The sequence below is a fragment of the Jiangella gansuensis DSM 44835 genome (assembly GCF_000515395.1).
In the GTDB taxonomy this organism is placed as follows: Bacteria; Actinomycetota; Actinomycetes; order Jiangellales; family Jiangellaceae; genus Jiangella; species Jiangella gansuensis.
Genome location: NZ_KI911782.1, coordinates 2,453,653 through 2,509,272 on the forward strand (window position 1 = coordinate 2,453,653; position 55,620 = coordinate 2,509,272).

The window sequence follows — 55,620 nt, forward strand, 5'->3', positions numbered from 1 at the left end:
CGCAGCTGTGCGGCGATCTCACGGACGTGCTGGACGGTCGCCGGGGAGAGCCGCTCCGGGTTGGAGAACACGCGGGAGACCGTCGAGATCGAGACACCGGCCGCCTCCGCGACGTCCTTCAGCCTGGTAGGAGAGGTGCGATTGCTCACGTACTCACTCCCTCGCTGGCGGCCTGGTCGAGATCGTACGGGTGCCCGAGCAGGCCGTTCCACTCCTCGAGCCCGGCGCGGCGCACGGCCACGACCGGCACACCCTGCTCGCCGAGCATCGTGCCGCCGGTGACGGCGGCGTCGATCGCGTCCGTGCTGCCCGGCAGCTCGACCCAGCGGTCCCCGTCGTGGTCATGGTCGCGGGAGCGGCCGAGGTGCCCGAGCTGGGTAGGCGCCGCCACGCTGTCGACGACGGCGGCGACCAGCCGCACGAAGGGCTCGGCGGCCGACCCCGTGAGCAACGGGTCCGCGGCACCGCGCGGCTCAAGCACCAGCTGTCTGAGTGCCGATCGATGCTCACGGGACGCCGGCACGGGGACCGCCCGCGCCGGCGCCGCCCCAGGTGGCCCATGCCGAACCGGCACGATCGAGGCAGCCAAGTCACGCAGGCGCAGCCGGAGTGAGGCACGCTCTGCGACGACGACGAGGCCGGGCTCGACGACGCGGTCGGCCGCGGTCGTCCCCACGGCGGTCACGAGCGGGCCGTGCCGCGAGTGGACCCGCAGGGCGGCGAGGTCGTCGGCCTGGATCGGGCGCACCGAGCCGAGCTCGGCCTCGAACTCCGCCATCGCCCACCGGGGCTCGACCGTGCGCGCGACGGCGAGCGCGGCATGCACCACGTGCGCGAGCGGGTTGAAGAGCGCGCCGTCGAAGACGGGCGCGCCGTCGAGGTCGCGCCGACCGGCCCAGCGGGCCCGGGCGTAGTAGGCGTCAGGCCGCTGCAGCGCCCCGAACCCCGTCACCCGGAGCACCGGACCGAGGTCGTGGGCCGCGAGGACGTCGGAGACCGCCGCGACGACACCCGGCGTCTGCTGGAACCCGACCTCGAACCGGGTCCCGCCGGCGAGATCGACCAGCGAGGCGAGCTGCGACGGCAGCGGAACCGGCGGCTTCTCCAGGTACACGGCGGCGCCGGACGCGAGGGCGCGCGCGGCGAGAGCGGCATGCGTGTGCGGGGGCGTGGCGATGACCACCGCGTCCGGGCCGACGTGGTCGAGCGCCGTGCCGAGACCGGCGGTGACGAAGGGTGACGCGTCGCTCGCGGCGAGCAGAGCAGGCAGTTCAGCGGCCGGTTCGACGTCCACGACCGCCCCGACCACGATCGCCCCCTCGCGGTGCAGCTCCAGGAGCTCCGCCAGGTGACGCCGGCCGTAGCCGGACGCGCCCACGAGTGCGACGGTCGGCGTCATCCCTTCAGCGCTCCCTCGGCCAGTCCGGTGAAGACCTGCTTCTGCATGAGGAAGTACACCAGCAACGGCGGCACCATGACGATGACGGCCGCGGCACTGATAACGCGCTGATCGGCGGAGAAGGCACCGGACAGGAACTGCACGCCGACGTTCACCGGGTACTTGTCCGGATCGCTCAGGATGACGAGCGGCCAGAGGAACTGGTCCCAGCTGTCGAGGAAACCGAGCACCGCCACGACCGCGAGCGAGCTGCGGACGGACGGCAGCATGATCGACCGGAAGATGCGGATCGGCCCCGCACCGTCCATGGTGGCGGCCTCCTCGATCTCGTCCGGGATGCCGACGAACGCCTGCCGCATGACGAGGATCGACACGATCGACACCGCCTGCGGCAGCACCACGCCGAGCACGGTGTCCTGCAGCGACAGCCCGCGGGTCACCAGGAGCGTCGACACCAGGATGACCTCGAACGGCAGCGCCGCCGTCGCGAGCAGGATCCCGATGTAGAGGGCACGCCCCCGGAAGCTGATCCGGGCGAGCGCGTAGCCGGTCAGCGTCGCGAGGATCAGATTGAGTGTCACCCCGAGCGCGGAGATCGTGGCCGAGTTGAGCAGGTACCTGCCGAGGGGCACGTCGGTGAACGCGGTGACGAAGTTGGCGAACGTGGGTTGCGACGGGACGAGGCTCCCGGGGAAGCCGACGGTCGCCTCGCCGGCGCCCTTGAGCGCGGTGCCGAGCTGCCAGAGCAGTGGTCCGAGGACGAGGGCGACGGCGACGGTCATCAGCGCCCAGCGGATGGTCCGCTCCAGCGGACCGGGCTGGCCCCGCCGGTGGCGTCGACGCGGCGCGATGTCCTGGCTGGCGGCGACGGTCATCGGACCCGACCTTTCCTGGTGATCGCCCACGACAGGGCCGAGACGACGAGCACGAAGGCGAAGAGCACGAGGCTGACGGCCGAGGCGAAACCGGCCTGGGTGCCCGGCGAGATGCCCTTGGTGAACAGGAACAGGACGACGGTCTGGGCCGAGGTGCCCGGCCCGCCGCCGGTGAGGACGTACGGCTCGGTGAAGGCGCGCAGTGCGGCGATGGCCGAGAGCACTGCGACGAGCCCGACCGTGCCGCGGATCTGCGGGATCGTGACGCTCCACGTGCGTCGCAGCCAGCCCGCCCCGTCGAGTTCCGCCGCTTCGTCGAGCTCGCGGGAGACGTTCTGCAGCGCCGCGAGCAGGATGAGCGTGTAGAGGCCGCAGCTCTTCCACACGGTGACCAGGATCGCGCTGAAGAGCGCGAGGTGGGAGCTGGTGAGGAACGGGACGGGTTCGGAGACGACGGAGAGCCCGCGCAGGACCTGGTTGACCAGGCCGTCGGAGCTCAGCACGTACTGGAACATCAGCGCGACGACGGCCATCGGCATGACCAGCGGCGAGAACAGGATCGGCCGGACGATGCCGGTGCCGCGCATCTTCGTGTTCACGAGCAGGGCCAGGCCGAGCGAGATGCAGACGATGAGCGGCGTCGCGAGCGCCATGTAGATGCCCGTGTGCCCGGTCGCCTCCCAGAACTGGGCGGAGGAGAAGATCGCCTGGAAGTTCGCCAGCCCCGTGAAGACCCCGCCGCCGACCGTGCTGGCGTTCGTGAACGCGAGCACGAACGTGTTGGCCAGCGGCAGGAAGAGGAAGGTGACCTGGAGGACGAGCACCGGCGCCACGAAGACGACAGGCACCCACCAGCGGTGCCGCCGCAGCGGGGCGCGCCGTGTGCGCACGCGCCCCGCCTTCCGCGGCACCGAACCGGCCAACGAGGTCACTGCGCCCTGCTCTGGAGCAAGTCGGTGAGCTGGGACTCGGCCGAGGCGAGGGCGTCCTCGACCGGGGTCTCGCCCGTGATCGCGGTCTGTACTGCCGACCAGAGCGTGCTCGCGAACTCGGCGTCGACCGCCGGCGGCTTCGCCGTGGTCCCGCCCTCGAAGAGGCTCGCGGCGACGATCGAGCGCGCCTCGGTCGCCTTGTCGGTGGCCTCGGCGCTGAAGAACGGGTCCTCGAGCGACGACTTGGTGCTCGGGAAGACCGCGGACTGCTGCGCTAGGGCGAGCTGCTGCTCCGGCGCCGTCATGAACTCGGCGAAGGCGAGGGCGGTGGCGGCGTTCTCGCTGGTCTGCGCCACCGCGAGACCGTGGGCGACGACCCAGGTGGAGCCCTGGTCAGCGCCGAGCGGCCTGTCGATCTCGATTGCCTCGAAGACCTGCGGCGCGTTCTCCTCGATGATCTTGAGCCGGGAGGGGCCGGTCTCCAGGTAGGCGATCTCGCCCTGCGAGAAGGTGTCGATCTCGGTGCGCTGCGCGGCCGTGACCGAGTCGGCGGGGACGCCGCCGACGGCGTAGAGCTCGGCGAGGCGCTGCAGGAAGTCCGCGGCCTCCGGGGTGTTCACGACGGCCTGCGTCGAGTCCTCGTTGACGAGGGGGACACCGAGGCTGAGCAGGTAGTTCGGGAAGCCGATCGACGTGGGCTGGAACCCGGCCTGGCCGGTGGTGGCGGCGATGGTGGCCGAGACGTCGAGCAGTTCGTCGAAGGTGGTGGGCGGGGCGGGGGAGCCGGCCTGCTCGACGAGGTCCGAATTGGACATGAGGACGGGGGAGTTGAGGTACCACGGCAGCGCGGCGACCTCTGTCTCGCCGTAGTCGAACGACTCCCAGGCCGACGTGACGTAGAGGTCCTCGAGGTCCCCCGCCTCGTCGGCCATGTCGAGGACCCGGCCGTCGCGGCCGAGCGGGGCGAGCGTCGCGGTGTCCAGGTCCATCACGTCGGGGAGCGTGCCGGCGGCGGAGTCGGCGCTCACCTTGCGGGCGGCCTGGTCGCTCGGGATGTCCGTCCACTCGACGGACGTTCCCGGGTACTCCTCCTCGAACGCGTCGATGACTCCGTTGATGTAGTCGTCGAAGGTGGGGGAGAGCTGCATGGTCTGGAAGGAGATCGTGCCCTCGATCTCACCGGACGTGTCGGCGGCCGGCTCGCTGCTCTCACCGAGCCCGCAACCGCTGAGGGCCGTGACGGCCGCGATGACCGCGATGCTGATCGATGCGGTTTTCGTGGTGCGATGCATGTGACACTCCTGAGCGCGGTTGGGGTGGTGCCGAAGGGTGTGATGCTGTCGCTATTGTGCAAACGTTTGATAGAACGTAGACATGACTTCTTCCCCGCGTCAAGAGCCCGCCGCCCTGCTGCCGGAGGATCCCCTCGCCGCGCTCGACCGGCGCCAACGAATCGCCGCCTGCATCCTCGTCATGCCGGGAATCGGCGCCGACGGGCTGCCCGATGCCGCGACGGCCGCCGCGGTGCGCGCGGGCGTCGGAGCGCTCCACAGCATCGTCGGCATGCCGGCGAGCGCCGCGGCCCGCTACCACGCCGAAGTCCGCCGGATCGCCGCGGAGGCCGGCGTGCCTGCGCCACTCATCGCCGGCAACCTCGAAGCCGGTATCGGGTACAGCCTCGGTCGCACCGGCACCGACCTGCCGTATCCGCGCGGGGTGGGCGTGGCGGCCGACCCCGAGCTGGCCTACCGCACCGCACTGCTCGCCGGGCGGGAGGCGCGGGCCGTCGGCTTCGAGTGGACCCTGAGCCCCACCATCGACGTCCTCACCACCGACCAGGACCCGATCCTCGGTGTTCGGGCCTTCGGCGTCGACGCAGCGACGACGGCCGAGCTGGGCGCCGCGCAGGTACGGGGCTTCCGCGACGGCGGCGTCGTCTCGACCGCGAAGCACTTCCCCGGCCATGGGGACAGTGCCGTCGACAGCCACCTCGGCCTCCCGGTCATCGACCGTGATCTGGAGACCCACGAGCAGGTCCACCTGCGCCCGTTCGTCGCCGCGATCGCCGCCGGGGTGCAGACGATCATGGTCGCCCATGTCGTGCTGCCGGCTCTCGGCGTGGACGAGCCGGCCAGCCTGTCGGCCACGGTCAACCGGGTCTGGCTGCGCGAACAGCTCGGCTTCGAGGGCGTCATCATCACCGACTCGCTGCGGATGGCCGCGGTCAGCGCCCGCTGGTCGAGTGCCGAATCGACGGTGCTCGCCCTCGCATCGGGCGCTGACGTCGCCAACGTCAAGTGCGAGGCGAGCGAGCTGCCTCAGCTCATCGAGGCGGTCGCGGCCGCCGTCGACGACGGCCGCGTCGACCCGGCGGAACTCGACCGCTCGGTGCTCCGGCTGTTCCGCCTGCGTGCCGAGATCGCGAGCTTCGGCGCGCAGCTGCCGGCGCCGGACGAGCTCGACACCGCCCTGCGCTGGGACGATCCCGACCGCGCCGCGACCGTCGACGTCGCCGGCCCGCTGTCCGCGCTCGACGGCCTCACCGTCGTCGGCGACAGCGAGTTCGCCGGGCGGCTCACCGCGGCCGCGGCCGCACGCGGCCTGGACGTCGGCCACGTCGCCGAGCCGGCCACGGCGGCGACGCTGGAACGGCTCGCCGACGCGGCTGCGGGCACGCTGCTCCCGGTGATCGTGCCGTCCATCGCGCTGTCCGATGAGGACCGGGCGCAGATCGCGGAGGTCGTGGCAGCATCGGTGTCTCCGCAGGTCGCAGCCGTCGTCGTCAACGGTGTCATGGCTGCGGCGAGTCTCGCTGCCGACGACGCCGCCGTGATCGTCGCGCCGGCGGTCGACGCCTTCGGGATCTGTACCGAGGCGACCGTCGACGCCGTACTCGACCGCCTGCTGTCGGCGGGCGGGGGCACATCGCGCTGATCCGCTCGACGCTGCCCTAGCGGGGCCCGCCCCGCCCTGGGCTGCGGTCGACGGTCAGTGACCCTTGTCTGTGCAAACGTTTGACATTATTGTTTTGGCAGTGCCTTCCCGCTATCGAGGAGTCATCACCACCGTGTCCATGACGACCGAGTACGCACCGAGCGTCCAGATCCATCCCGACCGCGAGACGCTCGGCGCGAACGCCGGCGCCGACGCCGCGGATGCCATCCGTCAGCGGCTCGCCTCACCCGGCGAGGCCCGGGTCATGCTGGCGGCCGCGCCCAGTCAGCAGGCCACACTCGCGGCGCTCGCCGCCGCGGACGGCATCGACTGGACGCGCGTCGTCGGATTCCACATGGACGACTACCTTGACCTGCCGTCCGACGCGCCGCAAGGGTTCGGCAACTGGCTCGAACGGCACTTCGTCGACCTGGTGCCCGGCTTCCGCTTCGAACGGATCCGCCTCGACGGCGATCCCGCGGCCGAAGCCGAGCGGTACGCGCGGCTGATGGGCGACGAACCGTTCGACCTGGTACTTCTCGGACTCGGCGTCAACGGCCACCTCGCCTTCAACGACCCGCCCGCGGACCTCGACGACCCACGCGCCGTACGGGTCATCGAGCTCGACGCGGTGAGCCGCCAGCAGCAGGTCGACGAGGGACACTTCCCGTCGTTCGACGCCGTGCCGCCGCGCGCGCTGACGGTGACCATCCCGCGGCTGCTCAACGCCGAAGTCGCGGTCGTCTCGGTGCCGGGCGCGCCGAAGCGGCAGGCCGTCGTCGACGCGCTGAACGAGCCGATCAGCGGGGACCACCCCGGAACCGCGCTGCGTACGCATCCGCGCGTCCACCTCCACCTCGACGCGGAGTCGTCGCCGTCGTGAGTGCGGGGGCCGCCTACGCGAGCGCGATCGCCGAACTCCACGCCGCGATCGTGGCCGCCAACGGTGACCCGGTCGCGCGGGCGGCAGGCGAGATCGCCGCCCGGGTGCGCGACGACCGCCTCGTCCACGTCATGGGTCCCGGCGCTCACTCGCAGCTCACCGTCCAGGAGGTGTTCTACCGCCCGGGGCTGCTCGCCGCCGTCTCACCGATCTTCGACGAGGCCACGCTGCTGACCGGCGGAGCGTTCGCGTCGACGACACACGAGCGCACCCCGGGACGGGCGGAGGCGCTGCTCGAGCAGGGCGGCGTCGGTGAGGGCGACGTGGTGCTCCTCGTCAGCGCTTTCGGCGTCAACGCGACGGTGGTCGAGGCGGCCCGGGGAGCGCGCCGCCGCGGTGCGCTTCTGGTGGGCTACTCGTCGACGCGTTGCGAGGCGGCCATCGGGGCGGAACACCCCGCCCGGTTCGAGGCCGGCACGGCGCTGTCCGGCCTCGCGGACCTGCACGTCGACACGCTCGTGCCACCGGGGGACGCCACCCCGCTGGCGTCCGCGCCCGATACGCTCGTCCCGCTCGCGACCACCGCGAGCGCGTTCGCCGTCACCTGGACGCTGCTCGACGCGGCGGAGGCGATCGCGGCCGCCGGCGACGCCGCGCCGGTGTGGGCGTCGAGCAACCTGGCCGGCGGCGACGCCACGAACCGGCAGCTGGCCGAACGCTACGCGGAGAGGGTGAGCGCGCTGTGACGACGTTCGAAGGCCGCGCGCACGGCGGCGACGGCGTCCTGCGGGTGGAGGTCGCCGAGGGCCGCATCACCGGGGTGACCCGCCACGCGGCCGCGGACCCCTCCCTCCCGGTTCTCGCTCCCGGCCTCGTCGACGCGCAGGTCAACGGCTACGCGGGTCTCGACGTCAACGCCGACGACGTCAGCGCGGACACCATCGCTGCCCTCACCCAGCGTCTCGCGGCTGCCGGCGTGACGACGTGGGTGCCCACCGTCATCACCGGGTCGCAGGAGCGCATCCTGCACGCACTCGACGCCGTCCGTCAGGCCCGCGCGGCCGACGAGCGGGTGCACGCGGCGATTCCCTGCGCCCACGTCGAGGGACCGTTCATCTCGCCCGACGACGGCGCGCGCGGCGTGCACGACGTCGAATGGATCCGGCCGATCGACGCCGACGAGGTCGCCCGCTGGCAGCAGGCGGGGCCGGTCGGCGTCGTCACCGTCTCGCCGCACCTCGACGGGTCGGCCGAGCAGGTGCGCCGCATCGTCCGCGCGGGTGTCACCGTATCCATCGGGCACACCTCGGCCGATCACGCTCATATCGCGGCGGCGGTCGATGCGGGCGCCACCCTGGCGACCCATCTCGGCAACGGCATCCAGCCGATGCTTCCGCGGCACCCCAACCCGATCTGGTCGCTGCTCGCCGACGACCGTGTCACCGCCGGGCTCATCGCCGACGGCCACCATCTGCCCGACGAGACCCTGGTCTCGATGATCCGGGCCAAGGGCGACGACGGCGCCTACCTCGTCTCGGACCTCACGGCCATCGGCGGCCTCACACCGGGCCGGCACACCACGCCCGTGGGCGGCGTCGTCGTGCTCGGCGAGGACCTGCGGCTCGGCCACGAGGAGACCGGCCTGCTGGCCGGCGCGGCGGCGACGCTCACCGACGGCGTCCGGCACCTGGCCCGGGTCCCGGCCGTCGGGCTCGCCCGGGCGCTGCGGATGGCGTCGCGGGTGCCCGCCCGCGTCACCCCCGGCACCCGGCCGGGCCTCGGCACTCTCGAGGTCGGAGCACCGGCCGACCTCCTGCTGCTTCGCCCGGACGACCTCGCCGTCGACCAGGTGGTGGTGGGCGGCACGCCCGTGCCCACGTGACCTGCCTGCCGCCCGACCGGGTGGGCTCAGGCGATGGAGTGGGGTCCGAAGCGGCCCCACACCACGACGAGCGCCAGGGTGATCAGGACCAGGTTGACCGCGATCGGCGGCATCTCCTTGCGCCGTCCGTGCGTCACTGCGGCGCCGAGCATCAGCAGGACCAGGCCGAGCGCCGCGACCGGCGCGAGGACCGGCGCGACGCCGAGGGCCGGCGGCAGGAGGAGCCCGACCGCGGCCAGCACCTCCGCGACGCCGATCAGCTTGATCGCCCCGGTGCTGAAGTCCTCGGTCCACGTCTGGCCGACGGCGGCGAGCTGAGCCTTGGAACGTGAGAGCTTCATGACCCCGGAGGCCAGGAAGAGCGCGGCGAGCACCGCGGCGACGATCCAAAGGAACACGTTCATCGGGCCGCTCCTCGGTGGGTCCGCTCTGTGGGCTGCGGCGCGGAGCCGGTCAGCGGCGTGGTGTCCATGTACGTGATCTCGTAGACGCGCTCGGCGAACCGCCAGCCGTCCGAGGTGCGGTGGTAGCGGTCGTGGTAGACGGCGTAGTTCAGGTGCGACCCGTGGTCGCGCAGGTTCCCGAACTCCGCGACATAGGTGCGGCCGGCCGCGGTGTCGCCGTCGAGCAGGACCGTGCCCGGGTGCACGGTCTGCACGAAGTAGTCCCACAGAGCCCGCATCCGTTCGATCCCGGCCCGGATGTCGGCCCGGCCGACGAACTCGACGTCGATGTGCGGCATCCGCCACGTGCCGTCGGGGGTGAACAACGACGCGAACCGGTCGTAGTCGCGCATCATCCCCGCGTCGGTGAACTCGCCGCGCAGCGCCTCGATCTCGACGCGGTCGGCGATAGCCTGAAGGTCGCTCAATCGGTTCTCCCTCGTCCGTGGTGCGGGGTCGTCCGTCCGCACCGTCACCGCTCCGACGACGCAGCCCGCCGGAATGTGAGGTGATCCGCCGGCCGCCTCACATTCGCCGGCGCTGTGTCGTCGGAAGGGAAGAGCAGCCAGGAGCAGAGGAGCCACCGACACCATGACCAACCGGTCCGAGCCGCACGACACGCCGGCGCAGGGGCGGCCCGACCCGGGCCTGGACGCGGTCATGCGCGAGCGGCGGCAGCTCATCAACCTCGCCTACCGGCTGCTGGGTTCGCTGGCCGACGCCGAGGACGTCGTACAGGAGACGTATGTCCGCTGGTACGCGCTGACGCCGCAGCAGCAGGACGCCATCGCCTCGCCCGGCGGGTGGCTGACGACGGTGGCCAGCCGCCTCTGCCTCGATCTGCTCGGCTCGGCGCGGGCCCGGCGGGAGCGCTACGTGGGCGAATGGATCCCCGAACCGCTGCCAGAAGGGACGGAGTGGCTGGACGGCGGCGCAGGTGGCCGTACGGGCGACCCGGCCGACCGTGTCACCCTCGACGAGTCGGTCAGCATGGCCTTCCTCGTCATGCTCGAGGCGATGACCCCGGCGGAGCGGGTCGCGTTCGTCCTCCACGACGTCTTCCGCTACCCGTTCGCGGACGTGGCGCGGATCGTCGGGCGCACACCGGCGGCCTGTCGCCAGCTGGCCGCGTCGGCGCGGCGGCGCGTCCGCGCATCGCAGCCGCTCGCGCGCCCGGCGGCCCGGCATGCCGACGTCGTCAGGACCTTCAAACAGGCGTGGGAAGCCAAGGACATCGACGCACTCATCGGTCTTCTCGACCCCGGGGCCACCGCGATCGCCGACGGCGGCGGCGTCGTCACCGCGCACCTGCGTCCGGTCACCGGCAGCGAGAAGGTCGCCCGCGCTCTGGTCGACATCGTCCTCGCCGCACCGGACCTGACCATCGTGGAGCGCACCGTCAACGGTCAGCCCGGCCTGGTAGTGCAGCAGGACGGCGTCACCGGGACGGTGCTCGCCTTCGACATCAGCGGCGACCGGATCACTCACCTGTGGGCCGTACGGAATCCGGCGAAGCTGCGCCCCTGGACGGCCTCCTGACGCGAGCCACTGGGCGAGTGCGCCCAGGCCACCGTGAGGCATGGGGCGGGCTGATGACCGGATGCGGTCACGGTGGTGTCCGAGCGTTGATCGGCCGGCGCCCGACGTCATACCTTTCCGGCACCAGCCCCGCCCGCGAAGGGAGACCGGTCCATGGTCGAGTTGTCACATCCTGCGGAGAGCCTGTCGCGGCGCCGCTTCCTGCAGGCCACGGCAGCCGGTGTGACCGGCCTGGCCGCGACCGGCTCCGGCTTCGGCGCGGCCGCCCGGGCGGCGACGGCGGCTGGGACCGAGCCGGTGTCCGTCGGCGGGTTGTCGGTGGCGGGCCGGTTCGACCGGCTGCTCGGGATGGACGACCGGATGCCCCTGCTGGCGTGGCGGCTGGACACCGGGGTCCAGGACGCCTACCAGATCCGGGCCGCGAGCAGCGCCGACCGGCTGGCCGACCCGGACCTGTGGGACACCGGGTGGGTGCGCTCGGCCGGCTCCGCCGGGGTGCCCTACGGCGGGAGCGAGGTGACAGCGCGCCAGCCGGTCGTCTGGCAGGTGCGCGTGCGGGACGCCGAGGGTGAGGTGTCGGGCTGGAGCGCACCCTCCACCTGGGAGCTGGGGCTGCTCGACCCGTCCGACTGGGACCCGGCGGTGTGGATCGAGCATCCCGCCAGGACCGACGCCGACCCGTTGCCGATCTTCGCCCGGCCCTTCACCGTGGACGCTGACCGGGCCGTCGGCCGGGCCAGGCTCTACGTCGCCGGCCTCGGCGTGTATGTCGCGACGGTGAACGGCCGCGAGGTCACCGAGGACGTGCTGTGCCCGGGCAACTCCAACCCGCAGCAGTCGGTCGAGGCCGGCACGTACGACGTCACCGCGTTGCTGGCGCCGGGCGCGAACACCCTGGCCGTCCGCCTGGGCAACGGCATCACCAACGTCGTCGAGATCGAGAATCCGGCGGTGGGCCGCGAGGACGTCTACACGAAGTTCCGGAGCGAGATCGCCGATCCGACGACGTTGACGGCACCGGCCACCGCCGGAGCCACGACGGTGACGGTCGCCGCCGTCGACGGGTTCGCCGTCGGCGCGACCGTGAACATCGACACCGGCGCGGGCGGCGCGGACCTCGAGTGCCGGATCATCACCTCGGCCGAGCCGGCCGGCACGGACCTGCTCACCGTCGGGTTCGCCGAGCCGTTGACGAAACCGCACGCTGCCGGCGCGACCGTCACCCGCTCGGGCACCGCGAACGAGACCACGACGGCGATCTCCCCGCGGGTCCTGGCCCGGTTGGAGATCGCCTACACCGACGGCTCCAGCGAGACGATCGTGACCGACCCGAGCTGGCGGTGCGCCCTGGGCCCCACGGTCACGGACAACTGGTACTCCGGCTCCGACTACGACGCCCGCCGCGAGCAGCCGGGCTGGGAACTGCCGGGAGCGGACCTGACGGAGTCGGCCACCCGCAGGGACGGCACGCCCACCGGCTGGGTCCCGGCCGGCATCGCGCCGCCGCCGAGCCTGGCCACCCGGCTCACCTGGCGCCGCGGCGAACCCGTCCGGATCGTCGACACGGTGGCGCCGGTCGGGATCACCGAGCCCGCTCCGGGAACCTGGATCTTCGACTTCGGCCAGAACTCCGCCGCGCTGTTCGAACTGCGCGTCGACGGGGCCGTCCCGGCCGGCACGGTGATCAAGGTGCAGCCGTCGGAGTCGCTGAGCGCCGACGGCACGGTCGACGCCGGCAGTATGGGCTCCGACGACGACATTTTCGACACGTACACCACCGCCGGCGACCCCGGCGGCGAGACGTGGCGGCCGCAGTTCGTCCACCACGGCTTCCAGTACCTCCAGGTCACCGGTCTGCCGCCGGAGTACGAGCCGACCCCGGAGACGCTCACGGCCCTGCACACGCGCGCCGCCACGGCCGTATCCGGGGACGTCTCCACTTCCAGCGAACTGGTCGACCGGTTGCATCGGATGAGCCGGTACTCGATCGCCAGCAACATGCAGTCGATCTTCACCGACTGTCCCAACCGGGAGAAGCTCGGCTGGCTCGCCGACATGATCCAGTCGATCCAGGCCATCGACCGCAACTTCGAGATGTCGGCGTACCTGACCCACATGCAGCAGGTGATGCGCGAAGCGCAGCTCGTCGCCGGACCCGACGCCGGATTGGTGCCGGCGCACACGCCGGAGTTCCCGATCTTCGACGGCCAGTGGGCGATGTACCGCGACGACATCAACTGGGGCAGCGCGATCGTCCTGACCCCGTGGTGGCTCTGGCAGCGGCACGGCGACACGGCGACGATGGACCGCTACTACGCGGCCATGGTCGCGTACCACGACTACGTGCGTACGACGCAGGCCGGCGCGGACGGCGTCGGCGAGCACCTGGTCGACGGCCCGCTGAAGGACTGGGTGGCCAGCGACGAGAGCACTCCCGGCCTGCTGGTCGGGACGTACGGCTACTACCTCATGACCGACCGGCTGGCCCAGATGGCCGCGGCGCTGGGCAAGGGCAGCGACGCCGACCGGTTCGCGGCCCTGGCCGCGGACATCGCCGACGCGTTCAACGGACGCTTCTTCAACGACGCTCTCAGGACGTACACCAACGACGGCAACGCCGGCACCATCGGAACACAGGCGGCGAACGCCCTGGCTCTCGATGCCGGCCTGGTGCCTCCCGGTGCGCGGCGCCAGGTCGTGGAGAGCCTGGTGGAGCGGATCTATGCCTATCACCCCAACGGCGGCGGCCCGCACCTGAGCGGCGGCACCATCTCGCTGGGCCCGACCTTCCGCTCGCTCAACGCCGCCGGCCGCGACGACGTCATCTGGGAACTGCTGCACGAGACCACGCGGCCCAGTTACGGCGCGTTCCTGCAGCCGTCCGTGTTCAACCCGCACGGCATGACGACGGTCCCCGAACACTGGTACGCGCCGGAGCGGAACTCGTCGCTGAACCACATCATCCTGCTGCAGATCGACGAGTGGTTCAGCACTGGTCTCGCCGGCATCCAGCACGTGCCCGGAGCGGTCGCCTACGAGCAGGTGGTGGTGAAACCGCGCGTGGTCGGGACGGCGGCGCTGCCGCTCACGCACGTCGACGGCTACTTCGACGGGCCGCGCGGGCGGATCCGCAGCGCCTGGAGCATCCCGGAGCAGGGCAGCCGGGACCTCTCACTGGACGTGACGATCCCGGGCAACACCGCCGCCCACATTCACGTGCCGGCCGTGCGCCCGACCACGGTGTACGTCAACGGCCGCCCGGCGCGGGCCTCGCGGGAGGTCACCTTCGAGAAGTTCGCCGACGGCTACGCGATCTACTCCGCCGGGCCGGGGAGGTACCGGTTCACCTCGCAGTTGCCCTGACGCCCGCTCAGGGGGAGTCGAGCAGGTGGACGACGGCCTCGTCCACCCGCCCGGCGCCGTCGCCGCGTCGCGGGCGCGCTATCACGCGGACCAGTCCGGCGAGCGGCCGAACAGCGCCAGTGTCTGGTCCCAGGCCGAGGCACCGGCGGGGATCTGCGCCCGCGGGCCGAAGTGAGCGCCGGGCTGGCGACGGTCGTCGCCGTCGGGGACCTGGTGCCCGATGCCCAGGGTGAACTCGACCAGTTCCGGGTCGGGGTCGAGGTTCCGGCCGATCGAGCGGGCGACGTCCCACGCGTGCAGGACGGAGTCGACGGTGTGCATGGTGATCGCCTGTGCGCCGCTGAAGGCCTGCTCGCGGGAGAGCTCCGGCAGCCACAGCTGACGGTCGAGCACGTCGGCGGGCGCGAACGCGTCGCTGACGGCGGCGGCGGAGGCGAGGTAGTCGGCCGTCGGGTCGTCGCGGTGCGCCCCGGTGGCCCACAGCGCGTCGTCGGCGCCGGCGCCGTTCGCCGCGGCGGCGAACCCGAGGTTCTGCACGGTCATGTGGTCCAGGAGTTGGGTCAGGTTCCACTCGGAGCAGGGGGTCTTCAGGGTGAGCTGACCAGGGGAGACGGCGCTGACGGCGTCGACGGTGAGCTGGACTGAGCGGGCGTGGGCGGCATGCGGACCGATCATAGGCACAAGCATATCGTATGCAGCAGCGTATTAATACCATGGCGATATCGTCAGGGCATGGGTGAGTCGCGGCGACCAGATCTGGCGGCCATGCTGGGCCCTCTTGGGCGCGCCCTGATGGGCATCGAGGAGCCGATCCTGGCCCGGAACGGCCTGAGCATGTGGGCCTACGCGGTCCTGGTCGGCCTCGGCGACGAACCGGTCCGCACCCAGGCGGCACTGGCCGACGCCATCGGTGCGGACAGGTCGCGGGTGATCCCGGTGCTGGACGAGTTGCAGGAGCGAGGCCTGATCACCCGCCGCCCCGACCCGTCCGATCGCCGGGTGCGGCTGGTGGCCATCACTCCCGCGGGGCGGCGGGTGCGAGAGCGTACGCGGGCCGAGGTGCAGCGCGCCGAGGGCGAGCTCCTCGATCAGCTGCCGCCCGCTGACCGGCAGGCGTTCCTGCGATCGCTGCGGGTGCTCTCCGACGCGGTCAGGGCGCCCGCGGGATGACCCGGGCGGGCGCGGCGGACAGACATCGTGCTCACCCTGCGTTGCTGAAGCGGCAAGGATATTTGCTCCAATTGTCAGATCCGGTCAGGCTTGCCGCATGGACAGCAACGTAGATGAACAGACGCCGGAGCACTTCTGGGAAGCCCGGTACGCCGACACCAACGCCGATACGGGCCGGGTCTGGTCGGGGCGGGTGAATCAGGTCCTCGCCGACGTCGCCGCCGCGCTGCCCGCCGGGACGGCGCTGGACCTCGGCTGTGGCGAAGGCAGCGACGCGATCTGGCTGGCGCTTCGAGGCTGGTCGGTCACTGCTGTCGACATCTCGTCGACCGCGATCGCCAGGGCCAGGGAGGCGGCGGCGCAGGCGGGTGTCGCGGACGGGCGCATCCGGTGGCAGGCGCGTGACCTCGCCTCCTGGGGCGACCCCGGCCGGTACGACCTCGTGTCGGCCTCCTTCTTCCATTCGCCGGTCGAACTGCCGCGGCCGGAGATCCTGTCCCGGGCGGCCGGCCTGGTCGGCCCGGGCGGGCGGATGCTGATCCTCTCGCACGGCGACTTCCCGCCGTGGGCGCGAGACCATGACGGCCACGAACTGCCCGACCACCGCTTCCTCACGCCGGACGAGGAGGTCGACCAGCTCGGGCTCGACCCGGGGGAGTGGGACGTGGAGATCGCCGAGACCCGGCCGCGGGCCGCTACCGGCCCGGACGGCCAGCACGCCGTCCTCGACGACGTCGTGGTGCTGCTGCGCCGGCACTGAGCCGCTGCGGCGCGGCGCTGGGTACCGGAATCGACCCGGTTTGTATGGAAATGAGGCATTTGGGTATCCACAACCGGTGCTGATCGAGCACGTCCGACAGAGCCGATGGCTGTCGGCTCGCCCGGTTCGGAAGGATGTGAACCCGATGGACATCTCGGAATCGTGGAACAACGCCCTCGACGACGTGATCACGTTCCTGCCCAAGTTCGCCGCGTTCCTGGTGATCCTGTTCATCGGCTGGCTGGTCGCGAAAGGACTGCGCAAGCTGGTCGACGTCGTACTGGAGCGAGTTGGATTCGACCGCGCGGTAGAACGCGGTGGCGTCAAACGGGCACTCGAGCGGTCGAAGTACGACGCCAGCAGCCTGATCGCGGCGCTGGTCTACTACGCGGTGCTGCTGATCGCCCTCCAGATGGCCTTCGGGGTCTTCGGCCCCAACCCCGTCAGCGACCTGCTGTCGGACATCGTCGCCTGGCTGCCGCAAGCGATCGTCGCGGTCGTGATCGTGGTCGTGGCGACGGCGGTCGCCACCGCACTCGCCGACCTGGTGGGCAGTGCGCTCAGCGGTTTGAGCTACGGGCGGCTCGTCGCCCGCATCGTGCAGGTCTTCGTCATCGCTCTCGGTGTGATCGCGGCGCTGAACCAGATCGGTGTCGCCACCTCGGTGACGACGCCAGTGCTCATCGCCGTCCTGGCCACCGTCGCCGGTGTCGTGATCGTCGGCGTCGGGGGCGGCATGTTGCGGCCCATGGAGCAACGCTGGGAGCGCTGGCTGCGGCGCGCCGAACAGGAGATCCCGGAGGCACGGGCCCAGGACGAGGCGTATCAGCGAGGTCGCGAGGACACGCTGCGCACCCATGCGGAGACGCCGTCGTCGCAGACACCTTCGGCGAGCGCGACCCCGTCCGACGCGCCGCTCGGCTCGGAAGAAGCAGGACGGCGCCCGTATTCGCCGCTGGAGGACTATCCGTAGGCCGCGAACGTCAGGGGTACATCAACGGATCGATGTCACCGTCCGCGACGCTGGCCATGGCCGAACCGGCCGTGGCCAGCGCACACACGGCCGCGAGGCGCAGCGATACCCAGTCCGGCGCCTGCCGGTCCAGCGGGCCCGGCGAGCGTCCCTGCTCCAGGGCGACGTCCTCGACGCCACGCGCATACTCGGCCAGTTCCACGGGGCCGACCCCAGCTCCGCTGAACACCAGGATGTCGCGGACGGCGGCGGCATGCTGGTCGATCTCGGCGACCACGCCCGCCGGCAGGTCGCCGCCGGCGGCGATGCCGAGGCGGTCAGCGAGGGAGGCGAGCTCGCGTCGGGCCGCTGTCGTTCTGCGTCGGGGAGCGAACCAGTTCATGGCTGCCCAGGGTAAGGAATCCCGGGGCGTCGGTGACGGCCGGGCCGCGAGATTGACCGGTTGGGGTAGCGGTCGGTAACGTCGACCCCCCGTAGCGACGGGTTCGGAGCTGCTGGGAGGGGAGTTCACCACTCCAGCTCCCAGGAGGTCCACACCGTGTCCGGTGGTTCCCTACTCGCTCATCGCGATTTCCGCCTACTTCTTCTCGGCCAGACCACGAGCCAGTTCGGCGCTCAGGTCAGTGGCGTCGCGATCCCGTTACTCGCGGTCCTCACACTCGACGCGTCCGCATTCGAGGTCGGCCTGATCACGGCCGCGTCGACTGTCGCGTTCGCCGTCATCGGATTGCCGGCCGGAGCGTGGCTGGACCGGCTGCCACGCCGGCCGGTACTGGTCGTCAGCGATCTCGCCCGGGCGCTGCTGCTGGCGACCATCCCGCTGGCCGCCGTCACGGGGGTGCTCACCATCACCCAACTCGTCGTCGTCGCGCTGGTCAGTGGCGTCTGCCGGGTCTTCTTCGACGTGGGATACCAGGCGTACGTGCCGTCGGTGATCGGCCGCGACCGGGTGCTGGCCGGGAACTCGGCGATGGAGACCATGCGGGCGTCCGGCCAGTTCGTCGGCCCCGGTCTCGGCGGCTGGCTGGTCGCCGTCGCCGGAGCGGCGAACGTGGTCCTGGTGCAGGCGGTCACGTTCGCCGTCTCGGCGGCGTCGATCGCGGCGATCCGCCACCGCGAGCCCGCCATCACACGGCCGGCACACCGAACGTCCATGCGTCGCGACATCCGGGAGGGCCTGGCGTTCGTGCTGCGGCACCCGGCGCTGCGGGCGGTGGCGGTGGCGAGCGCCCTGTCGAACCTCGCCTTCGCGCTGGCCTCGGCGGTGACGTTCGTGTTCCTCGCCCGCACGCTGGGGTTGTCCCCGACGGTGATCGGGCTGGTGGTCGCGGGCGGATCGGTGACCGTCATGGCCGGAGCGGCGTTGACCCCGTGGCTGGCCCGGACGGTCGGGAGCGCGCGCATCGTGTGGCTGTCGCTGCTGGTGACCGGGCCGTTCACGCTGCTACTGCCGCTCGCGCATCCCGGGTGGACCGCGGTGGCGTTCACCGTCGCCGGCATGGCGGCGGGGGAACTCGGGCAGATCGTGTACGCGATCACCAGCCTGAGCCTGCGCCAGCGGCTGTGCCCGGACCGGTTGCTGGGCCGGGTGACCGCGACCATGCGGTTCCTCATCATGGCCGCGTTCCCTCTCGGCGCGCTGGCCGGCGGGGTCCTGGGTGACACCCTGGGACTGCGCCCGGCGCTGTGGGTGTGCGGTGTCGTCGTCCTGTTGGCTCCGGCACCGCTGGTCCTCGCGCTGCGCCGGTACCGAGACGTCGAGGACGTCCCCGATCATCATCATCAACCGCCGGCCGCGGCATAGCGCAGCCAGCGGTTGATGATCATAGTGACGGCGGGATCAGTCCGTGCGCATGGGCGAACACCACGATCTGGACCCGGTCGCGCAGCTCCAGCTTGCGCAGGATCGCGCCGACGTGCGTCTTGACGGTGGACTCGCTGGCGAAGACGAGGCCGGCGATCTCGGTGTTCGACAGCCCGCGGGCGACGGCGGCGAAGACCTCGCGCTCCTTGTCCGTCAGCGACAGATACGCCGGCGGGGGAGGCGTACGGGACCGGAACTGGCCGTCCAGGAGCGTCGACAGGTCCTGCGGGGCCAGCACGGCGTTGCCGGCGTGGACGGTGCGGATGGCATCGCGCAGCATCAGCGGGGTGGTGTCCTTGAGCAGGAAGCCGCTGGCGCCGTGCCGGATCGCCGTCGCCGCCCGGTCGTCGAGGTTGAACGTGGTCAGCACCACCACCCGGACCGGGGCGGCGCGGCGGGCGGCGCGGTCGGGCAGGAAGATCTGCCGCGTCGCCTCCACACCGTCCATGTCGGGCATCCGGATGTCCATGAGGACGACGTCGGGCATCAGCTCGTCGACCATGCGGACGGCCTCGAGCCCATTGCCGGCCGACCCGACCACCCGCATGCCGTCCTGGGCGTCGACGATGACCCGCACGCCCTCGCGGAAGAGCTCCTGGTCGTCGACCAGGAGCACCGTGATGTCGCCGTCGTCGCCGGTCATCGCCCTCCTGCCCGGACCGGCATCCACGCGGTGGCGGTGAACGTGGGGCCGACCGTCTCCTCGCGGCGGCGCACGTCCAGCCGACCGCCGACGGATTCCAGCCGGCGCCGCATCCCGTCCAGCCCCTGCCCTCCTCCGCCGCCGGCGGCGTCGCCGACGACGTTGCGCACCTCGATCCGCAGCTCGCCCTCCCAATGTCGTTCCACGGACACCGGGGCGTCCCGGCGGCCGTGCTTGATCGCGTTCGTCAGCATCTCCTGGAGCACCCGGTAGGCAACCTCCGCCAGCTCCGGCGGCAGCGGGCGAGGTGTCCCGACGTCCGACGCGACGACCTCGTGGCCGCTGGCCCGCAACCCCTCGACCAGGCTGTCGAGCCCGCCCGGCGGCGCCGCGGCCTGCTGGGTCTCCGAAAGCACCTGCCGCACATCCTGCAACGAGGTCCGCGCGGAGGTGGCGATCTTGGCCATGGTGGCCTTGAGCCCTTCGGTGTCGGCGTCGTCAAGATACTGCGCCGACTCCGCCTGGGCCAGGATCACCGCCAGCGAGTGCCCGACGACGTCGTGCACGTCGCGGGCCAGCCGCGCCTGGTCGTCGCGGAGCCGGGCGATCTCGCGGGCCTGCTCGGTCTCGAGGACCGCCCGCGCCGCGTCCTCCTCGGCGACCTGCTGCGACTCCCGCGAAGCCCGGGCCCGGGCGCCGAAGCGCAGCGCGAGGCCGGCCAGCCACGGTGCCCCGAGCATCGCCGTGCCCATGACCGCGGCCGTCAACTGCCAGGTGGTGCTGAGCTCCCGGACGACGTCGACCAGGCTCTCGTTGCCGGCCAGCTGAGCCAGTCCACCGAGACCGAGCGTGTTCACCATGACGATGGCGATCAAGGCGGCGGCCGGGATCGACAGGGCGCTGAGCGCGACGGTCGCGGTGCTGCCCCAGCGGGCCGCGCCGAACGCCACCGCGGTGATCGACAGCTGTACCAGCATCAGGTTCGTGCCGGTGGCCACTTGGACCGCGCAGGTGGCCCACACCAGCCCCAGCGCCACGCCAGGCTGCCGGCGGCTCAGCCCGACCGCCGTCGCGGTGAGCAACGCCACCAGTACGAGCGGCAACCGGCTGCCGAACCAGAGCCAGGTGTTGGCCGCCTCGACCAGGCCGAGCACCGCGACGGCGACGCCGAGGGCCAGGTCCGGAACCCATCGGTCGGCGTCCCGCCTGGCGCGTTGGACGGCGGTGAGGGGGGCTATGGTCGGGCCTCCAGCCAGGTGTGTGAGCGCGTAACCCCGTAATGGAACCACGCTCAGAACCGCGTGACGTCCCGGACGAGCAGGTCCAGCAGCCGGGGATAGGAGAGGCCCGCGGCGGCGAACATCTTCGGCACCTGCGACTGCTCGGTGAACCCGGGCATCGTGTTGACCTCGTTGAGCACGGGGCCTTCGGCGGTCAGGAAGAAGTCGACCCGGGCCACGCCGCCACAGCCGAGCGCGTCGAACATCGCGACCGCCGCGTCCTCCAGCGCCTTGCGTTCCGGGTCGGTGAGCGCCGCCGGGATGCGTAAGTCGGCGGCGCCGCCGTACTTGGTCGTGTAGTCGAACAGGCCGTCGACGACGATCTCCAGGCTCGGCGCCACCTCGCGCGACCCGTCCGGGCGCCCCAGGACGGCCAGGTCGATCTCCCGTCCGGTGACGACGTCCTCGACCAGAACCCGGTCGTCCAGGGCGAACGCAGCGTCCAGCGCCGGCGCGAGGTCGTCCGGCGACGTCACCAGCGCGACACCCTGGCTGGACCCGGCGGCAACGGGCTTCACCACGACCGGATGGGTCCACCGGTAGGCGGCGGCCGTGGCCGCGGTGAGCAGCACGCCCGGGGCGGTCGCGATGCCGATGTCGGCCGCGATCAGCTTGGTAGCCCACTTGTCCATGGCCAGGGCCCCGGCCCGCACCCCGGAGCCGACGTACCGGACCCCGGCCACGTCGCACAGCGCCGCAAGCGTGCCGTCCTCGCCGCGCGGCCCGTGCACCGCCGGGACGACGACGTCGCAGGTGCGCAGCTCGCGCACGGCGTCGGCCAGGTCGACCGGGCAGCCGGAGCCGATCCGCCAGCCGCCGTCGGTGTCGATGGTCAGCCGCACGACGGCGTACCCGGCGGTCGCGAGCGCATCGGCGACCGCGGCCGCTGACGCCAGCGACACCTCGTGCTCACAGTTCTGGCCACCGCCGATCACCGCCACCCGCGCGCTCATCGCGACCTCCGCGTGACCCGGGTACCGATGCCGGTGACGATCTCGTGCTCGATCGTGCCTGCCCAGGCCGCCCAGTCCGCGGCGGTGGGTTCGCCGTCGTCGCCGGGCCCGAAGACGGTGACGGTCTCGCCGGGCGGCACCGGATCGGCGCCCAGGTCGACCACCGCCTGGTCCATCGAGATCATTCCGACCAGCGGCCGCCGGCGCCCGCGCACCAGGACCTCGGCCCGGCCGGAAGCTGCCCGCGGCAGCCCGTCCGCGTAACCCAGGGGCAGCAGTGCCAGGTGCGTCGCCGCCGGAGCCGTCCACCCGTGGCCGTAACCCACCTGGGTGCCGGCCCGCACCCGCCGGACGGTGACGACGGGAGCGGTCAGCGTCAGCGCCGGCCGCAGCCGGACCGTCCGCGAGGGGTCGATGCCGACCACCCCGGCCCCCACCCGGACCATCGAATGATGGGTTCGGCGGTCGGTGAGCGTGGCGGCGGTGGCGGCCAGGTGCCGCAGCGGCGGACGCAGCCCGGCTGCGCGGGCCGTCTCCACGCCCCAGGCGAACCGGGACCGGCCGGTCGCGTTGCACAGGTCGGCCGGGTGGTCCGCGCAGCCCAGGTGACCCATCACGCCGACTACGCGCAGCAACCCCCGCTGCTCGGCGAGCCGGGCCGCCCGGCACAGCGCGGCCCAGTCCGCCGGCGGCGCGCCGTCGCGGGCCATCCCGACGTCCAGGTGCAGGTGCACGCGCGCGCCCGCGCCGCCGGCCAGGACGGCGTCGAGGTGCTCCCGGCTCGGCACGGTTACGTCCACCTTCGCGGCGACGGCGTCCCCGAACGGCGCGTCGACGGGGTTCAGCCAGCTCAGCACCGGCGCGGTGACGCCGGCCGCGCGCAGCGCCAGCGCCTCCCCGAGCCCGGTCACGCCCAGCCGGGTTGCACCGTGCGCGAGCGCCGTCCGGGCGACGTCCGCGGCCCCGTGCCCGAAGCCGTCGGCCTTCACCACGGCCATCAGTTCCGCGTCGGTGCGGGCGGCTATCGTGCTGACGTTCGCGGCGACCGCGGCCAGGTCGGCGGTAAGCAGCGGCGCGGCCACGGTGCACGGTGCCGGCGCCACGGCGAGGGCGCTCACGCCGTCACCAGCCGCGCGCTGACCGGGCCGTACAGGGCCGCCGCGGCGCCGGTGCGCAGCGCCCAGTAGCGGTCGCCGTAGCTCCAGTGCCACCACTCGGTGGGATAGTTCACCAGGCCGGCCCCGCCCAGGACCCGAGCCAGGAGCTCCCGGTTCGCCCGGGCCGGGCCGGTCACCTGCGGCGCGTCGAAGAAGCAGGCGCCGCCGCTATCCTCGGGCGTCGCGTCGATCGGGGTGCCGAGGTCGAGCTCCCTGTCGTCGGCGGTGGACACCAGGGTCAGGTCGACGGCGGCGCCGGCCACGTGCGGTGCCACCGCGACCGGCGCGACGAACCGGCTGGTCAACCGCTCGAGCTCGGCATCGGTGAGACCCGGGTGAAGGGCGGACAGCTGTGCGGCGTACCCGGCGATGATGGCGCGCTGGTCGGCGAGCGAACGGTGGCCCTCCACCACCCGCAGGCCGATTCCGCCGGGCAACCGGTCGCGGGCCAGGAGGAGACGCTGCGCCAGCGAGGCTCGCACCGCGGCATGCGCCGGCCCGAACGAGTCGTCGAGCTCCACCATCGGTTCGCCGTCGTCGTGGACCGGGACGGCATGGACCCGCGGGTCGGAGAGGAGGATCGTCATACCCGGCACGCTAGGAACCGGGGCCCGTCACCGGCCTCCACCTGAGGTGCCGAACTGCTGGCCGCGAGGACGAGAAGGCTGGCCGCGGGCCCGGCCACGCCTGGGGCGATCCCGTGCGCTACGGCGTGCGGCGCTGCCGCTGCTCGTGGGCGAACTCACTACGAGCCCGGACGCCGAGCAGCATCTTCCGCGTCATGATCAGCACCACCGGGTCCACCAGCTCGTTGCCCACCCAGGGCAGCCGGGCCGCCAACCCGGTCGCGTGTCCGGTGGCCAGCCCGCGGACCGGTGCGGCGCGGCCACGGACCAGCAGCCGGCAGGCGCCGGGCCCGTCGTCCACCAGCACGAACGCCCACGTGGCGTGCCAAGGGTGCAGCGGCGGGCGTTGGCGCAGCACGAGGACCCGGCCCGGGTCGACCCGCGCCACCTGGAAGGCGTAGCCGTCCTTCGGGCCGAGCGAGCCCGGTGGGGCGGCCCGGACCTGGTCGCCCACGGCGAGGCGGTGCCAGCGGGCCCGGGACCGTTCGGCCCGGCGCAGGTCCAGGCCGAACGGGTTCTCCAGCCAGTCGTAGCTGTACCGGCCGTCGTGGTCGCGGCCGATCTGCACGATCCAGCGCCAGACCTCCTCGCGCGGCGCATTGACGGTCACGGCACGCGTGCTGACTGCGTGCGCGTCGCGGACCAGCTCGTCGCCGGGGAGGGGCCGGGCCACCTCGTCGGGCGTGGCGCCCCGGTAGCGCAGCCGGGCGCGCGCCGCCACGGCCGCCGTCGTCGACGCGGTCAGCGCCGCCGTGGCGACGACGGCGCGCCGCCGGTCCCGGGCGTGCCGGAGGGCGGCGCGCCGGCTCCCGCCCTGGCCACCGTGCGTGTTCATACCGACGAGGAGAGCACGCGGACCCGGCGGCGGGAAGGGACCAACGTCCCGATTCCGGTGGGCCGACTGTACCGCACGTCCGGGAGCGACGCCCGAGGTCAGGGCCGTCATGATCCGGCTCGGGCGTTCTCGACACTCCCGATGGCCGGTGCAACACTGGTGCGGGGCTCAGAGGGGGCATGCATGGGGAGCGGTGCCGACCAGATCTTGCCGAAGCTCCCGCTCGAGGAGCTTCTCGGTGAGGTGCAGTCGCGGCTGCAGGCGGTGGTGGCCGCCCAGGACGGCGTGCACGCACTGCTCGAGGCGGTCGTGTCGATCGGCCGCGACCTCGAGCTGGAGACGGTGCTGCGGCGCATCGTGGAGGCGGCCATCCGGCTGGTGGACTGCCGGTTCGGCGCCCTCGGGGTGATCGGCGACGACGGACAGCTGGCCCAGTTCATCCCGATCGGGGTCACGGAGGACGAGATCGCCCGGATCGCGGAGTGGCCGCACGGGCGGGGCCTGCTCGGGCTGCTGATCAAGGAGCCGGCGGCGCTGCGACTGGAGGAGATCGCCGACCACCCGGAGTCGTACGGGTTCCCGGAGGGACACCCGCCGATGCGTACGTTCCTCGGCGTGCCGATCCGGGTGCGGGACGAGGTGTTCGGCAACCTCTACCTGACCGAGAAGAACGCCGGCCGGCAGTTCGACGAGCAGGACGAGACCATCGTGGCGGCGCTGGCCACGGCCGCGGGCATCGCGATCGACAACGCCCGCCAGTACGACGCCACCCGGCGCCGGGAGACCTGGCTGGACGCGTCCGCCGAGGTCACGCAGGCGCTGCTGTCCGGTACGGAGTTCCGGGACACGCTGCAGCTCATCGCCACGCACGCGCGGGCCATGACGTCGTCGGACACCGCGGCGGTGGCTGTGCCCGACCGCGACGGCCGCACGATGCGGGTGGAGGTGGCCGACGGTGCCGGCGCGGACGATCTGGCCGGCGTGGAGTTCGCGGCCGAAGGCACGCTGGGGGCCGCGGTGGTGGCATCCGGCGAGCCGAGGGCGGTCAACGAGATCCGCCGCGGCCCGGAGCCGGCGCCGCTGCTGGACCGGCTGCCCGACGGTCCGGCGCTGTTGGTCCCGCTCGGGACGCCGCCCCATGTGCGGGGTGTCCTGGTGCTGGTGAAACGCCGCGGCGGGACGCCGTTCTTCGGACCGACCGCTCGCATGGTGCACGCGTTCGCCAACCAGGCCGCCGTCGGCCTGGAGCTGGCCGAAGCGCGCCGTGAGGCCGAGCGACACGGCCTGGTGGACGACCGCGAACGCATCGCCCGCGACCTGCACGACGTCGTGGTGCAGCGGCTGTTCGCCAGCGCGATGAGCCTGACGGCCGCTGCCCGGCTGATCGATCGGGCAGACGTGGCCGCGCGGGTGGAGCGCACGGTCGACGACCTCGACGCGACCATCCGGCAGATCCGCTCGACCATCTTCGCGCTGCAGTCGTCGAAGGACGACGTCGCGCCGACTCTGCGCGGCCGCCTGGTGAACGTCGTGGAGTCCGCGCGGGAGCAGCTGGGGTTCGCTCCCGGCTTGCAGTTGGTGGGTGAGCTGGACAACGCCGTCCCTGACCAGGTGGGCGAGCAGGCGGTGACCGTGCTGCAGGAGGCGCTGTCCAACGCGGTCCGGCACGCGCGGGCCTCGCGCGTCGACGTCGTCGTGGAGGCCATGAACGGGCGGTTGCGGCTGATGGTGGCCGACGACGGCGTCGGACTCCCGGCCGACCGGCGGCACAGCGGCCTGGCCAACCTCGCCGAGCGGGCCGCCGCGCTGGGCGGGACGTTCGAGCTCGCAACGGGCGAACCGACCGGGACCGTGCTGACCTGGCGAGTACCGCTGCGGTGAGCCGTCAGGCACCGCGGCGAGGCTTCGCCTCCGACTTGAGCTGGGCGGCCAGCACGGCGGCCTGGGTGCGGCGGTTCAGGTCCAGCTTGGCGAGCAGGCTGGAGACGTAGTTCTTGATGGTCTTCTCGGCGAGGAACATCCGCTCGCCGATCTGCCGGTTCGTGAGCCCCTCGCCGATGAGGTCGAGGATGCGCCGCTCCTGGTCGGTGAGGGTGGCCAGCGGGTCGGCCTTCGTGGCGCGGTCGCGCAGCCGCGCCAGCATCCGGGCGGTGCTCTGCGGGTCCAGCAGCGATGTTCCGGCAGCCAGTGCTCGCACGGCCCCGACCAGGTCGGTGCCATGGATCTGCTTGAGCACGTAGCCCGCGGCGCCGGCCATGACGGCATCGAACAGGGCGTCGTCGTCGGCGAACGACGTCAGCATCAGGCACTGCAGCTGCGGCAGCCGCGAGCGCATCTCCCGGCAGACGGTGACACCGTCGCCGTCGGGCAGCCGCACGTCCAGGACGGCGACGTCCGGGCGCAGCGCGGGGATGCGGGCCATCGCCTGCTCGGCGGTGCCGGCCTCGCCGACCACCTGGATGTCCGGCTCGGTCTCCAGCAACGCCGCCACCCCGCGGCGGACGACCTCGTGGTCGTCGAGCAGGAACACCCGGATCACGCGGTCGCTGGTCACGCTGTCGACCGTAGTGGGCCTCGGCGGACCGCCGCCAGGACCAAGGTCCCGAGATCGGCGCGCAGGTGAGATCGCAAGGGGCAGGTCAGGACCTTCGGCCCTGTCGGTAGCCGGGCGGGCGGCGCAGCCTGTCGGTGTGAACACGTTGACCCATGCCGACTCGGCCGGGCTGGAGAAGCTCGACCGGCGCACCTGTTACGCGCTGCTGGCGACGGTGCCCATCGGCCGGATCGTGTTCACCGAAGCGGCACTGCCGGCGATCCAGCCGGTCAACTTCGTCCTCGACGGCGACGACGTCATCATCCGCACCGGCACCGGATCCAAGCTCGCCCAGGCCGCGCGGTCGGCCGTCGTAGCGTTCGAGGGTGACCAGTACGACGAGGACACGATGAGCGGCTGGTCGGTAGTGCTGGTCGGGCGGGCCGAGCCGGTCGGTGACGACGCCGAACGCCGCCGGCTGTCAACGCTGGGGCTGATGCCGTGGGCACCCGGGACCCGGCCGCACTACATACGGATCCGGCCCGAGATCGTGCGCGGGCGGCGCATCGTGCGTCCGCCGGCGCTTTGACGATGACCACGTCCAGCAGCCACCACGTGCCCCTCCGCGGCGTCCGGTCAGAAACCAGCGTGCCCGTGACCGGTGCCGCCCTCCCCACCACCGAGTACCCGCGTGCCGTGCGGTACGCGTTGGCGGCGCTGCGGCTCTCGCTCGGCTGGACCTTCCTGTGGGCGTTCTTCGACAAGACATTCGGGCTCGGATAGGCGACACCGGCCGAGAACGCGTGGATCGACGGCGGCAGCCCCACGACCGGGTACCTGTTCGGCGTGGAGGGCCCGTTCGCGGGCATCTTCAACGACCTGGCCGGTCAGGCCTGGGAGTGGCTGCCGCTGGTCCGCCGGTACCGCTGGCTGGTGTGAGGGCGGCAGCCTCGAGCTGCGTCGTGCGCCGGACGACCACGGGGGAGGGGTCCGGCGCACGACGCCACCCGTCGACGGAGGAGGACGGCTACGCCTGCGCGGGGGAGATGTTGACCATCCAGCTCACGCCGAAGGCGTCCTGGCACATGCCGAAGCTGTCGCCCCACGGCGCCTGCTCCAGCGGCACCGTGACCGTGCCGCCCGCGGACAGCTGCTCCCAGTAGCCCCGCAACCGAGCGTCGTCGTCGCCGCTGAGGGAGACCGCGTGGCTGGTCCCCGGCGTGTAGTCCATCGTGTTCGGGGTGTCGGAGGCCATCAGCACGAGGCCGTCGTCGGTCTCCAGCATCGAGTGCATGATCTTGTCGGCTTCGCTGGGGTCCTCGCTGGCGCCGATGTCGGCGAACGTGTTCATGGTCAGGTCGCCGCCGAAGACGGAGCGGTAGAACTCCATGGCCTGCCTGGCGGTGTCGCGGAAGCCCAGATACGGATTCAGGCGCACGCTCACGGTCCGACCTCCTTGTCGTCGCGCGGCCGGTTCCCGGCTCAGATCGACACTAGACCCGCCGCGTGGCGGGTGGGAGGTAGTGGGCCGACGAGTTCCGGCCGCGGCCCGGAGACGACGTCAGCCCGTGCGGCACGGGGCCGGCACGGGCTGACGTCGTCGATCAGTGCGGACGATCAGTGCATGACGATCGGCGGCGCCTGGGCGGCGTCACCGTCCTCGTCGCCTTCCTGGCCGTGCGTGTCGGTCTGCAGCGCCTTCTTGCTCCGCGGCAGGAACAACGCCGGGATCAGGCAGAGCGCCACCAGCACGACTGCCACCGTGAAGGTGGACCCGAACGCCTCGGCCAGCCCGGACTGACCAGCGGCAAGCACCTCGGGCGGCACCTGGTCGGCCGGCACCACGCCCTGAACGACGCCGTTGTAGGCGGTCGCGGCCTGGTTGTTCAGGATCTGGTTGGTCAGGATCACCGACATGGTCGCCGTTCCGATGGAGCCACCGGCCTGCTGCACGATGTTCATGAGCGTGGAGCCGCGGGCGACCTCGGCGTGCGTGAGGCTGGCCAGGGCAGCCGTCATGATCGGCATCATGGTCATGCCCATGCCGAGACCCATGACGAACAACGACCCCAGGAGCAGCACGTAGGACGTGTCGGCCGCGAGCTGGGTGAACGTGCCCATGCCGACGGCGATGAGCACGATGCCAGTGAGCACCAGCTTGCCCGGCCCGGTCTTGTCGGTCAGCCGGCCGGCGATCGGCATGGTGATCATGGCGCCGATGCCCTGCGGCGCCATGAGCAGCCCCGCCATCAGTGTGCTCTCTTCACGCACCTGCATGAAGTAGCTGGGGAACAGCAGACCGGCCCCCATGAACGCCACGATGAACAACGTCATGGTGATGACCGCGACGGTGAGGTTGCGGTTGAGGAACAGGTGCAGGTCGATCAGCGGGTTCCGCTTGCGCAGCGCGTGGAAGACGAACGACACCACCAGGACCAGCCCGAGGGCCGCCGGCACCAGCACCCGTGCTGCCTGGACCGTGCCTTCCTCCGGAATGGACGAGACGCCGAACAGGAACAGCGCCAGGCCGGGGGAGAGCAGTGCCATGCCGACGAAGTCGAACGTCTCCGACGGCTGCGGCTGGTCCTTCGGCAGCACCCGCGACGCCGCGATGAAGGCGAAGATGCCGATCGGCAGGTTGATCAGGAAGATCCAGTGCCATGAGGCGACGTCGATGAGCCAGCCGCCCAGGATCGGGCCGGCGATGGGACCGAGCAGCATCGGGACGCCCAGCACGGCCATGACGCGCCCGATGCGTTCGGGTCCGGCCGCGCGGGTCATGATGGTCATGCCCAGCGGCATCAGCATGCCGCCGCCCAGCCCCTGCAGGACGCGGGCGCCGATGAGCGGGCCGATGTCCCAGGCGAAGGCGCACAGCACGGAGCCGAGGACGAACAACACCAGGGACGTCAGGTAGAGCCGCTTGGTGCCGAAGCGGTCGGCGGCCCAGCCGGTGATGGGGATGACCGCGGCCAGCGCGAGCGTGTACGCCGTGTGGGTCCACGCCACGGTGGCGTAGGTCGCGTTGAACTCGCTCTGGAACGTCGGCAGCGCGACGCTGACGACCGTCACATCGAGGATCGACATGATGGCGCCGAGCACCACGACGCCGGCGACCTTGAGTACCCCGCGGTCGAGCTTGTCGTCGGACCCGACGTCAGGGGGTCCGGCAGATGTGCTCATGAGTGCTGTTCCTCCAGATGTGACGGTGTGGCGGTGGAGACGATCGGGCCGAGCGCGGCGTGCAGCCGCTCGCGGTCCGAGGGGTTCAGGGACCGCGCGAACGCCAGCAGCGCACTGCGCCGGGCGGCGTCGACGTCGGCGATGACGTCACGGCCCCGGTCCGACAACGAGACACGGCGGATGCGGCGATCGCTGGGATCCTCGCGCCGGGCGACGAGTCCGTGCGTCACCAGCCGGTCGACGTTGCGGCCGGCCGTGGCCAAGGTGAGGTCGACGGCATCGGCGATTTCGTTGATGGGGATGGGCTCGGCGTGCCGGGCCAAGACGACCAGGCAGCGCAGCTGCGAGATCGACAGGTCCAGTTCGACCATGGAGTTGAGGTCCGACTCGGCCCGGGCGCACCCGATCTGGCGGAGGAACTCCTCGAGCGAGGCGACGAACTCTGCCTCGGCGGATTCGGACACCGCAGTATCGTGCCGTGGATAGTTGCATGCCTGCAACCATTGCGAGGGTGATACCGATCACGTCGCCCGAAATGATCACGTCCCGTGGGGGTGCTCACGCTCCACCAGGGATGCTTGCCTGTGGAAGCGGGAACACGCCTGGGGAGGGCCTGCCCCGGCATCGATATCGCGACCCCCGACACCCCGCCCGCACCGCTCCGGTGGGTGCGGCGGCAGCCGCTCGGCTAAGGTCGGTCCAGGTACACGAGCGGGTGGCGCGGGGGAGGTGACGGGGCCGTGGAGGTCCAGGAGACGTCGGTCCAGACCGACCGGGTGTTCACCGTCCCCAATGTGCTCTCGTTCCTCCGGCTGCTGGGCGTTCCGGTCTTCCTCTGGCTCGTCCTCGTCGAAGAGGCCGACACCGTCGCCATCATCCTGCTCGCGGTGTCCGGCTTCACCGACTACCTCGACGGCTGGCTGGCCCGCCGGTGGAACCAGATCAGCCGGGTCGGGCAACTGCTCGACCCACTCGCCGACCGGCTCTACATCCTGACCACCATCGTTGCGCTGACCTTGCGCGACATCATCCCGTTGTGGTTCGCGGTGCTGCTGGTCGCCCGCGACGTGTACATGGCGGTGATCGTGGCGCTGCTCAAGGCGCGGCGGGGCCTCACCGGCCTCCCGGTCCACTTCCTCGGCAAGTCCGCCACCGCCTGCCTGCTGTACGCGTTCCCGCTGCTGCTGTGGGGGGACGCCGACGGCACCCTGGCCATGTTGGCCCGGGTCTTCGGCTGGGCATTCGTACTGTGGGGCGTCGCCCTGTACTGGTGGGCGGCGGTCCTCTACACGTTCCAGGCGCGCCGGGTACTGAGCGGCGCAGCGGCGAAAGCCGGCTGACCTCGCGGATGTCGGCGCGGCACCGGGATCGGGCCGTGCGAGCATAGGGGCGTGGTGACAGGGCAGACTCCCCGGGTTCGTCCGCTTCGGCGGCCGGACGAGTCGATGTCGCTGCTCAACGATCTGTTCGCGAAGCCGCTGGACCCCGGATACGAGGAGGCCGCCGCCCGAGAGCGCGCCGAGGGCGGGGCACCGCCGGGCCGCAACGGCCGCGGTGACGACGGCCGCGACGGCGGGCGCGGACGCCAACGGTTCTCGCTGGCGCTCGCGCTCGGGATGGTCGCTCTGGGGTTGCTCGTCACAGCCGCTGTGTTACAGGTTCGCGACACCGCTAATGTGGTCTCTTCGGAGCGGCAGGGGTTGATCGAGCAGATCCGCGCGGAGGACGAGCGTGTCAGCCACCTCCAGGAAAGCGTCACAGCCCTGGAGTCGGAGATCAACAGCCTCGAGGACGCACTCCTGCAGGACTCCGCGACCGGGCAGCAGATACGCGAAGAAGTCGAGGGGTTGCAGGCACGTGCGGGGGGCGATCGAGGTGACGGGGCCGGGGGTGGTGGTCACGGTGGACAACCCGGAAGACCAGGAGAACGTAGAAGACCCCGACAAGGCGCGCGTCCTTGACCTCGACCTGCGTCAAGCGGTCAACGGGCTGTGGTCGGCCGGCGCGGAGGCCGTCAGCATCAACGGCCAGCGCATCACCAGCCTGACCGCCATCCGTTCGGCCGAGGGGATCATACAGATCAACTACCGGCCCATGAACGCGCCCTACGAGATCTCCGCCATCGGCGATCCCGAATCGCTCCCGGGCCGGTTCGGTGACGGCTCCGGCGGCCAGTGGCTGCGCGCCGTTGCCAGCAACGACAACCTGCAGTTCAGCGTCCGCCGTGAGAACGAGCTGACTCTGCCGGCCGGCAACACGCCGCTGACGTACGCGACTCCGGGAGGGGCATCGTGATCCCGGCCATCGGCCTGATCGTCGGAATCCTCGCCGGCGTGTTCTTCGACGTCTCCGTGCCGCTGGAGCTGCAGCCCTACCTCCCGATCGCCATCGTCGCCGCGCTGGACGCGGTGTTCGGCGGGGTCCGGGCGGTCATGGAGGGCATCTTCAACGACAAGGTCTTCGTGGTGTCCTTCATCGCCAACGTGCTCATCGCGGCGTTCATCGTGTTCCTCGGCGACCAACTCGGCGTGGGCTCGCAGTTGTCGACGGCGGTGATCGTCGTGCTGGGCATCCGCATCTTCACGAACGTGGCCACGATCAGGCGGCATCTGTTCCATGCCTGATCGCGACGACGACCTCGACGACGCTCGCGGAGCGCCCGATCGCGACGGCGCCCGTGACGACGCCTCGCGCCCGGATGAGCCCGACGCCGCCGCCGAGGGCGCGCGTGACGCCGCCGAGGGCGCGCGTGACGACGTCGAGGGCGCGCGTGACGACGCCGAGGGGACGCCCGACGGCGACGGCGACCAGTCGCCGGTGGGCGACGACCTGACGGCTGTCGGGGACGACGGCGATCGGACCGCCTACGACGAACCGGCGGTCGGCGGAGGCGGCGACCACCCGGAGCGGGCCGGCGACCAGCCGCAGCGGGCCGACGATCACCCGTCCGGCGATGCGGAGGCAGAGTCGGCGCCGGCTGCCGGCGACCGCACGACCGCACCGCGGCGGCCCTTCGTCGCCGCACGGCCCCGCGGCCACGGTGGTCAGCGAGCCGGCCACGGTGGCCACACCCGCTCGCACGCCAAGTCCACCAGCCCCGGCGCCGGGCAGTCCGGCTCAGCGCGTTTCACCCCGGCGGCGCCATCGGGACCCCGGCGGCTCTGGAAGGCCATCACACAGCGGCCCGACCTCGGACACGTCGGTGTCGCGCTGCTGGTCGCACTACTGGGCTTCGGCGCCGTCGTACAGGTGCGCGCGGACGACGACGACACCCTGGCCAACGCCCGCCGCGACGACCTCGTCCAGATCCTCGACGGGCTGCGCCGTCAAGCGGACCGTCTCGACGATCACGTGGCCGATCTGGAGGCCGACCGGCGCGAGCTGGTCAGCGGCGCCAACACGGAGGCGGAGGCTCTGCAGTTGGCGCAGGAGCGGGCCCGCACGGTCGGCGTGCTGGCCGGTACCGTCCCGGCCACCGGTTCCGGCATCATCATGACCGTCACCGACCCCGACCGCCGGGTGTCCGCCACGCTCATGCTGCAGGCGATCAACGAACTGCGGGTGGCCGGCGCCGAGGCGATCCAGATCCGCGGCGGTGGCAACGACACCGCTGTTCGGGTCATCGCCAGCACCGCCTTCGAGAACCCCGAAGCCGGGGTTCTCGAGGTAGGCGGGGTGCGGATGGAGCCGCCGTACGAGATCGTGGCCATCGGCGATCCGCGCGAACTCTCCGGCGCCATGACGTTCGCCGAGGGCATCGTGTCTCGCATCGAGAGCCAGGACGCCGCCGCCACGGTCACCGAGTACGACGAGCTGACCGTGGACGTGTTGCACGAGCCGCAGCCGCCTGAGTACGCTCACCCGGCGCCGGACGACGAGGACGACGAATGACCACCCGTGCCGGCTGTCGTCGCCATCGAGCCCACCGTCAGCCCGTCAAGCCCGTCAACCGGCCGCGCGTGCCGTAGAGGAGGCAGATTTCGTTGTATCCCGACGACCTGAGGTACACCCCGGAGCATGAGTGGGTGCGCACCCCTGGTGAGGCTGAGGGGAGTGTCCGCGTAGGCATCACGCACTTCGCCCAGGAGCAACTGGGCGACATTGTCTACGTCCAGCTGCCGGCCGCCGGCGACGAGGTCACCGCCGGGGAGGTCTGCGGGGAACTGGAGTCAACGAAGAGCGTCAGCGAACTGTTCGCGCCGATCACGGGCACGGTGGCCGCACGCAACGAGGAGCTGGACGCGGCGCCGGAGCAGGTGAACGCCGACCCGTACGGCGCCGGGTGGATGCTGGAGATCGTGCCGGCCGACGCGGGCGCCGTCGAGCAACTGTTGAGCGCCGATGACTACCGCACTCAGGTGGAGGGATGAGACTCGTGTGAGAACCGCGACTCCGCCAGGGTCCGATCCGTGGTTGACCCCTGGCGGGGAGCGGTTCTAGGTTGCCAGAATCCGTAAACCCTCAGGCGCTGGTCGAGGGTCGTGAGACACTCGTAGCGCCGCCGACTCGAGTCGCGGGGAAACCCGTGGCGGGAGGCCATGCCGATGCCGTTCTGCACCCAGTGCGGTCACCAAAACCCGTCCGACGCGAAGTTCTGCTCCCAGTGCGGAACCCCGCTGGTCCGGCCGATGCAGCCGGCTGAGACCGGGGGTGACGCCACGAGCACCATGGCAATGGTCCGCGAGGAGACGGCGCAGGTCCAGCCCGACGACGGTGGCGATCTCGCCGCCGCCGACCAGGCGGCCGTCGACGCCCTGCCCGAGGGAAGCGCCCTGCTCGTGGTGCTGCGCGGCCCGAACGCCGGCAGCCGTTTCCTGCTCGACACCGACATGGTGAGCGCCGGCCGGCACCCGGACTCCGACATCTTCCTCGACGACGTCACCGTCTCCCGGCGGCACGCGGAGTTCCGTCGCATGCCCGGCGGCTTTGTCGTGTCCGACGTCGGGAGCCTCAACGGCACGTACGTCAACCGTGACCGCATCGACGAGGTCGCCCTCAGCAACGGCGACGAAGTGCAGATCGGCAAGTACCGGCTGGTCTATTACTCCAGCCAGCACGGGTTCGGAGGCGGACCGAGGTGAGCCCGGCGCAGGCTCGTGCGGGCGGCGGGGCCCGCCGCGACGCCGCGCCGGCCGAGCAGACCATGAGCATCGGCGAGGTGCTGGCACAGCTGCGGCCCGACTTCGCCGATGTCACCATTTCCAAGATCAGGTTTTTGGAGACCGAGGGCCTGGTCGAGCCGCAGCGCTCGCCGTCGGGATATCGCCGGTTCACCCCGGACGACGTCGCCCGGTTGCGGTACATCCTCACGGTGCAGCGCGACCACTACCTGCCGCTGCGGGTGATCAAAGAGCAGCTCGCCCAACTTGATCGAGGCTTGGAGCTGGTCACCGAGGGCGGCAGCACCGTCACGCCCTACACCTCGGCGGCCAATCCGAACGACGAGGTCGTGCTCACCCGCTCGTCGCTGCTGGAAGCTGCCGCCATCACTGAGGAACTCCTGGCGGAGCTGGAGTCCTTCGGGTTGGTCACGCCGCGGCGTGGCGGCCGGTACGACGCCGACGCCCTGCTGGTCGCCCGCACCGTCGGTGAGCTCGCCGCCTACGGCCTGCAGCCGCGGCACCTGCGCGCGGTGCGCAGCGCCGCGGAGCGCGAGGTCGACCTGGTCGAGCAGGTGGTGGCTCCGATGTTCCGGCAGCGTGGCGCCGACTCCCGTGGCCGGGCCGAGGAGTCCGCCGCCGACGTCGCGCGGCTCACGCTGCGGCTGCATGCCGCGCTCGTCGACGCGGGCATCCGCCGCCTCTCGCGCTGAGTCCCCGCGCCTAGGGAGCCTGGCACATTTCTCGCGCCCGTTGATCTTGGAGTTCTCGCGGAATCTATCGGACATTCCGGGCGGGGATTCCGCGGAAACTCCAAGATCAACGAGGACTGGGCTGCAGGTCGGCGGGCGGGTGCCGTCGTCGTGACCACATCGGCATCTTCGGCACCGTGAGACGATCGCCGCGCAGGGGTACTGTTGAAGGGTGCGAGAGCTAGACGTCGTGGGTGTCCGAGTCGAGATGCCGTCGAATCAGCCGATCGTCCTCTTGCGTGAGGTGGGGGGCGATCGGTTCTTGCCGATCTGGATCGGTGCGGTCGAGGCCACCGCCATCGCGTTCGCCCAGCAGGGCATCGTGCCGCCTCGACCGATGACGCATGACCTGTTCAAGGATGTGCTCGACGCGGTCGGGGTCAGCCTGGAGCAGGTGCGCATCACCGAGGTGCGCGACAACACCTACTACGCGGAGCTGGTGCTGTCCGGGGGCGTGGAGATCAGCTCCCGGCCGTCGGACTCCATCGCCCTGGCGCTGCGCACCGGGACTCCCATCTACGCCGCCGAGCCGTTGCTGGACGAGGCCGGGGTGCTCATGGCCGACCCGGATTCCGATGACCAGGAGGACGAAGTGGCCCGGTTCCGGGCCTTCCTCGAAGAAGTGACGCCCGAGGACTTCAGCGGCTGACAGCCGATACGGCCGGTGTGACACATGTGACTCGTGTGAATACTGTGACTTTGAACCTAGAGCTGAAGTTGAGCTTGAGACTCGCCGCGTGTTGCATTGACCCCCGTCGGGCCCGGGCCTAACGTCACTCGTGTAACACGCGGACCACGTCGATCGGGGAGCGGCGGCGGGCGCGCTGGGTTTGGACGATGAAGGGGTCGGCGTGAACGCAGACAGCACATCCGGTACCGGCACGGCAGGCGACGCCGGCCGGACTGCGGCAGCGGCTGGCCGCGCCGCGTCCAAGCAGGGCCTCCTCTTCGAGGGCATGGTCGGACCGGTTCCCGAGGACGTCGGGTACCGCGGTCCCACCGCCTGCAGCGCCGCCGGCATCACCTACCGGCAGCTGGACTACTGGGCCCGCACCGGGCTGGTCGAGCCGTCCGTGCGCGGCGCCGCGGGGTCGGGCAGCCAGCGGCTGTACTCGTTCCGCGACATCCTGGTCCTCAAGATCGTCAAGCGGCTGCTCGACACCGGCGTGTCCCTGCAGCAGATCCGTCAGGCCGTCCAGCACCTGCGTGATCGCGGTGTCGAGGATCTCGCCGGCATCACCCTCATGAGCGACGGTGCCAGTGTGTACGAGTGCACCTCCGCCGACGAGGTCGTCGATCTCGTCCAGGGCGGGCAGGGTGTGTTCGGCATCGCCGTCGGCCGGGTCTGGCGCGAGATCGAGGCCACCCTGGTCGAGCTGCCGGCCGAGCGTCCGGGCGAGGCGCCCGCCGAGCACCCGGGCGACCAGCTGGCCGCACGCCGTCGCGCCCGCGCCGCCGGCGCCTGACCCACCCCAGGCCGCCGGCCCACGACGCCCGTCCTCAAGTGATCACGTTCGGCATGGGTGCACCCACTCCACCAGGAATGCTTGCCTGAGGACGCGTACAGACGCCTCTCGGAGCCCCTGATCATCGCGGCAGTTGACGACGGCGACGACGCGTCCGGCGTCGTCGTCACGAAAGCGCGGTGGCGTCCGGCGGTGGGGTGCCGTCGCCGAACGGCGAACCGCCCAGAGCCTCCCGCCCATGCGGCAGCGACCACCCGGACAGATCCGGCCCGGCCGGCACGATCCGGGACGGGTTCAGCTGGTGCAACACCTGGTAGTAGTGCCGCTTGATGTGGTCGAAGTTCACCGTCCCCGCGAAGCCCGGCGTCTGGTAGAGGTCGCGGGCGTACGCCCACAGCACGGGGTTCTCCGTCAGCTTCTCCCGGTTGCACTTGAAGTGCCCGTGGTAGACGGCGTCGAAGCGCACCAGCGTCGTGAACAGCCGGATGTCGGCTTCGGTGATGTGGTCGCCGACGAGGTAGCGCTGGTCTGCCAGCCGTGACGTCAGCCAGTCCAGCCGCGTGACGAGGTCGTCGTACGCGCGTTCGTACGCCTCCTGGCTCGCGGCCAACCCGGCCCGGTACACGCCGTTGTTGACGTCGCGGTAGACCAGCTCGTTGACCTCGTCGATCTCGTCGCGCCACGCCTCGGGGTAGAGATCCGGCGCGCCGGCACGATGGTAAGCGCGCCACTCGGTGGAGAAGTCGAGGGTGATCTGCGGGTAGTCGTTGGTGACGACCTGGCCGGTCGGGACGTCGACGATGGCCGGGACGCTGACGCCGCCGTCGTAGTCCGGGTCGGCGGCGGCGTAGGCCTCGGCCAGGAACTCGATGCCGAGGATCGGGTCGCGGTCCTCCGGATCCAGCGTGAAGCGCCAGCTGCGCTCGTCCTGGATGGGGTCGGCGACGGCCATGGAGATGGCGTCCTCCAAGCCCAGCAGTCGCCGGACGAGGACCGCTCGGCTCGCCCACGGGCAGGCCAGGCTGACCACCAGCCGGTACCTGCCGGGCTCCACCGGCCAGCCGGAGGCACCGTCGGCTGTGACGCGGGCGTCGAACCGGTTGGCGCCTCGAGTGAACTCGCCGGCCTCGTTCGTCGTCAGCTTGGTCATATCCGGACGCTACCCAGACGTCGCCGTCCTCACGCGCCGACGCCGGCCGCCGACGCGCGGCGCCGGCCCGATCGCGCCCAGGCGTCCTCCCGCTTCGGCAGGCAAGCATTCCTGGTGGAGCGGGAACACCCATGGTGGACGTGATCATTTCCAGGTCGGATGCAGGGCGTCGGCGAGCTCCAGGCGCGGCGGCGAGTTATGCTGACGACGAGCTGTCGACTCTGGCCGGGAGAGTTCTCCCGCACCCGGGCGGGAGGCGCCGAAGGGGCAACATCCCCGTCAACCTCTCAGGCATCAAGGACCGGTCAGTCGAGGCCACTCTGAAGTCGCCGCGCACAGCGGTGGTGACAGAGGGGGAGCACACTCGCCGTACCCGTGCCCGAGGAGCTCCGCCAGATGTCCCATCCGCTGTCGCAGATCGCGAGCGAAGCACCGTTCGTCGCCCGGCACGTCGGCCCGCGCGACGACGAGATCGCGAAGATGCTCGACGCCGTCGGTTACGACTCGCTCGACGCGCTCGTGGACGCCGCCGTACCGGACGCCATCCGCAGCGTCGGCGCGCTCGACCTCCCGCCGGCCAGCACCGAGATCGAGGCCCTGGACGAGTTGCGGGCGTTGTCGCGGCGTAACCAGCGGCACACCCAGATGATCGGCCTGGGCTACTACGACACCGTCACGCCGCCGGTCGTGGTGCGGCGGGTCCTCGAGAGCCCGGCCTGGTACACGGCCTACACGCCGTATCAGCCGGAGATCTCCCAGGGTCGGCTGGAGGCGCTGCTGAACTTCCAGACCATGGTGTCCGACCTGGTCGGTCTGCCGACCGCCAACGCGAGCCTGCTGGACGAGGCGACCGCGGCGGCCGAGGCGATGACGCTCATGCGCCGATCGATCCGCAGCAAGACGGCCGACACCGTCGTGGTCGACGCCGACTGTCTGCCGCAGACCATCGCCGTCATCCGGACTCGGGCCGAACCGCTGGGCATCGGCGTCGTCGTCGCGGATCTCGACCAACCGCTGCCCGACGGCGACGTGTTCGGCGTCGTCGTCCAGTATCCCGGGGCGTCCGGACGGGTGCGCGATCTGCGGCCGGTCATCGAGGCCGCGCACGAGCGGGGCGCGCTGGTCACCGTCGCCGCCGATCTGCTGGCGTTGACGCTGCTCACCCCGCCCGGCGAGCAGGGGGCGGACGTCGTCGTCGGTTCGTCGCAGCGGTTCGGGGTGCCGCTCGGCTACGGCGGACCGCACGCCGGTTACATGGCGGTGCGTGCCGGGCTGGAGCGTGGGTTGCCGGGCCGCCTGGTCGGTGTCTCCCGCGACGCCGCCGGAGCGCAGGCCTACCGGCTGGCGTTGCAGACGCGTGAGCAGCACATCCGCCGCGAGAAGGCGACCTCCAACATCTGCACCGCGCAGGTGTTGCTGGCCGTCGTGGCCTCCATGTACGCGGTGTGGCACGGCCCGGAAGGGCTGCGCGAGATCGCCCGGCGGGCGCACCGGCACGCCGTGGAGTTGGCTACGGCGCTGCGCGCCGGTGGCGTCGAGGTCGTCCACGACGCGTTCTTCGACACCGTGCTGGCCCGGATGCCGGGCCGCGCGGAGGCCGTCGTCGCCGACGCCGCCGAGCTACGCGTCAACCTCGGCCTGGCCGGCGCCGACCTGGTGCGCATCGCCTGCGACGAGGTCACCACCGACGCCGACGTCGCCCGGGTGCTGCGAGCCTTCGGCATCACGCCGGAGCCGGCGCAGGGCCGCGGCGACGGCGACGAGCACGACGCCATCCCGGCCGAGCTGCGGCGCACCAGCGGCTACCTGACCCACCCGGTGTTCAACACGCACCGCTCCGAGACGTCGATGCTGCGGTACCTGCGCAGGCTGGCGGACAAGGACTATGCGCTCGACCGCGGCATGATCCCGCTCGGCTCGTGCACGATGAAGCTCAACGCGGCCACCGAGATGGAGCCGATCACCTGGCCGGGGTTCGCCGGCATCCACCCGTTCGCGCCGGTCGAGCAGGCCGACGGCTACCTTGCGATGATCCGCCAGCTCGAGGGCTGGCTGGCCACCGTCACCGGCTACGACGCGGTCTCCATCCAGCCGAACGCAGGGTCGCAGGGCGAGCTGGCCGGGCTGCTGGCCATCCGCGCCTACCACCGGTCCAATGGTGACGACCAGCGCGACGTCTGCCTCATCCCGTCCAGCGCGCACGGCACCAACGCGGCGTCGGCGGTCATGGCCGGCATGCGGGTGGTCGTGGTCGCGGCCGCCGACGACGGCACCGTCGACCTCGACGACCTCCGGGCGAAGCTGGACGAACACCCTGACCGGCTCGCCGCCATCATGATCACCTATCCGTCCACGCACGGCGTGTACGAGGAAGGAGTCACCGAGATCGCCCGGCTGGTACACGAGGCCGGCGGCCAGGTGTACGTCGACGGCGCCAACCTGAACGCGCTGGTGGGTCTGGCCAAGCCGGGGGAGTTCGGCGCCGACGTCAGCCACCTGAACCTGCACAAGACGTTCTGCATCCCGCATGGCGGCGGCGGCCCTGGTGTCGGGCCCATCGGAGTGCGGGCGCACCTGTCGCCGTTCCTGCCCAACCATCCGATGCTCCCGGAGGCCGGACCGGCGACTGGGGTCGGTCCGATCGCGGCGGCGCCGTTCGGGTCGGCGTCCATCCTGCCCATCCCGTGGGCGTACATCCGGATGATGGGCCCGGACGGGCTGAAGCTCGCCACCCAGACCGCGGTCCTCAACGCCAACTACGTCGCGGCCCGGCTGCGCGAGCACTTCCCGGTGCTCTACACCGGTCGCGGTGGGCTGGTGGCGCACGAGTGCATCGTCGACCTGCGGCCGCTCACGAAGGCCAGCGGCGTCACTGTTGATGACGTCGCGAAGCGGCTCATCGACTACGGGTTCCACGCGCCGACGATGTCGTTCCCGGTGGCCGGGACGCTGATGATCGAGCCGACGGAATCCGAGGACAAGGGCGAGCTGGATCGGTTCTGCGACGCGATGATCGCGATCCGGGCGGAGGCGGACAAGGTCGCCTCCGGCGAGTGGGCGGCCGACGACAATCCGCTGGTCAACGCCCCGCATCCGGCGTCGTCGCTGGTGGCGGAGTGGTCGCACCCGTACGACCGGGCGACGGCCGTCCATCCGTCGCCGTCGTCGCGGGAGGACAAGTACTGGCCGCCGGTGGGGCGCATCGACGGCGCGTACGGCGACCGCCACCTGGTGTGCGCCTGCCCTCCGCCGGAGGCGTTCCAGGACTGAGCATGCCGGTCCCCCGGGGATGACCCCGGGGGACCCCGACCGAAGTCCAGGGTCACACGTCCGCCCCAGGTCGCATGTGCGGGCCGATTCCGCCGCGTAGGGTCGTCAGTGACGAGCCCACGGCCGAGCGGAGAACACGGGGACCATGAACGACGCCATCATCGAAGCTGCCCGGGACGTCATGGGCTCGCCGTGGGTCTATGCGATCCTTTTCGCCATCTCGGCGATTGATGCGTTCTTCCCCGCGGTGCCCAGTGAGAGCCTCGTCATCACCGCCGGTGTCTTCGCCGCCAGCGACGGCCAGCCGAACCTGCTGTTCGTCATCCTGTTCGCCGCCGCGGGCGCGTTCGTCGGCGACCACATCTCCTACTTCATCGGGCGCACCGCGGGCAGTCGGCTGCGCAACCGGCTGGCCGGCGGGAAGAAGGCCACCGCCACCTTCGCCTGGGCCGAACGCATGCTCGGCGAACGCGGCGGCCTGATCATCATCGTCGCCCGCTACATCCCCGGCGGGCGCACCGCCGTGACCCTCACGGCGGGCACGGTCGCCTACCCGCTGCGCAAGTTCACGCCGTTCGACGCGCTGGCGGCCCTGTCCTGGGGCACCTACTCGGGCATGATCGGTTACATCGGTGGTCACGCGTTCGAGGACAACCCGCTGCTGGGGCTCGGGGTCGGTCTCGGGATCGCGCTGGCGGTCACCGGCCTGGTCGAGTTGATCCGGCACCGCATGGCGGTGCGCAACAAGCGCCGGGCGGCCGCGGGGAGCGTGGCGTCGGAGTCGGCCGGGGAGTCCGCGGACGAGTCACCGGGCGACAAACCGCAGGAGCTGGTCTGACGGCGCTGGCCCCCGGCCTGTCCGCGGGTCTGCGGCCACACCTCGCGGTCGTCTCGCGACGCACCACAGGGCTCGGCGCGGGTGCCGTGCTCGCCTTGGCCGAGCTGGGTGCCCTGCTGCTGATCGGGCTCGCGCTGGTGCCGGTCGCGGCCTGGCGGCGTCCGCGCCGGCTGGTGCTGGGTGCGTCCGGCCCGATGGTGGCCCGGTTCACCATTACCGAGCGGCGTCGGCTGCGCCGGTGGTTCGGTGTCGACGCGCCCGCGCCGGCCACGTCCCGGGCGGCTCGCACCTATCTGACGGTCCGGTGTGGCGTCGGCCTGTTGGCCGGCGGCATCCTCCTCCTGCTCGCCTGGGGCCTGGTCATGGTCGGCGTGATGTTCGCGTCGTGGCTGCTCGACATTCCCAGGTCCGGCGACCGGGTGACCGGGTTGACCATCCTGTCGCTGATCCTCCCCGGGCTCGTCCTGCTGTACCTGGCCGTCCAGGGCCTGGTGGGTGTGACCGGGCTGGAGCGGTGGGCCGCGGCCCGCTACCTCGGCCCCAGCCGCACCGAGGCGCTGGAACGGCGCATCGAGCAGCTGGCCGAGAGCCGTGCGGGTGTGGTCGACGCCGTCGACGCGGAGCGGCGCCGCATCGAACGGGACCTGCACGACGGCGTCCAGCAACGGCTCGTGGCCCTGGGACTGTTGCTCGGCCGCGCCCGGCGGGCCACCGACCCGGCCCGGGCCGAGGACCTACTGCGCACCGCGCACGAGGAATCGCAGGGTGTGCTGGCCGATCTGCGCGCGGTCGCCTGGCGGGTCTATCCGACGGCGCTGGACACCCTGGGGCTGGAGGAGGCGCTGACGGCGGTGGCTGAGGGTTCCGGCGCCACCCTGGAGTTCGCCGTGGACGAGCCCCCGCCGCAACCCGTCGCCACGGCCGTCTACTTCGTGGTCGCCGAGGCCGTCACCAACGCCGTCAAACACGCCGCCGCCGGGCGGATCCGCATCGTGGTGCGCCGTGAGCCGGGCGGCGACGGTGACCTGCTTCGCGTGCGGATCCGCGACGACGGCGCCGGCGGCGCGGACCCTCGCGGCGGCGGGCTGTCGGGACTGCACCGGCGGGTGGCGGCCCTGGACGGCCGGTTCAGCGTCACAAGCCCGGCCGGGGGACCGACCGTCGTCGTGGCCGATCTACCCTGCCGGTGAACCCGGGCCGATGACCAGAAGGGCGAACCCGTGCGCGTGATCCTGGCCGAGGACTCCGTCCTGCTGCGGGAAGGGCTGGCCAAACTGCTGGCGGACGAAGGCCACGAGGTCGCCGCGGCGGTCGGTGACGCGGCTGCGCTGCTGGCCGCCGTGGAGCTGGACCGGCCGGACGTCGTCGTCGCCGACGTGCGGATGCCGCCCAGCCACACCGACGAGGGCCTGCGGGCGGTGCTGCGCATCCGGGCGACCTGGCCGGAGGTCGGCGTCCTGGTGCTGTCGCAGTACGTCGAGAAGCGGTACGCCGTCGAGCTGTTCACCGAGCACACCGAGTGCGTGGGCTATCTGCTCAAGGACCGGGTGGCGCACGTCGGCGACTTCCTCGACGCCCTGGATCGGGTGGCCGGCGGGGGAGCGGCCTTCGACGCGGAGGTGGTTCGCCAGCTGATCGCACGTACCAGCCACGGCGACCCGCTGCAGCGGCTGACCCCGCGGGAACGGGACGTGCTGGAGCTGATGGCGCAGGGGCACACCAACGGCGGGATCGGCCGCGCCCTGCACGTCTCGCAGAGCGCGGTCGAGAAGCATGCCAACGCGATCTTCGACAAGCTGGAGCTGTCGGCCGACGGCTACAGCCGCCGAGTGCTCGCGGTGCTGCGTTACCTCGGGTCGTGATCGCGGTGGCGGCCGGCGCGGTGCCGCGCCCGCTCGCGTCCGCTCTCAAGGCGTTCCTGCCGGTCGCGGCGGTTCTGCCGGATCCGCAGCACCACGAACGCCACCACGGCCACGACGACGGCGACGATGACGGCGTACTGGAACAGGTCGGTGTACTCCTCGACCGTCTCCCAGCTCTCGCCCAGCTGGTAGCCGAGCATGATGAACACGGTGTTCCAGATCAGACTGCCCAGCGCGGTGAAGGCCAGGAAGACCGGCAACGACATCCGCTCGACGCCGGCCGGGATGGAGATGAAGCTGCGGAAGATCGGGATCATCCGCCCGAAGAAGATCGTTTTGACGCCGTGTTTGGCGAACCAGTCCTCGGTCTTGTCGACGTCGCTCATCTTGACCAGCGGCAGTTTCGCCATGATCGCGCGAGTGCGGTCGCGGCCGATCGCCGCGCCCACGGCGTACCAGAAGATCGCGCCGACCAGTGACCCCACCGTGGTCCAGACGATGGCCGCGAGGAGATTCATGTCGCCGCGGCTGGCGGTGAAGCCGGCCAGTGGCAAAATGATCTCGCTGGGCAACGGCGGGAAGAGGTTCTCGGCGAAAATGGCCAGGCCGGCACCGACGGCACCCATGGTCTCCATGAGATCGACGGCCCAACCCGCCAGGCCGGTCATCTCGGTGGCAGGGGTGGACAAGCGGATGGTCACCCCCTGACCGTACGGGATGCGCTGCGGGCCGCACGATGAAGGAGGCCGCCCGAACGCCCTGCGGTTCTCCGCAGGGCGCTTCGGCCAGCATCGACACGCGGTGATCGACTCTCGGCGTGTTTGATCGGTTGGCGGCAGTCGTGCCGGTAGCGTCTGGTCTGCCGGGTTGCGGCGGGTTCGTCCAGGCGTGAAGCGGGGTGGTGTCGGTGTCCCGAGAAGTCCGAGCCGTCCTGATCCTGTGCCTCGTGCTGGGCGTGATCGTGGGCGCCGGCCGCGCCGGATCCCCTCCAGGTACGGCGGTGGCCAGCGCGCCGCAGCCGAAGACGTCCGAGCGGCTGCTGTCCAGCATGCCCGCCGGTGACCGGACCGCCGCACCGATGGCGGAGGTCGACACCGCCGGTACCCGGCACCTCACCGGCCAGGAGGGGAAGACGGTCGCGCTCACCTTCGACGACGGCCCGCATCCCGAGTTCACCCCGCGGGTGCTGCGGATCCTCCGCGACCACGACGTCACGGCGACGTTCTGCCTGGTCGGTGAGATGGCCGAGCTCCGGCCCGACTTGATCCGCGACATCGTCGACGACGGCCACACGCTCTGCGACCACACCGTGAGCCACGACACCGAGCTGCCCTCGCGCGACACGAGCGTCATCGAGGACGAGATCGTCGGCACGCTGACGTCGATCCGCGACGCCGTTCCCGACGTCGAGGTGCCGTTCTATCGCGCGCCCGGCGGCAACTTCGCCAGCAACGTCAACGCCATCGCCGGGGAGCACGGGCAGGTTCCGCTGGGATGGAGCATCGACCCCGGCGACTGGCGGAAGCCGGGAGCGCGCGCCCTGCACGACTACGTCGCCGAGCACATCCACCCCGGCGCGGTGATCTTGCTGCACGACGGCGGCGGCGACCGCGCCGGCACGGTCGACGCGCTGCCGGCGATCATTCGCACCCTGCGCCGGGCCGGCTACGAGTTCGTCGTCCCCACCGCATGACTCACGGTGTGGGAACCTGAGACCGTGACAGGGCGCAGCAGTACGCAGCACGAGTCGACCGGCAGCGGCGTGGCCCGGCTGGTCGGCCACGGCATCTGGATGCTCATCCCGGTGCTGAGTCTCAGCTTCCTCGCGTTCCTGCCGGCGGTGCAGGCGTGGTGGCGGGCTCGGACGGCCGGATGGCTGATCACCGCGCTCATCTTGACGGCGTCCTGTGCGGTCATCGTGACCGGGATGGCCCGCGACGCCGGTGGGGCGGGCTACGGTGCGCTGATCATCGGCACCGGCCTGGGCGGCCTGGTGGCGGCGGCGATCGCGCGTCCGGTCGTGTTCGACCGCCGCGCCGAGCCCGAGCTCGACCCGGCCGTGCGGGCTGTGCTGGACGGCCGCGAGCGTCGGCGGCAGGCCCGCGAGATCCTCGAACGTGACCCGGCGATGGCCGTGGAGCTCGGCATCGGCCGGCCCGACCTGCGCGGCGGCTACGACGACGGCGGCCTGGTCGACATCAACCACGTCGGGTCGGACGATCTCGTCGCGATGCTCGGCTGGCCCCGGGCGGCCGCCGACGGCTTCGTCGCCGATCGGGACCGGCGGCGCGGCTATGCGTCGCTGACCGAGATCGCGGCGCTGTCCGGGCTCGATCCGAGTCTGCTGGACCACGGCGCCGAACGTATCGTGCTGCTCCCGTACCGGCCGCGGTGACGGCGACATGAGTGATATGGGCGCACCTGGGGACCAGGACGACCCGGGCGGCGCAGCCGAGCCGCAGGGCCGGTTCGGCCGCTGGCGCCGGGCCGCCGAGTCGGCGGCGACGTCGGCGGCGTCGTCGGCGGGGGAGGCGCGCACCCGGCTGATCCACGAGATCGCGGCCGCGCTGGCGGTCCTGGTGCGCCGGGTTCGGCTGCCGCTGCTGGTCGTCAGTGTGCTGCCGCAGCCGTTCGCGCTGCTGCTGGCGTTGGAAGGGCTGGCCCTGGGCGGCACGCCCGGCGCGGTCGTGGCCGGACTGGCGGTTCTCGGCTCGGTGCCCGGCCTGTGGGTGCTGTGGCGACGGCAGCGGATGGTTCACGCGGTCGATTCGGTCGACGAGCTTGCCGGCGAGCTGGCGCAGGCCTACGACGTCGCCGGGGCCTGGGCGAAAGCCGGTGACGTCCTGACGAAGATGCGCTCGGCCGGCCCCGGGTTGCGAGGTGCCGGCCGCGCGGCGGGTGGCCTCTGGGCCGGCGTGCAGCTGACCCGCGAGCTGTTCGATCGGTTCTCGGACCTGCCGCGCGTTGCGCCGTTTCTGCCGGTGCGTCTGCAGTTCACCGCCTGCCTGTGTGTGGCGTCGATCGTCAGTGCGGTGATCTTGGCCGGGCTGAGTGCGCTGGGCCTGCTGGCCCTGGCCGCCGACGCCGTCATCTGACGCCTCGTCCGTTGATCATCAAGACTTGACCCGGCCATCGTCGGGTCAAGTCTTGATGATCAAGGGAGTCAGGATTCCGCCGTTGTGTACGGGTTGGTCGCCTGCCGTTGGTGTGGCTCCTCCAGGGTGTGACACGCGTAACTCCGTGCCCCCTGAGAACCGGAGGAACCCCCATGACCAGACGTGTCAGGCTGCTGGCCGGCGCAGGTATCGCCGTGATGACGGCGGGCCTGGTCGGCGCCAGCCTCGTGCCGGCCGGCGCCGAGACAGCTCAAGCGGAGACCGCCGAGACCGCGACCGGCGTCGTCTTCGAGGACCTGGACCGCGACGGCAGCCGCGACGACGGAGAGCCGGGCGTCGAGGGCGTGCCGGTGTCGAACGGCCTCGACGTGGTGCTCACCGACGCGCAGGGCCGCTACAGCCTCGCCGTCGACGACCAGACGATCATCTTCGTCAGCAAACCGGCCGGCTGGATGGTGCCGGTGAACGACGTCCAGCTGCCGCAGTTCTACTACACGCACTACCCGAACGGCACACCGTACGAGCTGCGCTACGGCGGGCTGGAGCCGACCGGGCCGCTGCCGTCGTCGGTGGACTTCCCGCTGCACCGGGACGACTCGGCCGACGAGACCTTCACCGCGCTGGCTTTCGCCGACCCGCAGACCCGGAATGTCGGTGAGATCGAGGACCTCGCCGTCGACGTGATCGCCGGGATCGTCGGGCACACCGACGCGACCTTCGGGCTCACCGTCGGCGACATCGTCAACGATCCGCTGGACCTGTTCGCGCCCCACAACGAGGCGGTGGCCCGCATCGGCATCCCGTGGTGGAACACGCCGGGCAACCACGACCAGGACTACGACGCGCCCACCGACGAGAACGCCACCGACACCTACAAGGCCACGTTCGGGCCGACGGACTACTCGTTCGACTACGGCCGGGTGCATTTCGTCCTCATGGACAACGTCGAGCACGCCGGGCCCGGCCACGGCTACCGCGGGTACCTGAGCGCGGAACAGCTGCAGTGGCTCGAGAACGACCTGCGGCACGTGCCCGAGGACAAGCTCGTCGTGATCGGCACCCACATCCCGCTGGCCACCGACGCCACCGCCTCCACCGGGGTGAACACGGTGAACGTGGCCGAGCTGTTCGAGCTGCTGGAGACCCGGGAGCACATCTACACGATCGCGGGCCACGACACGAGCAACAGCTGGCAGATGTACCTGGGGCCGGAGCGCGGCTGGTTCGGCCCGGGCGCGTTCCACCACCAGGTGCTCGCCGAGGTCCGCGGCGGCGGCTGGACCACCGGCCCCACCGACGAGCGTGGCGTACAGGCCGCCGACATGGCCGACGGCAACCCGAACGGCCACTACGAGATCGAGTTCGACGGCACGACCTACACGCCGTCGTTCAAGCCGGCCAGCCTGCCCGAGGACTACCAGATCCGGCTCACCTTCGACGGCGGCTGGGGTGACGAGGTGCGCGTCCCCGGCGGACCGAGCGGATCGGCCGGATTCGCGCCCGGTGACGTGCGGTTCCACGCCCGCGACTGGATCGGCGGCAATGTCCCGCGCCCGGCAGTCACGGCGAACGTCTTCGACGGCGGCGAGCGGCACTCCGTTGAGATCAGTGTCGACGGCGGGCCGTTCGTGCCGATGACGCACCTGGAGCCGGCGAACGACCCGTACATCTCGGTGCTCAGGTCGACGCTCAGCGGGTCCGAGCGGCCGCCCGCGCCCGAGCCGTCGTCGCACCTGTGGTCGTCCCAGCTGCCGCGCGGCCTGCGGGTCGGCGAGCACACCGTCACCGTCCGCAGCACCGACCCGCACGACCAGGTCTCCGAGACGTCCTCGACGTTCGAGGTGATCCCCGGCCGCCCGTGACAGGGTCCCGCGTCGCGGAAGCGAGCGGCAGCGGCCGGCGTCAGTCCGTTGGTACGGGACGGGCGCGCCGGCCGGCCCTGGCAGCGAAGTCGTCGAGGGCGGTGAGCACCTCGGTGGCCTGCCAGAAGCGCCCCCGCCTGCGGCCGGAGAACTCGGTGATGATGCCCGCCTCCTCGAGCTGCCGTATGGCCCGGTGGGCGTTGGCCGACGTCGTCCCCAGCTCGGCCTGGGCCGTGGGGGCGTCGATGACCGGTTGGCGAAGCAGCAGGTCGACCAGCCGCCAGACGGCGGAATCGCGCCGCGCGGTGATGAGATCGTCCCAGCGGGATCGGACGGTCTCGAGTTCGGCCACCAGCTGCCGGCCGTTCGCGACGGCGACGAGCGCAGCCTCCGACATCGCGACCACGATCGGTGCCGGGTCGCCCTGACGGTAGCTGGTCAGCGCCGCGAAGTAGCCGTCGGTGTCGGTGAGCAGGCCGGCGGACACCGGCACGGTGACGTGCCGGCTGAGGCCCTTGGCCCGCAGCATCGCGTGGATCAGCGCGCGGCCGGTGCGGCCGTTGCCGTCGGTGAACGGGTGGATGGTCTCGAACTGGGCGTGCGCAAGCGCCGCGTGGGTGAGCGCGGGGATGTCGTCGCGCCGGGCGAACGCGATGAGGTCGTCCATCGCGGCGCGGACGTGCGCGTGGTGCGGTGGAACGAAGGCTGCCTCGTGCGGGCCCACACTGGTGCCGCCGATCCACACTTGTTCGTCGCGCCATCGCCCGGGCGCGTGCTCCGGTTGATGCGCCATCAGGGCGGCGTGCATCGCGAGGATGGCATCCGCGTCGAGCCGGTCCGCCAACTGCACCGCGGCCTCCATGGCGCGGACGTTGGCGACGATCTGAGCCGCGTTGGTCCGGGCGCCGTCGTCGAGTTCGGCCAACGCGATGGCGCGCGCACCGGACGTGAGGTTCTCGATCTGCGAGGACGAAGCGGACTCCGAACGCAGCAGCAGGGCACCGAACGGGGCGACCTTGGTGCCCACCTCGCCGTCGTGCCGGGCGATCTCGACAGACGCCTCGTCGGCGAGCGCCAGGACGGTGGAGGGAAGTATGACCTGTGTCTTCTCGACAGGTGGGACGACGGCCGAGCGGTACGGTCCGGCATGGCGCCCGCGGAGGCGGCGCGAGACGAGGTCGGGCGGCAGCGAGGAACGCCAGTGATGCTCCTCCCAGCCGAGCGCAGGCCACGGCGTATCCGATGCCATGAGACGAGCTTAGCATCGGATACCTGACTATCCGATGCTAGACACCAGCCCGGCGACCCTCACGACGCCTGGGAGACCGAGGACATGTTGAAGTCGGGCACGCGCAGCGCCGGCATGGCCGTGCGCGGGAAGTAGTCGCCCCATTCGCGGCTGAACGTGGGCACCGTCGCGCCGGCGTGGGAGAACCGGTCCAGCAGCGCGACCGGGCTCTCGTTGAACCGGAAGTTGTTCACCGCGCCGGTGACCTCGCCGTTCTCGACCAGGTAGACGCCGTCCCGGGTCAAGCCGGTGAGCAGCAGTGTCTGCGGGTCGACCGCGCGGATGTACCAGAGGCAGGTGAGCATGAGCCCGCGCTCGACGCTGGCCGCGAGGTCCTCGACGCTTCCGATGGCGCCGTCGACGGTGAGGCCGAGGTTGTCGACGGCGGGGGTGGCCTCGAGACCGGTCAGCCCCGCCGAATGGCGAGTCTGCAGCAGCGCCTTCAGCGTCCCGTCCTCGATCCACGACGTCCGCCCGACCGGCAGGCCGTTGTCGAAGACACTGGATTCCGACGACGACGCGTGGGCGATGACGGCCGGCGCGCACTCCAGGCCGGGCGCCGCCGGGTCGGACCACAGGGTCACCGGCTGCCGCGACAGCCGCTCGCCGACTCGGGTGCGGCCCCCGGGCGCGGAGTACACCGACTGGCCGTCGGCGGCGTCGCGGCCGCTCATGGTCCAGTAGGCGTAGATCATCAGGTCGGCGACGGCGGCGGGCGGCAGCACGGTGTCGTGCCGGCCGGCCGGAAGCTCGACGGAGCGCTGCGCCCAGCCCAGCCGCTTGGTCAGCTCCGCGTCGAGGGTGACGACGTCGATGGAGGCGAGGTCGCGCGACGACTGTCCGACCCATGCCGAGCGGGACAGATCGGCGGACTTGCCGGTGATGCCGATGTGCCCGGTGGGTTGCTCGTGCCGGAGCCGCAGCCCCGTGGACACGCCCAGATACGTGGTGCGGACGCCGTGCTCGAGGTAGCCGTAGAGCAGCCGCTGCTCGTCGTCGGCGCGGCTGAACGCGTCGCCGAGTGCCGGCGCGATGTGCCCGAACGCCGCCGCGGATGTCTCGCCGGCCGGGTCGCCCCAGTCGGCCGCCGCGTCGCCGTCGACCAGCGGCTGGGCATCCTCCGCCGGGCCGTTGTCGCGCGCGGCCTGTTCGGCGGCACGGACGAGCGGCTCCAGTGCTTCCGGTGTGACGGCGCTGCGGGCGATCACCCCGGACGCGACGCCCTGGGTGCCGTCGACGGTGGCGACGACGGTGACCTCGCGCGAGCGCATGACGCCGTTTGTGGTCAGCGCGTTGGTGGCCCAGCGCAGGTTCGCGGTGGAGCTCTCGTCGACGAGCACGACGGTGCCGCTGGCCTTGGACAGCTCCAGGCAGCGTTCGACGATCTCCTGGGGCGTCATGGTGCCACTCACTGGCCACCCTCCTCGGCGGTGTTGAGCACGCGGACGTCCCTGAAGAGGGCTGACGGCGCGCCATGAGAGACCGGCGCGATCTGGCCGGGCTGCGCCTTGCCGCAGTTGAAGGCGCCGCCCAGCACGTAGGTTTGCGGGCCGCCGACCGCGGCCATGGAGCCCCAGAAGTCCGTGGTGGTGGCCTGGTAGGCGACGTCACGCAGCTGGCCGTCGAGTTCGCCGCCGCGGATGCGGTAGAACCGCTGGCCGGTGAACTGGAAGTTGTAGCGCTGCATGTCGATGGACCAGGACTTGTCGCCCACGATGTAGATGCCGTCGTCGACCTGGGAGATGAGCTCCTCGGTGGACGGGCCGCCGTCGGCCGGCTGCAACGACACGTTCGCCATCCGTTGCACCGGCACGTGGCCGGGGGAGTCGGCGAACGCGCAGCCGTTGGAGCGGCTGGTCCCCAGCGCGCTCGCGTTGGCAGCGGCCATCGCCCGGTCGAGCTGGTAGCCGACCAGGGTGCCGCCGTTGACGATGTCCCACCGCTGCGTCTGCACGCCTTCGTCGTCGTACCCGATGGTGGACAGGCCGTGCGGGACGGTGCGATCGCCGGTGACGTGCATGACGGGGGAGCCGTAGCGCAGCGTCCACAGCTGGTCGAGGGTGGCGAAGGAGGTGCCGGCGTAGTTGGCCTCGTAGCCCAGCGCCCGGTCGAGCTCGGTGGCGTGTCCGATGGACTCGTGGATGGTGAGCCACAGGTTCGTCGGGTCGATGACGAGGTCGTACCGGCCCGCGGTGACGCTCGGCGCGGCGAACTTCTCCGCCAGCAGCGGGCCGAGTTCGTCCAGGGCCGCGCCCCAGTCGACGACGCCGTCGGCGCCGGTGGCGTACTCCCAGCCGCGCCCGGCCGGTGCCGCGATGGTGCGCATGGTCTCGAACCGGCCGCTCGCCGGGTCGACCTTGACCGCCTCGAACACCGGGTGCAGGCGGACCCGCTGCTGTGTGATCACGGTGCCGTGCGTGTCGGCGTAGAACTTGTTCTCCTGCACCTGCTGCAGCTGCGCGGTGACGTGGTCGACGTCGGGCTGAGCGAGCACCCGGACGGAGTTGCCGACCATCCGGTCGATCTTCTCGGTGTCCGGGACGTCGAACGGGTTGACCTCGTACGCCGACACCCAGGTGACGTCCGGGTGCACGGGCTCGTCGGCCAGCTCGACCTTCGCCGGGCTGAGCCGCCGGGAGACCTTCGCCAGGTCGACGGCCTGCTCAGCGACCTTGACGGCGTCGTCAGTGGTGAGGTCGACGGCGGCGGCGAAGCCCCAGGTGCCCTCGTGCAGCACCCGGACGGCGAAGCCGACGTCCTCGCCGTCGCGGCTGCCCTCGAGCTTGCCGTCGCGGAAGGAGAGGTCTTGGGAGCGGATGCGCTCCAGCCGGAAATCCGCGTGCTCGACGCCCAGGTCACGGGCTCGTTGCAGCGCGGCGTCGGCCAAGGATCGCATCGGCAGGGCCAGAAAGGCGGGATCGATCTCGTGCGGCACGAAGCCGAGCCTAGACCAGCGGTCCAACGCCAGTCACCGGCATTCCCGGTGCCGTCACGGCAAGCGCCAACGTCCTCAGCCCTCGAACGGGTCGACGAGGCGCACCCCGGTTCGTGCTACATCCCGCGCGTTCCGCGTCACGAGCGTCAGATCGTGGCGGATGGCCGTAGCCGCGATGAGCCCGTCGACGGCGGGGACCGGCTGGTCTCGCGGCAGGCGGCCCCACACCTCGGCCACCTCGGCGTCCACCGGGAGGATGCGGTCGGCGAACTGGCGGACGATCCCGGCCAGCCAACCGGCGAGAGCCTCGGCTTGGGCATGGTCGCCCCTGACTCGGATGCGCTCGACGCCGCGGTGCAGCTCGCCAACCGTGAGTGCGCTGAGGTAGAGCCGACTGGCCGGTGCGTCGGCCCACCAGGCGGCGACCCCGGCGTCCGGCCGGCGCTTGCGCAGTTCGGAGACAAGGTTGGTATCGAGCAGGAAGGTCACGCGCGGCCGGCCAGGTCGACGTCGCGGGGCAGGTCGAGCGCGCGCTCGGCCACGATCTCGTCGAGGACGGCGGAGACATCGTTCGACGGTGCTGCGGAGCTGGTCAGGGCATGCTTGAAGTCCGCCCGGACGTCGACGCCGATGAGTTCGCGATATCGCACGATGTCGATCACGACAGCCACCTCCTCACCATGCCGCGTCACGAACTGCGGGCCCTCGTCCGCGACCTTGCGCAGTAGTTCGCTCAGCCGCTGCTTGGCTTCCTGCACCTGCCAATGCGCTTCCATCTAGACAGACTAGACAGAACAGTTCTGGAGGGCAAACGCTCGATCATGGGCGGCGGTCGGACGCGCCCGGCGGGCGTGGGAGAATTCCAGTCATGCTCAGATGGCTGACAGCGGGGGAGTCGCACGGCCCCGCCCTGGTCGCGGTCCTCGAAGGGTTGCCGGCCGGTGTCGAGGTGACCACGGCCGACATCGATGCCGCGCTGGCGCGCCGCCGGCTCGGCTACGGCCGGGGCGCGCGCATGAAGTTCGAGGCCGACGCGGTCACCGTCCTGGGCGGGCTGCGGCACGGCCGCACGCTGGGCAGCCCCGTCGCCATCCAGGTGGGCAACACGGAGTGGCCGAAGTGGCAGCAGGTGATGTCGGCGGACCCGGTCGACCCGGACGAGCTGGCCGGTCTGGCCCGCAACGCCCCGCTCACCCGGCCCCGTCCCGGTCACGCCGACCTCGCCGGCATGCAGAAGTACGGCTTCGAGGAGTCCCGTCCGGTGCTCGAGCGGGCCAGCGCGCGCGAGACGGCAGCCCGGGTGGCGCTCGGCGCGGTGGCGTCGGCGTTCCTCGCGCAGGCCTACGGAATCCGGCTGGTCAGCCACACCGTCGAGCTGGGGACGGTCGCCGTCCCGGCCGGTTCGCCGCTGCCCACGGCCGACGACGTCGACGCGCTCGACGCCGACCCGTTGCGCTGCTTCGACGCCGACACCAGCAAGCTCATGGTCGCTGAGGTCGACGCCGCGCGCCTCGAGGGCGACACCCTGGGCGGCGTCGTCGAGGTCGTCGTCACCGGCATGCCGCCGGGTGTCGGCAGTTACGTGCACGGCGACCGCAAGCTCGACGCCCGGCTGGCCGGCGCGCTCATGGGCATCCAGGCCATCAAGGGTGTCGAGGTCGGTGACGGCTTCGAGCTCGCCCGCACCCGTGGTTCGAAGGCCCAGGACGAGATCGTGCCCGTCGACGGCGGCGGGGTGCGGCGCACCTCGGGTCG

Annotated in this window: 56 protein-coding genes, 2 pseudogenes and 1 riboswitch (2 of these 59 cut by a window edge); of the genes and pseudogenes, 32 read left to right on the plus strand and 26 right to left on the minus strand. The window is 71.6% G+C overall.

The features are described 5' to 3' along the window. The 5 genes in view from JIAGA_RS29265 to JIAGA_RS0111830 are tightly spaced (at most 38 nt apart) and all read right to left on the minus strand, a layout consistent with a single transcriptional unit that may run on beyond the window. Positions 1-149: the beginning of a LacI family DNA-binding transcriptional regulator gene (locus tag JIAGA_RS29265; RefSeq protein ID WP_157553042.1), read on the minus strand. The gene continues 844 nt to the left of window position 1, outside the view; only the first 149 of its 993 coding nucleotides appear in the window; it begins with the start codon at positions 147-149; its stop codon lies beyond the left edge, outside the window. Then, on the minus strand, positions 146-1,399 hold the full coding sequence (locus tag JIAGA_RS33055) for a Gfo/Idh/MocA family oxidoreductase (RefSeq protein WP_051425992.1): 1,254 nt from the start codon (positions 1,397-1,399) through the stop codon (positions 146-148). The genes JIAGA_RS29265 and JIAGA_RS33055 overlap by 4 nt, the downstream gene beginning before the upstream one ends. Continuing rightward, complete coding sequence (locus JIAGA_RS0111820; RefSeq protein ID WP_035812436.1) at positions 1,396-2,274, minus strand: carbohydrate ABC transporter permease; 879 nt, start codon at positions 2,272-2,274, stop codon at positions 1,396-1,398. The genes JIAGA_RS33055 and JIAGA_RS0111820 overlap by 4 nt, the downstream gene beginning before the upstream one ends. Further along, entirely contained in the window at positions 2,271-3,164 is an 894-nt protein-coding gene (locus JIAGA_RS0111825) for a carbohydrate ABC transporter permease (protein ID WP_157553045.1), read from the minus strand. Before JIAGA_RS0111825 ends, JIAGA_RS0111820 begins: the two co-directional genes overlap by 4 nt. Before the next feature lie 38 nt (positions 3,165-3,202). Next, positions 3,203-4,498 carry an ABC transporter substrate-binding protein gene (locus tag JIAGA_RS0111830; protein WP_026875818.1) on the minus strand — a complete coding sequence of 432 codons (1,296 nt, stop codon included), beginning with the start codon at positions 4,496-4,498 and terminating at the stop codon, positions 3,203-3,205. A gap of 82 nt (positions 4,499-4,580) precedes the next feature. On the opposite strand from JIAGA_RS0111830, the gene JIAGA_RS33060 reads away from it, so the two are divergent. The 4 genes from JIAGA_RS33060 to JIAGA_RS0111850 all read left to right on the plus strand — a co-directional run bounded on the left by JIAGA_RS33060 (position 4,581) and on the right by JIAGA_RS0111850 (position 8,905). Then, positions 4,581-6,140: a glycoside hydrolase family 3 protein gene (locus JIAGA_RS33060; RefSeq protein ID WP_084469632.1), complete on the plus strand. Its 1,560-nt coding sequence runs from the start codon at positions 4,581-4,583 to the stop codon at positions 6,138-6,140. A 139-nt stretch (positions 6,141-6,279) separates the two neighbouring features. Then, on the plus strand, positions 6,280-7,023 hold the full coding sequence (locus tag JIAGA_RS34530; protein ID WP_026875819.1) for a 6-phosphogluconolactonase: 744 nt from the start codon (positions 6,280-6,282) through the stop codon (positions 7,021-7,023). Further along, on the plus strand, positions 7,020-7,769 hold the full coding sequence (locus JIAGA_RS34535; protein ID WP_051425995.1) for a sugar isomerase domain-containing protein: 750 nt from the start codon (positions 7,020-7,022) through the stop codon (positions 7,767-7,769). The genes JIAGA_RS34530 and JIAGA_RS34535 overlap by 4 nt, the downstream gene beginning before the upstream one ends. Beyond that, positions 7,766-8,905 (plus strand): N-acetylglucosamine-6-phosphate deacetylase, encoded by a 1,140-nt coding sequence (locus JIAGA_RS0111850; protein WP_026875820.1) that lies wholly within the window; start codon positions 7,766-7,768, stop codon positions 8,903-8,905. Before JIAGA_RS34535 ends, JIAGA_RS0111850 begins: the two co-directional genes overlap by 4 nt. 26 nt (positions 8,906-8,931) lie before the next feature. Here the strand turns inward: JIAGA_RS0111850 and JIAGA_RS0111855 are convergent, their stop codons facing one another. Further along, a complete protein-coding gene (locus tag JIAGA_RS0111855) occupies positions 8,932-9,309 on the minus strand; it encodes a DoxX family protein (RefSeq protein WP_026875821.1) in 378 nt (125 codons plus the stop codon). After that, entirely contained in the window at positions 9,306-9,776 is a 471-nt protein-coding gene (locus JIAGA_RS0111860) for a nuclear transport factor 2 family protein (protein WP_026875822.1), read from the minus strand. The genes JIAGA_RS0111855 and JIAGA_RS0111860 overlap by 4 nt, the downstream gene beginning before the upstream one ends. A 163-nt stretch (positions 9,777-9,939) precedes the next feature. On the opposite strand from JIAGA_RS0111860, the gene sigJ reads away from it, so the two are divergent. Then, complete coding sequence (gene sigJ / locus JIAGA_RS0111865; RefSeq protein WP_026875823.1) at positions 9,940-10,887, plus strand: RNA polymerase sigma factor SigJ; 948 nt, start codon at positions 9,940-9,942, stop codon at positions 10,885-10,887. A 153-nt stretch (positions 10,888-11,040) separates the two neighbouring features. Further along, positions 11,041-14,250, plus strand: a complete 3,210-nt coding sequence (locus JIAGA_RS0111870) for an alpha-L-rhamnosidase (protein ID WP_026875824.1) — start codon at positions 11,041-11,043, stop codon at positions 14,248-14,250. 81 nt (positions 14,251-14,331) lie between these two features. Here the strand turns inward: JIAGA_RS0111870 and JIAGA_RS0111875 are convergent, their stop codons facing one another. Then, on the minus strand, positions 14,332-14,925 hold the full coding sequence (locus JIAGA_RS0111875) for a TIGR03086 family metal-binding protein (RefSeq protein WP_026875825.1): 594 nt from the start codon (positions 14,923-14,925) through the stop codon (positions 14,332-14,334). Positions 14,926-14,982: 57 nt separating this feature from the next. Here JIAGA_RS0111875 and JIAGA_RS0111880 point away from each other — a divergent pair, with 57 nt between their 5' ends. From JIAGA_RS0111880 to JIAGA_RS29285, 3 genes are all read left to right on the plus strand, one after another. Beyond that, positions 14,983-15,420 carry a MarR family winged helix-turn-helix transcriptional regulator gene (locus tag JIAGA_RS0111880; protein WP_026875826.1) on the plus strand — a complete coding sequence of 146 codons (438 nt, stop codon included), beginning with the start codon at positions 14,983-14,985 and terminating at the stop codon, positions 15,418-15,420. 97 nt (positions 15,421-15,517) lie between these two features. Further along, positions 15,518-16,180, plus strand: a complete 663-nt coding sequence (locus JIAGA_RS0111885) for a class I SAM-dependent methyltransferase (protein ID WP_026875827.1) — start codon at positions 15,518-15,520, stop codon at positions 16,178-16,180. A 145-nt stretch (positions 16,181-16,325) separates the two neighbouring features. Beyond that, the gene (locus JIAGA_RS29285) at positions 16,326-17,153 is read left to right on the plus strand and encodes a mechanosensitive ion channel family protein (protein WP_084470299.1); all 828 of its coding nucleotides are present in this window, start codon (positions 16,326-16,328) and stop codon (positions 17,151-17,153) included. A 10-nt stretch (positions 17,154-17,163) separates the two neighbouring features. Here JIAGA_RS29285 and JIAGA_RS0111895 read toward each other — a convergent pair whose 3' ends face one another. Next, on the minus strand, positions 17,164-17,535 hold the full coding sequence (locus tag JIAGA_RS0111895; protein WP_026875828.1) for a DUF6401 family natural product biosynthesis protein: 372 nt from the start codon (positions 17,533-17,535) through the stop codon (positions 17,164-17,166). 156 nt (positions 17,536-17,691) lie between these two features. Between JIAGA_RS0111895 and JIAGA_RS29290 the strand changes: the two genes are divergently transcribed. Beyond that, positions 17,692-18,957 (plus strand): MFS transporter, encoded by a 1,266-nt coding sequence (locus tag JIAGA_RS29290; RefSeq protein ID WP_035812440.1) that lies wholly within the window; start codon positions 17,692-17,694, stop codon positions 18,955-18,957. A gap of 19 nt (positions 18,958-18,976) precedes the next feature. Here JIAGA_RS29290 and JIAGA_RS0111905 read toward each other — a convergent pair whose 3' ends face one another. The 6 genes from JIAGA_RS0111905 to JIAGA_RS29300 all read right to left on the minus strand — a co-directional run bounded on the left by JIAGA_RS0111905 (position 18,977) and on the right by JIAGA_RS29300 (position 24,511). Further along, positions 18,977-19,660: a response regulator gene (locus JIAGA_RS0111905; protein ID WP_026875829.1), complete on the minus strand. Its 684-nt coding sequence runs from the start codon at positions 19,658-19,660 to the stop codon at positions 18,977-18,979. Beyond that, positions 19,657-20,949, minus strand: a complete 1,293-nt coding sequence (locus tag JIAGA_RS33065; protein WP_157553051.1) for a sensor histidine kinase — start codon at positions 20,947-20,949, stop codon at positions 19,657-19,659. The genes JIAGA_RS0111905 and JIAGA_RS33065 overlap by 4 nt, the downstream gene beginning before the upstream one ends. Before the next feature lie 2 nt (positions 20,950-20,951). Beyond that, positions 20,952-21,893 carry a D-alanine--D-alanine ligase family protein gene (locus JIAGA_RS0111915; RefSeq protein WP_026875830.1) on the minus strand — a complete coding sequence of 314 codons (942 nt, stop codon included), beginning with the start codon at positions 21,891-21,893 and terminating at the stop codon, positions 20,952-20,954. Further along, on the minus strand, positions 21,890-23,011 hold the full coding sequence (gene alr / locus JIAGA_RS0111920) for an alanine racemase (RefSeq protein WP_211239619.1): 1,122 nt from the start codon (positions 23,009-23,011) through the stop codon (positions 21,890-21,892). Before alr ends, JIAGA_RS0111915 begins: the two co-directional genes overlap by 4 nt. Then, on the minus strand, positions 23,008-23,637 hold the full coding sequence (locus JIAGA_RS0111925) for a M15 family metallopeptidase (RefSeq protein ID WP_026875832.1): 630 nt from the start codon (positions 23,635-23,637) through the stop codon (positions 23,008-23,010). The genes alr and JIAGA_RS0111925 overlap by 4 nt, the downstream gene beginning before the upstream one ends. Positions 23,638-23,755: 118 nt before the next feature. Beyond that, positions 23,756-24,511: a hypothetical protein gene (locus JIAGA_RS29300; RefSeq protein ID WP_051425997.1), complete on the minus strand. Its 756-nt coding sequence runs from the start codon at positions 24,509-24,511 to the stop codon at positions 23,756-23,758. Between the two features lie 183 nt (positions 24,512-24,694). Here JIAGA_RS29300 and JIAGA_RS0111935 point away from each other — a divergent pair, with 183 nt between their 5' ends. Continuing rightward, entirely contained in the window at positions 24,695-26,392 is a 1,698-nt protein-coding gene (locus JIAGA_RS0111935) for a sensor histidine kinase (RefSeq protein WP_026875833.1), read from the plus strand. 4 nt (positions 26,393-26,396) lie between these two features. Here the strand turns inward: JIAGA_RS0111935 and JIAGA_RS0111940 are convergent, their stop codons facing one another. Then, on the minus strand, positions 26,397-27,065 hold the full coding sequence (locus JIAGA_RS0111940; RefSeq protein ID WP_035812441.1) for a response regulator: 669 nt from the start codon (positions 27,063-27,065) through the stop codon (positions 26,397-26,399). A gap of 136 nt (positions 27,066-27,201) precedes the next feature. On the opposite strand from JIAGA_RS0111940, the gene JIAGA_RS33800 reads away from it, so the two are divergent. Then, on the plus strand, positions 27,202-27,633 hold the full coding sequence (locus tag JIAGA_RS33800; protein WP_026875835.1) for a pyridoxamine 5'-phosphate oxidase family protein: 432 nt from the start codon (positions 27,202-27,204) through the stop codon (positions 27,631-27,633). 2 nt (positions 27,634-27,635) lie between these two features. Continuing rightward, positions 27,636-27,959: pseudogene (locus JIAGA_RS36120) on the plus strand (hypothetical protein); the annotation flags it as partial. Positions 27,960-28,071: 112 nt separating this feature from the next. Here JIAGA_RS36120 and JIAGA_RS0111960 read toward each other — a convergent pair. The 3 genes from JIAGA_RS0111960 to JIAGA_RS29315 form a co-directional block, all read right to left on the minus strand. Next, positions 28,072-28,488 (minus strand): VOC family protein, encoded by a 417-nt coding sequence (locus JIAGA_RS0111960; RefSeq protein ID WP_026875837.1) that lies wholly within the window; start codon positions 28,486-28,488, stop codon positions 28,072-28,074. A gap of 173 nt (positions 28,489-28,661) precedes the next feature. Continuing rightward, positions 28,662-30,227: a DHA2 family efflux MFS transporter permease subunit gene (locus JIAGA_RS29310; protein WP_084469635.1), complete on the minus strand. Its 1,566-nt coding sequence runs from the start codon at positions 30,225-30,227 to the stop codon at positions 28,662-28,664. Beyond that, positions 30,224-30,691, minus strand: coding sequence for a MarR family winged helix-turn-helix transcriptional regulator (locus tag JIAGA_RS29315; protein WP_051425998.1), 468 nt, complete (start codon positions 30,689-30,691; stop codon positions 30,224-30,226). Before JIAGA_RS29315 ends, JIAGA_RS29310 begins: the two co-directional genes overlap by 4 nt. A 276-nt stretch (positions 30,692-30,967) precedes the next feature. Here JIAGA_RS29315 and clsA point away from each other — a divergent pair, with 276 nt between their 5' ends. The 10 genes and pseudogenes from clsA (at position 30,968) to JIAGA_RS0112020 (ending at position 37,544) form a co-directional block, all read left to right on the plus strand. Then, positions 30,968-31,567: a cardiolipin synthase ClsA gene (gene clsA / locus JIAGA_RS0111975; RefSeq protein WP_026875838.1), complete on the plus strand. Its 600-nt coding sequence runs from the start codon at positions 30,968-30,970 to the stop codon at positions 31,565-31,567. Between the two features lie 517 nt (positions 31,568-32,084). Next, positions 32,085-32,522 carry a DUF881 domain-containing protein gene (locus JIAGA_RS0111985; protein WP_169738858.1) on the plus strand — a complete coding sequence of 146 codons (438 nt, stop codon included), beginning with the start codon at positions 32,085-32,087 and terminating at the stop codon, positions 32,520-32,522. Further along, positions 32,519-32,851 carry a small basic family protein gene (locus tag JIAGA_RS0111990; protein ID WP_026875841.1) on the plus strand — a complete coding sequence of 111 codons (333 nt, stop codon included), beginning with the start codon at positions 32,519-32,521 and terminating at the stop codon, positions 32,849-32,851. The genes JIAGA_RS0111985 and JIAGA_RS0111990 overlap by 4 nt, the downstream gene beginning before the upstream one ends. Beyond that, a complete protein-coding gene (locus JIAGA_RS33080) occupies positions 32,844-34,118 on the plus strand; it encodes a DUF881 domain-containing protein (protein WP_051425999.1) in 1,275 nt (424 codons plus the stop codon). The genes JIAGA_RS0111990 and JIAGA_RS33080 overlap by 8 nt, the downstream gene beginning before the upstream one ends. A gap of 92 nt (positions 34,119-34,210) precedes the next feature. Next, entirely contained in the window at positions 34,211-34,597 is a 387-nt protein-coding gene (gene gcvH / locus JIAGA_RS0112000) for a glycine cleavage system protein GcvH (protein WP_026875842.1), read from the plus strand. A 174-nt stretch (positions 34,598-34,771) separates the two neighbouring features. Beyond that, a pseudogene (locus tag JIAGA_RS36125) lies at positions 34,772-34,843 on the plus strand (zinc-ribbon domain-containing protein); the annotation flags it as partial. 51 nt (positions 34,844-34,894) lie between these two features. Continuing rightward, on the plus strand, positions 34,895-35,308 hold the full coding sequence (locus JIAGA_RS35635; protein ID WP_281172688.1) for an FHA domain-containing protein: 414 nt from the start codon (positions 34,895-34,897) through the stop codon (positions 35,306-35,308). A gap of 62 nt (positions 35,309-35,370) precedes the next feature. After that, positions 35,371-36,039, plus strand: coding sequence for a transcriptional regulator FtsR (gene ftsR / locus JIAGA_RS0112010; RefSeq protein ID WP_026875843.1), 669 nt, complete (start codon positions 35,371-35,373; stop codon positions 36,037-36,039). Between the two features lie 211 nt (positions 36,040-36,250). Beyond that, positions 36,251-36,727 (plus strand): bifunctional nuclease family protein, encoded by a 477-nt coding sequence (locus JIAGA_RS0112015; protein WP_026875844.1) that lies wholly within the window; start codon positions 36,251-36,253, stop codon positions 36,725-36,727. Between the two features lie 202 nt (positions 36,728-36,929). Then, on the plus strand, positions 36,930-37,544 hold the full coding sequence (locus JIAGA_RS0112020; protein ID WP_035812449.1) for a MerR family transcriptional regulator: 615 nt from the start codon (positions 36,930-36,932) through the stop codon (positions 37,542-37,544). 166 nt (positions 37,545-37,710) lie between these two features. On the opposite strand, the gene JIAGA_RS0112025 is transcribed toward JIAGA_RS0112020, so the two are convergent. After that, the gene (locus JIAGA_RS0112025) at positions 37,711-38,694 is read right to left on the minus strand and encodes a glutathione S-transferase family protein (protein ID WP_026875846.1); all 984 of its coding nucleotides are present in this window, start codon (positions 38,692-38,694) and stop codon (positions 37,711-37,713) included. 216 nt (positions 38,695-38,910) lie between these two features. Continuing rightward, a riboswitch (glycine riboswitch) is annotated at positions 38,911-39,008 on the plus strand. A gap of 82 nt (positions 39,009-39,090) precedes the next feature. Here JIAGA_RS0112025 and gcvP point away from each other — a divergent pair. The 4 genes from gcvP to JIAGA_RS0112045 all read left to right on the plus strand — a co-directional run bounded on the left by gcvP (position 39,091) and on the right by JIAGA_RS0112045 (position 44,664). Next, on the plus strand, positions 39,091-41,964 hold the full coding sequence (gcvP, locus tag JIAGA_RS0112030; protein ID WP_026875847.1) for an aminomethyl-transferring glycine dehydrogenase: 2,874 nt from the start codon (positions 39,091-39,093) through the stop codon (positions 41,962-41,964). Positions 41,965-42,109: 145 nt separating this feature from the next. Then, positions 42,110-42,802, plus strand: a complete 693-nt coding sequence (locus tag JIAGA_RS29330) for a DedA family protein (protein ID WP_051426000.1) — start codon at positions 42,110-42,112, stop codon at positions 42,800-42,802. A gap of 86 nt (positions 42,803-42,888) precedes the next feature. Then, positions 42,889-43,992, plus strand: a complete 1,104-nt coding sequence (locus JIAGA_RS0112040) for a sensor histidine kinase (RefSeq protein ID WP_211239620.1) — start codon at positions 42,889-42,891, stop codon at positions 43,990-43,992. 30 nt (positions 43,993-44,022) lie between these two features. Then, positions 44,023-44,664: a response regulator transcription factor gene (locus JIAGA_RS0112045; RefSeq protein ID WP_026875849.1), complete on the plus strand. Its 642-nt coding sequence runs from the start codon at positions 44,023-44,025 to the stop codon at positions 44,662-44,664. On the opposite strand, the gene JIAGA_RS0112050 is transcribed toward JIAGA_RS0112045, so the two are convergent. Beyond that, a complete protein-coding gene (locus JIAGA_RS0112050; protein WP_035814048.1) occupies positions 44,649-45,332 on the minus strand; it encodes a VTT domain-containing protein in 684 nt (227 codons plus the stop codon). The two genes, JIAGA_RS0112045 and JIAGA_RS0112050, sit on opposite strands and share 16 nt — an antisense overlap. A 239-nt stretch (positions 45,333-45,571) precedes the next feature. On the opposite strand from JIAGA_RS0112050, the gene JIAGA_RS0112055 reads away from it, so the two are divergent. From JIAGA_RS0112055 to JIAGA_RS29340, 4 genes are all read left to right on the plus strand, one after another. Then, on the plus strand, positions 45,572-46,357 hold the full coding sequence (locus JIAGA_RS0112055) for a polysaccharide deacetylase family protein (RefSeq protein WP_157553054.1): 786 nt from the start codon (positions 45,572-45,574) through the stop codon (positions 46,355-46,357). Positions 46,358-46,381: 24 nt separating this feature from the next. After that, positions 46,382-47,059: a hypothetical protein gene (locus JIAGA_RS33085; RefSeq protein ID WP_157553057.1), complete on the plus strand. Its 678-nt coding sequence runs from the start codon at positions 46,382-46,384 to the stop codon at positions 47,057-47,059. Between the two features lie 7 nt (positions 47,060-47,066). Then, entirely contained in the window at positions 47,067-47,759 is a 693-nt protein-coding gene (locus JIAGA_RS0112065; protein WP_157553060.1) for a hypothetical protein, read from the plus strand. Positions 47,760-47,932: 173 nt separating this feature from the next. Beyond that, positions 47,933-49,642 carry a calcineurin-like phosphoesterase C-terminal domain-containing protein gene (locus JIAGA_RS29340; protein WP_051426002.1) on the plus strand — a complete coding sequence of 570 codons (1,710 nt, stop codon included), beginning with the start codon at positions 47,933-47,935 and terminating at the stop codon, positions 49,640-49,642. Between the two features lie 40 nt (positions 49,643-49,682). Here the strand turns inward: JIAGA_RS29340 and JIAGA_RS0112075 are convergent, their stop codons facing one another. The 5 genes from JIAGA_RS0112075 to JIAGA_RS0112095 all read right to left on the minus strand — a co-directional run bounded on the left by JIAGA_RS0112075 (position 49,683) and on the right by JIAGA_RS0112095 (position 54,641). Next, complete coding sequence (locus JIAGA_RS0112075) at positions 49,683-50,891, minus strand: Fic family protein (RefSeq protein ID WP_026875854.1); 1,209 nt, start codon at positions 50,889-50,891, stop codon at positions 49,683-49,685. A gap of 59 nt (positions 50,892-50,950) precedes the next feature. Continuing rightward, entirely contained in the window at positions 50,951-52,330 is a 1,380-nt protein-coding gene (locus tag JIAGA_RS0112080) for a metallopeptidase TldD-related protein (protein ID WP_035812454.1), read from the minus strand. Between the two features lie 8 nt (positions 52,331-52,338). Further along, on the minus strand, positions 52,339-53,865 hold the full coding sequence (locus JIAGA_RS0112085) for a TldD/PmbA family protein (RefSeq protein WP_026875856.1): 1,527 nt from the start codon (positions 53,863-53,865) through the stop codon (positions 52,339-52,341). A gap of 75 nt (positions 53,866-53,940) precedes the next feature. Next, entirely contained in the window at positions 53,941-54,354 is a 414-nt protein-coding gene (locus JIAGA_RS0112090) for a type II toxin-antitoxin system VapC family toxin (RefSeq protein WP_026875857.1), read from the minus strand. After that, a complete protein-coding gene (locus tag JIAGA_RS0112095; protein WP_035812459.1) occupies positions 54,351-54,641 on the minus strand; it encodes a type II toxin-antitoxin system prevent-host-death family antitoxin in 291 nt (96 codons plus the stop codon). Before JIAGA_RS0112095 ends, JIAGA_RS0112090 begins: the two co-directional genes overlap by 4 nt. Positions 54,642-54,733: 92 nt before the next feature. On the opposite strand from JIAGA_RS0112095, the gene aroC reads away from it, so the two are divergent. Beyond that, positions 54,734-55,620 carry the 5' portion of a chorismate synthase gene (aroC, locus tag JIAGA_RS0112100; RefSeq protein WP_026875859.1) on the plus strand. Its footprint extends 310 nt past the window's final position, so only the first 887 of its 1,197 coding nucleotides appear in the window; its start codon is at positions 54,734-54,736; its stop codon lies off the right edge, out of view.

Excerpts from the sequence above, each read along its gene's own strand:
- JIAGA_RS33055 (WP_051425992.1), bottom strand. The coding sequence starts at position 1,399 with ATGACGCCGACCGTCGCACTCGTGGGCGCGTCCGGCTACGGCCGGCGT.
- JIAGA_RS0111820 (WP_035812436.1), bottom strand. The coding sequence starts at position 2,274 with ATGACCGTCGCCGCCAGCCAGGACATCGCGCCGCGTCGACGCCACCGG.
- JIAGA_RS0111830 (WP_026875818.1), bottom strand. The coding sequence starts at position 4,498 with ATGCATCGCACCACGAAAACCGCATCGATCAGCATCGCGGTCATCGCG.
- JIAGA_RS33060 (WP_084469632.1), top strand. The coding sequence starts at position 4,581 with ATGACTTCTTCCCCGCGTCAAGAGCCCGCCGCCCTGCTGCCGGAGGAT.
- JIAGA_RS34530 (WP_026875819.1), top strand. The coding sequence starts at position 6,280 with ATGACGACCGAGTACGCACCGAGCGTCCAGATCCATCCCGACCGCGAG.
- JIAGA_RS0111855 (WP_026875821.1), bottom strand. The coding sequence starts at position 9,309 with ATGAACGTGTTCCTTTGGATCGTCGCCGCGGTGCTCGCCGCGCTCTTC.
- sigJ (WP_026875823.1), top strand. The coding sequence starts at position 9,940 with ATGACCAACCGGTCCGAGCCGCACGACACGCCGGCGCAGGGGCGGCCC.
- JIAGA_RS0111870 (WP_026875824.1), top strand. The coding sequence starts at position 11,041 with ATGGTCGAGTTGTCACATCCTGCGGAGAGCCTGTCGCGGCGCCGCTTC.
- JIAGA_RS0111875 (WP_026875825.1), bottom strand. The coding sequence starts at position 14,925 with ATGATCGGTCCGCATGCCGCCCACGCCCGCTCAGTCCAGCTCACCGTC.
- JIAGA_RS0111880 (WP_026875826.1), top strand. The coding sequence starts at position 14,983 with ATGGGTGAGTCGCGGCGACCAGATCTGGCGGCCATGCTGGGCCCTCTT.
- JIAGA_RS0111885 (WP_026875827.1), top strand. The coding sequence starts at position 15,518 with ATGGACAGCAACGTAGATGAACAGACGCCGGAGCACTTCTGGGAAGCC.
- JIAGA_RS29285 (WP_084470299.1), top strand. The coding sequence starts at position 16,326 with ATGGACATCTCGGAATCGTGGAACAACGCCCTCGACGACGTGATCACG.
- JIAGA_RS0111895 (WP_026875828.1), bottom strand. The coding sequence starts at position 17,535 with ATGAACTGGTTCGCTCCCCGACGCAGAACGACAGCGGCCCGACGCGAG.
- JIAGA_RS0111905 (WP_026875829.1), bottom strand. The coding sequence starts at position 19,660 with ATGACCGGCGACGACGGCGACATCACGGTGCTCCTGGTCGACGACCAG.
- JIAGA_RS0111915 (WP_026875830.1), bottom strand. The coding sequence starts at position 21,893 with ATGAGCGCGCGGGTGGCGGTGATCGGCGGTGGCCAGAACTGTGAGCAC.
- JIAGA_RS0111925 (WP_026875832.1), bottom strand. The coding sequence starts at position 23,637 with ATGACGATCCTCCTCTCCGACCCGCGGGTCCATGCCGTCCCGGTCCAC.
- JIAGA_RS29300 (WP_051425997.1), bottom strand. The coding sequence starts at position 24,511 with ATGAACACGCACGGTGGCCAGGGCGGGAGCCGGCGCGCCGCCCTCCGG.
- JIAGA_RS0111935 (WP_026875833.1), top strand. The coding sequence starts at position 24,695 with ATGGGGAGCGGTGCCGACCAGATCTTGCCGAAGCTCCCGCTCGAGGAG.
- JIAGA_RS29310 (WP_084469635.1), bottom strand. The coding sequence starts at position 30,227 with ATGAGCACATCTGCCGGACCCCCTGACGTCGGGTCCGACGACAAGCTC.
- JIAGA_RS33080 (WP_051425999.1), top strand. The coding sequence starts at position 32,844 with ATGCCTGATCGCGACGACGACCTCGACGACGCTCGCGGAGCGCCCGAT.
- JIAGA_RS35635 (WP_281172688.1), top strand. The coding sequence starts at position 34,895 with ATGGCAATGGTCCGCGAGGAGACGGCGCAGGTCCAGCCCGACGACGGT.
- ftsR (WP_026875843.1), top strand. The coding sequence starts at position 35,371 with ATGAGCATCGGCGAGGTGCTGGCACAGCTGCGGCCCGACTTCGCCGAT.
- JIAGA_RS0112025 (WP_026875846.1), bottom strand. The coding sequence starts at position 38,694 with ATGACCAAGCTGACGACGAACGAGGCCGGCGAGTTCACTCGAGGCGCC.
- gcvP (WP_026875847.1), top strand. The coding sequence starts at position 39,091 with ATGTCCCATCCGCTGTCGCAGATCGCGAGCGAAGCACCGTTCGTCGCC.
- JIAGA_RS29330 (WP_051426000.1), top strand. The coding sequence starts at position 42,110 with ATGAACGACGCCATCATCGAAGCTGCCCGGGACGTCATGGGCTCGCCG.
- JIAGA_RS0112050 (WP_035814048.1), bottom strand. The coding sequence starts at position 45,332 with ATGACCGGCCTGGCGGGTTGGGCCGTCGATCTCATGGAGACCATGGGT.
- JIAGA_RS0112065 (WP_157553060.1), top strand. The coding sequence starts at position 47,067 with ATGAGTGATATGGGCGCACCTGGGGACCAGGACGACCCGGGCGGCGCA.
- JIAGA_RS29340 (WP_051426002.1), top strand. The coding sequence starts at position 47,933 with ATGACCAGACGTGTCAGGCTGCTGGCCGGCGCAGGTATCGCCGTGATG.
- JIAGA_RS0112075 (WP_026875854.1), bottom strand. The coding sequence starts at position 50,891 with ATGGCATCGGATACGCCGTGGCCTGCGCTCGGCTGGGAGGAGCATCAC.
- JIAGA_RS0112080 (WP_035812454.1), bottom strand. The coding sequence starts at position 52,330 with ATGACGCCCCAGGAGATCGTCGAACGCTGCCTGGAGCTGTCCAAGGCC.
- JIAGA_RS0112095 (WP_035812459.1), bottom strand. The coding sequence starts at position 54,641 with ATGGAAGCGCATTGGCAGGTGCAGGAAGCCAAGCAGCGGCTGAGCGAA.